This is a genomic window from Georgenia phoenicis (genome assembly GCF_047302425.1).
Classification (GTDB): domain Bacteria; phylum Actinomycetota; class Actinomycetes; order Actinomycetales; family Actinomycetaceae; genus Oceanitalea.
The window spans coordinates 2,142,688-2,197,919 of record NZ_CP154855.1 but is presented as its reverse complement, the minus strand read 5'-3'; the positions used below and the strand labels follow the sequence as shown (position 1 = coordinate 2,197,919).

Genomic DNA, 55,232 nt, shown 5'->3' with positions numbered 1-55,232 from the left:
GAGACGCCGGTGTCGAGCAGCCGCTTGACGACCTTGAGGACAAGGATGTCCCGGAAGCTGTAGAGGCGCTGGGAGCCCGAGCCGCTGGCGTTGCGGATGCTCGGCTCGACCAGCCCGGTGCGCGCCCAGTAGTCGAGCTGGCGGTAGGTGATCCCTGCCGCCCGGCAGGCCGTGGGCCCGCGGTAACCGGTCTCGGTGTCGAGGTCGGGAAGGGAGTCCCCGAAGAGCATTCCCTGCGCCCGCTGGGGCACCCCGCTCGCTGCGCCGGCCGTCGCGTCGCTGCCGCTCACGTGCACTCCCGTTCGTCCACGCCGCGCACGAGGTGTGCTCCGGCCCTGATGTCCCCCACGCTATGACCAGGGGGCACCTCAGTCAACGACACGCCCGGCGAGCCGCGATCGGCGTGTCGCAACCGCGTGTCTAACCCTCAAGTGAAGGTTGAGGTCACCCCTCCTCCGGCCCTCCTCGCGCCTCGAAGTCCTCCGGCTCGACGTTCTCCAGGAACGCCTGGAAGTCGGCGACCACCTCGGCCTCGTCCTCCGCGTCCATGACGACGCCGGCAGCGATGAGGACACCGTCGTCGCAGAGCACCGGGCAGCGGGCGCGCAGGGCGAGGGCGATCGCGTCGGACGGGCGGGAGTCCACGTGCTGCCCCGAGGACAGCACGAGCTCGGCGTGGAAGGTGCCCTGCTCGAGGCTGGTGACGCGCACCTGGTCCAGGCGCACGCCCGTCGCCTCGAGCAGCGAGATGAACAGGTCATGGGTCTGGGGACGCTCGGGCACAATGCCCGCCTGCGCCGTCGCGATCGAGGCGCCCTCGCGCGGGCCGATGACGATCGGGAGCACCGTCCGGCCGGCGCCCCGGACGGCCAGGACGACGACGACCTCGTTCTCCGGGATGCTCACCCGGACGCCGAGCACGTCCATCTCTTGCATGTGCGCAACGGTACGTCCATCGGCGCGCCGGTGCGCGCGAAATGCGCGGGTTCAGGCGAGGTCGGAGGCCTCGTAGTAGCCGCTGTCGATGAGGAGGTGCTCGTAGTTGTCCTGCGTCACCAGCTGCGGGGCGAGGAGGTAGGAGGGGACGACGAGCCGCCCGTTGTCGTACGTGGTGATGTCGTTGGTCTCAGGCTCCTCGCCGGTGAGCATCTTGTGCACCGCGGAGACGGCAACCTCGGCCAGCTGGCGGGTGTCCTTGAAGATCGTGGACAGCTGGACGCCGTCCTGGACGAGGACGACGGAGTCGCTCTCGGCGTCCTGACCGGTGACGACGGGCAGCCCGTCGGCGATGCTCGGGCCGCGTCCGCTGCCCTGGACCGCGGTGATGATGCCGCGGGAGATGCCGTCGAAGGGTGAGAGGACGCCGTGGAGCGGCTCGCCACCGGAGTAGGTCGTCGAGAGGAGCTGGGTCATGCGCTCCTGCGCCTCCTCCTGGCTCCAGCCTGGGGTGGCGACCGTGTCGAAGTCCGTCTGGCCCGACGGGACGACGAGCGTGCCGTCCTCCAGGTAGGGGCGCAGGGTGTCCATCGCGCCGTTGAAGAAGAAGCCGGCGTTGTTGTCGTCGGCGGAGCCGGCGAAGATCTCGATGTTCAGCGGCCCGGCGGGCGCGTCGGGGTTCTCGGTGCCGTCCTCCTTGAGGATGCCCAGGCCCACGAGCAGGGAGGTGCCCTGCTGGATGCCCACGCGCTCGTTGTCGAAGGTCGCGTAGTAGTCGATGTTCGGGGTGTCGAGGATGAGCCGGTCGTAGGAGACGACGGGGATGTCACCCGCGGCGGACAGGACGTCGGTGAGCGCCGAGCCGTCGACGGCGCCGATGACGAGCGCGTCGGCGCCGTCCTCGATCATCCCGCGGATCTGCTCGGCCTGGGCCTGCGGGTCGTCGTCGGCGTACTCGAGGGTGACGTCGTGGCCGAGGGCCTCGAGCTGGGCGGCGACGTTGGTGCCGTCCGACACCCAGCGCTCGTGCTCCTGGGTGGGCATCGAGACCCCGACGCGCGCGACGTCCGAGCCGTCGTCGGCGGGCTCGGCGTCCGCGCCGGCGCAGCCGGCCAGACCGACCGTCAGGACCAGGGCCCCGAGCACTGCCGTCCGGGCTGTTCGTCGTTCGAGCATCATGCGCGCGCACCATCCGTGGCTGGACCGACCGGTACCTCCTGGCACCGGGCCCCCGGGTGAGGGGCGTCACCGACCGCGATCGGTCCACCCGCGCCGAAGATGACGAGTCGGGACTGTGCTGCCCGTCACAGTCGGTCAGCCGAGGTCGTCGATGGCCGCACGCAGCAGCTCGGCATGCAGCCGCCCGTAGAGCTCGCCCAGCTCCTGCGCGCGTGCCGCGGCCCGCTCCCGGCCGGCTCCCGACCGCTGGGCGCGCACCGGCGCGACGACCTGCTCGATCGTGTCCGCCTGCCGCTCGGCCGCCGTGCGGACCGTCCGCAGGTGGCGCGGGCTGATCCCTTGCCGCGCGAGGGCAGCCGCGTGCTGGACGACGTCGACAGCGCGGCCCGGGTAGCGTCCGCGCGGGTCGGCGACGATGAGGCCGGCCTCGGCGATCTCCTCGATCTCGGCCAGGCTCACCCCGGTGAGGTCAGCGATCTCCTGGGCGCGCACCCGCGCCGACGGCCGCGGGCGCACGAGCTCGCCGTCGCGGGCGACGACGCGGGTGCCGGGCACGGACTCGACCGGCAGGCCGGCGTCGAGGTCCTCGAGCTGCTCACGGATGACCCGCAGCGGCAGGAAGGAGTCGCGCTGCGCGGTGAGTGCGAAGCGCAGGCGCTCGACGTCGGCCTGGCTGTACATGCGGTACCCCGAGCCGCTGCGGTGCGGGGTGACCAGGCCTTGCTCCTCGAGGAAGCGCAGCTTGGAGATCCGCACGGCGGGGAACTCCGGCTGGAGGACGGCGAGCACGGCACCGATGCTCATCGTGGGCTCGGTGGACGCACCCGGCGGCCACGGGCTCGGCTGCTGGGGCTCCTCGGGGTGCGACTCTGCGGCGCGGCGGGCGGACGAGCTCACGAGGCCGGCGCGTCGCCGCGGTTCGGGCTCGGGTGGTAGGTGAGCCGGTACTTGCCGATCTGGACCTCGTCGCCCGCCTGGAGCACGGCGGAGTCGATGCGCTCCCGGTTGACGTACGTGCCGTTGAGGGAGCCGACGTCACGCACGACGTAGCCGCCCTCGTGGGCGAGGAACTCCGCGTGCCGGCGCGAGACCGTGACGTCGTCGAGGAAGATGTCGGCGGTGGGGTGCCGGCCGGCGAGGGTGCGGTCGGTGTCGAGGAGGAAGCGCGCGCCCGCCGTCGGGCCGCGCTGGACGATGAGGAGCGCGTGGCCCGGGGGCAGTCCCTCGATCGCGGCGCGGTCGGGCGGGGGCACGTCGGAGCGCTCCGCCACCTCGTCGCTGGCCCCGATCGCCCCGAACCGGGCGGTCGTGCTCGACAGGTCCTGCGGTTCCGGCTCGGTTCCCATGGCGTGTACTCCCCTCGGCGGCACCCACCGGGTTCGGCACCCGGCGTCGGACACCACCATAGTTCCCCATGGGGCTCGTGTGACAGACACCGGTGCCCGGTGGACGGCTCAGCGGTCGTCGGCCGGCACCGGTGTGGCCCACTCCGGCTCGGAGAGCGGGCGCACCGACGTGATGTTGAGCTGCTCGTGCTGGACGACCTCGGCGGCCGCGCCCTCGCTCCGGATCGAGGCGAGCGCGCCGCCGGGGATGTCGAGGGCGACGGCGAGGGTCTGGGGGTCCCCGATCGCGCGCCACACGTAGGGGGCGCTGATGTCGACGCCGCTCACCACCAGTCCCCCGGGCCGCGTCCCGAGCCACGTGGACGCGGTGATCCGCTGGTCGTTGAGCTCCACGGCCTCCGCCCCGGCGTTGCGCAGCTCCTCGAGCACGGTGACGAAGACGGGCGCGCTGATCGAGCCGGAGGGGTCGTGGACGACGATCTCGACGCCCGGCCCGGTCACCGGCAGGGTGCCGGCCAGGATGCCCTGGACCCGTGCCTGCTGGGCCGCGGCCTCCTGGGCAGCCGCCCGCGAGGTGGACCCGGACTCCAGCTCCCCGAGCTCGCGGCGCAGCTCCACCCCCTCCTCGGTGAGCTCGCGGTTGCGCACGCTGAGCTCGTCGAGGAGCCGGACGATGTCGTCCTGGCGCATCGTCGCGTAGGTGTCCTCGTGGGTCTGACGCACCTGGACGGCGAGGGCGAAGCCGACGGCGGCGCACAGCACGACGATGAGCACGTGCGCCCACGTGGGGTGGCGGCCCAGCAACAGGTGCCGCAGCCGCCCCCTGCCGCCGGCTGCGGCCTCCGTCTCCCGTGCGTGCGTCATGCCTTGAAGATGTGCCGCCGGATGGAGGCCGCGTTGGAGAAGATGCGGATGCCGAGGACGACGACGACCGCCGTCGTCATCTGTGCGCCGACCCCGAGCTGGTCACCGAGGAAGACGAGGAGGGCGGCGATGAGGACGTTGAAGAGAAAGGACACGACGAAGACGCGGTCGTCGAAGACGCCGTCGAGGTAGGCGCGCAGTCCCCCGAAGAGCGCGTCGAGGGCGGCGACGACGGCGATGGGCAGGTAGGGCTGGAGGACGGCCGGGACCGTCGGCTCGACGGCGATGCCGACGACGACTCCGAGGACGAGCCCGATGACAGCGAACACTCAGCTCTCCTCCCTCGACGCGCGGCGCCTCCCGTGACGTCCCATCATCCGTCCTTCCCGCCCAGGGGGCCGTCCAGGGGCTCGGCGTGGCGCAGGGTCCGGGACGTGGCCCCCGGCAGCACGAGCTCGTCGGCCTCCTCGATGCTCACCGAGATGCCGAAGGAGTCGCGCAGCGTGCCCAGGTGCGCTCCCCCGGTGCTTCGGGTGAGCCGGGCCTGCATGTCGCCGGGGTCCCCGACGGCCTCGACGACGTAGGGCCGGGCCAGGGGCGTGAGGTCGACGAGGATGGCCGGCCCCGCCGAGCGGATGGCGCTGAGGCCGGAGAGGCGGTGCCCGTTGATGGCGACCGCCTCGGCGCCCGCGGACCACAGGGCGTTCGCCAGCACCTGGAGGTCGAGGTCCTGCACCCGCCCGAGGTCCGTGCCCGGCTGGCCGCCGCTGGTGTCGCGGGAGTCGTCCAGGGTGATGCGCAGGCCGGGTCCCTGGACACGGGCACCGCCCGCGTTGAGCGTGAGCAGCTGGACGCGCTCGAGGAACTGCGGGTCGCTGCCTCGCAGGGACTCCTCCTGGAGCTGCTCGATCTCCTCGACGAGCGCGGCATTGTCCTCGCGCAGCTGCTCCCCGCGCGTGACCCGTTCGTCCACCTGCGACAGGAGCAGGGCCCGCGTCTCGCCGGCCACCTCGTCGGGCGCGCGCAGCTCTCTCGCCGCCCACACCGCCCCGAAGCCGAGCACCGCGGCGAGCACGGTGACCAGGGCCTTGCGCCACCACGGCAGCTCGGGCGCGGTGCCCTCGGCCCGACGGCGCGCGGCGGCGGCGTAGCCGGGGTCCAGCGGCCGCTCGACGACCTCCCGCAGGAGGGTCATCGACTGGTCCGGCCGGCCGGGCTGGGCCTTCACGCCGGGCTCGCCGCCCGGCGGTCGCGGCGGACGATCCACACGACCTGCTCGACGTAGAGCAGGCACGCGAACCAGTACAGCCCCACACCCCACAGGGCGATGGCCCAGCCCGCCGTCCAGGCGGCCGCGCCGACGGCGCCGGGCGCCGAGGCGAGGAGGAGCAGCGGGAAGGCGTACATGAGGCAGAAGGTGCCGGCCTTGCCGGCCATGTGGACCGGCAGGGTGCCATACCCGTGGCGCAGCAGTACCGGGATGGTGCCCGCGAGCACGAGCTCGCGGGCGACGATGACGGCGAGCAGCCACCACGGGATGATGTCCCGGTAGGCCAGGCCGACGAGCGTGACGAGGATGTAGAGCCGGTCGGCCGCCGGGTCCAGCATCCGCCCCAGGCGGCTGGCCTGGTTGAAGCGCCTCGCGATGAAGCCGTCGGCCCAGTCCGTGGCCCCGGCGACGGCGAGGACCACGAGCGCCGCGGCGTCGTGCTCGGCGACGATGAGCCAGGCGAAGACGGGGATGAGGGCGAGGCGCAGGAAGCTGATCGCGTTGGGGACCGTCCACACGCGTTCCTCGGCGACGCGCGCCGGCTGCTCCCTGGTGCTCACGGGGCCAAGACTACGCACGGGGGCCGACACGACGGGCGAAGCGCGCCCGCCGAGACCAGGCCGTGACCTGGCCGTACTCTCTCGACCATGCGACTAGGACACTTCCTCCCCCAGGGCTGGCGCTTCGACCTCGTCGGGATCGACGACGCCCAGCAGTGGCCCCTCATGCGAGACCTCGCCCGCCGTGCCGACGCCGGCCCGTGGGAGTCGGTGTGGGTCTACGACCACTTCCACACGACCCCGGTGCCGAGCGAGGAGGCCACCCACGAGGCGTGGTCGCTCATGGCCGCGCTCGCGGCCAGCACCGAGCGCGTCCGCCTCGGGCAGATGTGCACGTGCATGGCCTACCGCCCGCCGATGTACCTCGCCAAGGTGGCCGCGACCGTCGACCACGTGAGCGGCGGGCGCCTGGAGATGGGGATCGGCGCCGGCTGGTACGAGCACGAGTGGCGCGCCTACGGCTACGGCTTCCCCCGCGCTGGGGAACGCCTGGCCATGCTCGACGAGGGCGTGCAGATCATGCGCCAGGCCTGGCGGGAGGGCCGGGCGACCTTCTCCGGCAAGCACTACGAGGTCGACGGCGCGATCTGCCGCCCCCTTCCCCTCCAGGAGGGTGGCGTGCCGCTGTGGATCGCCGGCGGCGGGGAGAAGGTCACCCTGAAGATCGCCGCTCGCTATGCGGACTACACGAACTTCGACGGCACCCCCGAGGGCTTCGCCCGCAAGTCCGAGATCCTCGCCGCGCACTGCAAGGAGGTGGGGACCGACTTCGGGCGCATCACCCGCTCGGCCAACTACAACGTCGCGATCGGCCGCGACGAGGCCGAGGTCCGCGACCGGCTCGACCAGCTCGCCGACCGCCTCCGCAAGGCCGGCGTCGACGAGGAGCGCGTCCAGCGCGAGCTCGGCTCCGTGCGTGGCATGCCCGCCTGCGGCACGCCCGAGCAGGTCGTCGAGAAGCTCCAGGCGCTCGAGGCCCAGGGCATGACCTACGGGATCTTCTACTTCCCCGAGGCGGCCTATGACACGAGCGGTCTGGAGCTCTTCGAGCGTGAGGTGGCGCCGGCCCTGCAGTGAGTGAAAGTGACGTAACGGTACTCTTTGTGCATGGTCAACGATCGGCCAAGTGCGTCACGTTGCGATAACGATCGAGCGCCCGGACTTCGGTGTCCGAGGTACCCGTTCGGCCGCCGCCCGGAGGACGACCTCCGGGCGGCGCCCTGCGGATTGCGAGCATGGCGGCTCGGGCGGAGACTGGCCCAGAACGGCGCGGTTCGGGTCCTTGAGGTCCTCTCCGCACTTCCCTAGCGTGGCCGAGCACCATGACCACTCGGGGCGACTGGCCGTCTCCGTGCGCTGCTTCCTGCGGCCCGGAGGGGGTTGTCAAGACCACAGCCTCGTGCAAACCGAAGGGACCATGATGACCACGACTTTTTCTCGCCGAAGGATGGCGATCCCGGCGGCCGCAGCGGCGCTCGCCCTGGGACTCGCCGCGTGCGGCGGCGACGACGGCGGTGACGACGAGGGCGCCGTCGAGCCGAGCGAGGGGCAGAGCAAGCTCGAGGCCCTCCAGGAGGCCGGCACCATCACCGTCGGTTTCGCCGGTGAGGCCCCCTACAGCTTCCAGAACGACGAGGGAGAGCTCGTCGGCGCCTCGGTCGCTCTCCAGGAGCGCATCTGGGGCGAGCTAGGCATCGACACCGTCGACGGCGTCCAGGCCGAGTTCGGCCAGCTCATCCAGGGCCTCAACGCCGGCCACTTCGACATCGTCGCCGCCGGCATGTCGATCCTGCCCGATCGCTGCGAGCAGGCGATCTTCTCCGACCCGGAGTTCCAGTACACGACGGCCCTCATGGTCGAGGAGGGCAACCCCTTCGACGTCCACAACATGCAGGACGTCGCCGAGGCGGACGGCATCCGGATGGCGGCCCTGTCCGGTGCCATCGAGGCGACCTACGCCGCCGACCTCGGCATCGACGCCACCGAGGTGGGCAGCCCGCAGGACGGGATGGACCTCATCACGAACGGACGCGCCGACGTCTTCGCCCTCACCGGCATCTCTCTCAACTGGATGGTCGACAACGCCTCGGGCGACCCGGGCGTCGAGGTGACCGACACCTTCGTCGCCGTCATCGACGGCGTGGAGCAGGTCGGCGCCGGCGGCACCGTCTTCCGCACCGAGGACACCGAGCTGCGCGACGCGTACAACGAGAAGCTCGCGGAGATCGTCGGCAGCGAGGAGGAGTACCTCTCCGTCGTCGGCGACTGGGGCTTCACCGCGGGCGAGCGTCCCACGGGCGACTTCACCACCGAGGACCTCTGCGCCGGCAACATCGGCTGACCGCCGGTCATGAGCGAGAACCTCGACGCCCTGGCCACGCTGTGGCCACAGTTCCTCGACGGCATCGTCGTCACCCTCCAGCTGACGCTCGGGGGCTCGGCCCTCGCCCTGGTCCTCGCCGTGCTGCTCGGCCTCGCCGCGCGCCACCCCAACGTGGTGGTGCGCGGCGTGGCCCGGACCGTCATCGAGTTCTTCCGCGGGACCTCCCTGCTCGTCCAGCTCTTCTTCCTCTTCTTCGTCCTGCCCCTCCTCTTCCCCGACCTCTTCTCCAACCGTGAGATCGCCGGGCTCGTCTCCGGGATCGTCGGGCTAGGCCTCAACTACGGCGCCTACGGCGCCGACGTCGTGCGCGGAGCCCTCAACGCGGTGCCCAAGGGCCAGTGGGAGGCGAGCGTGGCCCTTAGCCTGTCACCCCGCCGTCGCCTGTTCCGGATCATTTGGCCGCAGGCATGGGCGATCATGATCCCCTCGCTGAGCAACCTCGGGATCATGCTCCTCAAGGGCACGGCCGTCGCCTACGTCCTGTTCATGCACGACATCACCTTCGTGAGCAACGTCCTGCGCCAGCGGACCAACGACACCTTCTTCGCCTACGGCACCGCGATGGTCATGTACTTCCTCATTGCCTACGTGCTCGTCCTCATCGCCAACTGGGGCGAGCGGCGAGCTAAGCGGCGGTTGGGTGCAGACCAGCCGGCGAAGAGCCTGTTCCGGCCGCGCGCCGCTCGGTCCGGGGCGGTGAGCGCGTGAACAGCGACTTCTGGAGCTGGGACCGGGCCGCCGAGGTCCTCCCCGAACTGCTCTCCGCCTTCTTCCAGGTGACTCTCGTGGCCACGGTGCTCGGATCGCTCATCGCCGCGACACTGGGCCTGATCATCGCCTTCGTCCGCCGCTCGGCCCCCGCGATCATCGCCAAGCCCGTCCACTGGGTCATGGAGTTCATCCGGATGACGCCTCTTGTCGTCCAGCTGCTCTTCGTGTTCTACGCGGTGACGTGGGACCCGCTGTGGATCGGCATCGGCGTGCTCGGCATCCACTACTCGACCTACATGGCCGAGGTCTACCGCTCGGGCATCGACAACGTGCCGAAGGGCCAGTGGGAGGCCGCGACCGCCCTGTCCCTCCCCCGCAGCCGGACGTGGACGCGGATCGTCATCCCGCAGGCGCTGCGCACCACGGTGCCGGCCCTGGGCACCTGGGTGATCTCGATGTTCAAGGACACCCCGTTCCTCTTCGTCATCACCGTGCCGGAGATGATCTCCGCGGCCGAGAACTACGGTTCCCGGACCTTCACCTACGTCGAGGCCTTCACCCTCGCCGGGCTGATCTTCCTCGCGGCCAGCTACCCCACCTCGATCCTCGTCCGGAAACTGGAGAACCGCCTTGCCCGCTACTGACACCACCCCGGTCATCCGGTTCGAGAACGTCGTCAAGCGCTTCGGGGACAACACCGTCCTCGACGGGCTCAACTTCGAGGTGGCCAAGGGCGAGCGCGTGACGCTCATCGGCCCCAGCGGCTCGGGCAAGACGACGATCCTGCGCCTCGTCATGACGCTCGAGGAGCTCACCGACGGCTTTATCTACATCGACGGCGAGCCCTTCGTCTACGAGCAGCGTGGCGGCAAGCGCGTGCGCCAGAAGCAGAAGGACATCAACCGGGTCTCGACGAAGATCGGCATGGTCTTCCAGCAGTTCAACCTGTTCCCCAACATGACGGTCATCGAGAACATCGTCGAGGCCCCGATCCACGTGCTGGGGCGCAGCAAGGAGGAGGCCTACGCCCGGGCGCACGAGCTGCTCGCCCTCGTGGGGCTGTCGGACAAGGCGGACCAGCACCCTACGCGCCTGTCCGGTGGCCAGCAGCAGCGGGTGGCCATCGCCCGGGCGCTGGCGATGGACCCGGAGATCCTCCTCCTCGACGAGGTCACCTCGGCGCTGGACCCCGAGCTCGTCGGTGAGGTGCTCACGGTGCTGCGCGGCATCGCGCAGAGCACCGACATCACGATGCTCATCGTCACCCACGAAATGCAGTTCGCCCAGGAGGTCTCCGACCGGGTCATGATGTTCGACAAGGGCCGGATCATCGAGGACGGCAAGCCCGCCGAGCTCTTCTCCGCGCCCCGCGAGCAGCGGACGAAGGACTTCCTCCAGGCAGTGCTCTAGGCGGGGCTTAGGGTCGGGGGATGGCTACCGTCCTCCTCGTCCGGCACGCCCGGAGCACCGCGAACACCGCCGGCGTCCTGGCGGGGCGCACGCCCGGCGTCGAGCTCGACGACACCGGGCGTGAGCAGGCGGCCCGTACCGGCGCCCGGCTCGGTGACGTCCCGCTCGTCGCCGTCGTCTCCTCCCCGCTCGAGCGGTGCCGGCAGACTGCCCAGGCGGTCCTCGACCACCAGGCAGGCGGCCTCACCGCGCGCGTGGAGGAGGACCTCAGCGAGTGCGACTACGGCCAGTGGCAGGGCCGCGCGCTCGCCGAGCTCGCCACGGAGGAGCTGTGGTCGGTGGTCCAGCGCCAGCCGTCGGCCGCGGTCTTCCCCGGCGGGGAGTCGCTCGTCGCGATGCACGCCCGCGCCGTCGGTGCGGTCCGGCGGCTGGACGCGCAGATCGAGGCCGAGCACGGGCCCGACGCCGTGTGGGCGGCCGTCACCCACGGGGACCTCGTCAAGGCGGTCCTCGCCGACGCGCTCGGGCTGCACCTCGACCTCTTCCAGCGCCTGTACGTCGACCCCGCGTCGGTCTCCGTCGTGCGCTACACGCCGGCCCAGCCCCACGTCCTGGCGGTCAACACCCACGCCGGTGACCTCTCCTGGCTCCGCGCCCGGACCGAGGGACCGCAGGTCGGCGGGGGCGCCGGACCGGCGGTTCCCGCGCCCGCCTCGTAGCATGGGGAACGTGCCTCAGACCGTCCACACCTTCGACTGGCCCGACCGGCTCGTGATCGGCACGGTGGGGCGGCCCGGCTCACGCACCTTCTACCTCCAGGCCCGGGACGGTTCCCGACTGTTCAGCGTCGCCCTGGAGAAGGAGCAGTCGGCCGCCCTCGGCGAGAAGATCGACGAGCTCCTCGACGAGCTCATGGCCACCGAGGGCAACCGGTTCAGCGTGCCCGAGCGCGTCCCCGCCGAGCTCCTCGACGACGACGCCCTCGACCAGCCGGTCGAGGAGCAGTTCCGTGTCGGCATCATGGGCCTGGGCTGGGACCCGTCGACGGCGCAGCTCGTCATCGAGGCCGTCCCCGCCCAGCCGGTCGACCCGGAGACCCTCGAACCGGTCGGCCCGGAGCCGGAGGAGGCGCTCGTCGTCCGCATCCCGGTCGGAGCGGCCCGGGCCTTCGCCCAGCGCACGCGCGCGGTGGTGGAGGCCGGCCGGCCGCTGTGCCCGCGGTGCGGTGAGCCGATGGACCCGGACGGCCACGTCTGCGAGCTCCCCGACGACCTGCGGTGAGCCTCGCCGATGGGGACATCGTCCTCGACGGACGGATCACGACGGCGTCCAACGCCACCTTCGTCGGCAGCATCGGCGACGTGCGGGTCGTCTACAAGCCGGTCGCCGGTGAGCGGCCGCTGTGGGACTTCCCCGACGGCACGCTCGCGGACCGCGAGCTCGCCGCCTACCTGCTCTCCGAGACGCTCGGCTGGGACCTCGTGCCGCGCACCTGGCTGCGGGACGGACCGCTCGGCACCGGCATGGTCCAGCTGTGGTGCCCGCCCGACCCGGCGCAGGAGGCCGTGACGCTCGTCCCGGCCGACGAGGTGCCCGGCGCGGGCTGGTGCCACGTCCTCAGCGGAGTCGACGAGGAGGACCGGGAGGTCGCCCTCCTCCACGAGGACTCCCCCGCGCTGCGGCGGATGGCGGTCTTCGACGTCGTCGTCAACAACGCCGACCGCAAGGGCGGGCACGTGCTCGCGATGGCCGGCGGCCACCGCTACGGCGTCGACCACGGTCTCACCTTCCACGTCGAGCACAAGCTGCGCACGGTGCTGTGGGGGTGGGTCGGCCGCGAGCTCGACGCGGAGGAGGCCGACGGCGTCGGCCGGGTGCTTCGCGCTCTGGACGGCGACCTCGGTGCCGCGCTCACCGAGCTGCTCACCGAGCCTGAGATCGACGCCGTCGCCGCGCGCTGCGAGCGGCTCCTCGTCGCCGGCCGGCTGCCCGCCCCGCGCGAGGGCTACCCGGCCATCCCCTGGCCGCCCTTCTAGGAACGAGCCCCCTGGGCGGCGGCGCTCCTCGCCCGCAGCGCACGCTCGAGGTCGTCGAGCTGCTCGAGCAGGCAGCGGCGCAAACCGGCCGGGGCGTCCTCGTGCTCGGCGAGCCACCGGTGGGTGCGCACGACCACCGGGTGGTCCTCGACGGGACCCTCCGCTGCGTCCACCCACCCCGGGTACAGGCCGTCGACCAGCCGCTCGGCGATCTCGATGGAGCGGCCCGCCCACAGCTGCGGCAGCAGCGCGAAGTACGGCTCGACGTAGTCCTCGAGCAGCTCGGCGTGCAGCGGCTGGGTGAGGCCGGCGATGACGGCGTCCACCTCGTCGTTGGACAGGGGGCTCTCCGCCAGCACGGCGTCCTCCCCTGCCGCGGGCAGCCCGAGCGCGGCCCAGGCCTCGGCCTTCGGCCCCGGCTCGGGCCGGCCGACCAGGGCGGCACGGTGCTCGAGACGGGTGGTCGCCGTGTCCTCGCGGGACAGCTCGGCGTCCAGCTCCTCCGGTCCGGCCTGCCCCACCGCCGCGAGCGCCTGCCACAGCGACCACCGCAGCTCGGGGTCGAGCCGCAGCCCGTCGACCTCCCCGGCGAGGACGGTGCGCACGTGCGGCGCCGCCTCCGGTGCCCGCGCCGCGGCGTCGGCGAAGGCCCGCGCCCACACGAGCTGCAGCCCCGAGCCCGCCTCGCGGCGTCCCAGCTGGGCGAAGGTCTCCGCCGCGAGCAGCCCGCGCGCACCCGCCCGCTGCTCCGTCGGCAGGTAGTGCTCGACGGCGCTCGCGGCGTGGGCGAGCAGGTCGCGGGCGATGCCGATCTCCGTCTCCGCCGGCAGGTGGGAGACGACGGCGTCGAGGAAGGCCGCGGCCGGCAGCAGGCCGTCGCGGGTCGCGTTCCACAGCGCCGACCACAGCACCGCCCGAGACAGCGACTCCTGGATCGTGCCGGCGGCCCGCAGCGCGGTCGCGGTGCTGCGCTCGTCGAGCCGGACCTTGGCGTAGGTGAGGTCGTCGTCATTGACGAGGACGAGCTCGGGCAGCGGGATCCCGGCCGCCTCGCCCAGCTCGGTGACGGGACCGGACACGTCGGTGACGAAGCGGTGGGTGCGGACGAGGGCGCCGTCGTCGTCGGCCGAGTAGCAGCCGACGACGAGCCGGTGGTCGCGCAGCACCCCGCCGTCGTCGTCCTGACGCACCCGCAATGCCGTCACGGTGCCGTCGGCGGCCTCGACCTCGGCGCTGAGCGTGGACGGGCCGGTCGTCTCGAGCCACTGCCCGCTCCACCCGGACAGGTCGCGGCCGGAGGCCTCCTCGAGCGCGGTGAGCAGGTCGGGCAGCGTCGTGCTGCCGTAGGCGTGGCGGCGGAAGTAGGTGCGCGCTCCCGCGAGGAAGGCCTCCTCCCCGACGAAGGCGACGAGCTGCTTGAGCACCGAGGCGCCCTTGGCGTAGGTGATGCCGTCGAAGTTCTGCTTGGCGGCCTCGAGGTCGGGGATGTCGGCGACGACGGGGTGCGTCGTCGGCAGCTGGTCCTGCCGGTACGCCCACGCCTTGCGCCGCAGCGCGAAGCTCGTCCACGCGCCGGTGAAGCGGGTGGCAGTGGCCGTCGCCCAGGTGCCCATGTAGTCCGCGAAGGACTCCTTGAGCCACAGGTCGTCCCACCACCGCATCGTCGCGAGGTCCCCGAACCACATGTGGGCCATCTCGTGGAGGATCGTCGTGGCGCGCGCCTCACGCTGCGCCTCGGTGGCCTGGGAGCGGAAGAGGTACTTCTCGGTGAAGGTGACCAGGCCCGGGTTCTCCATCGCTCCGAGGTTGTACTCGGGCACGAGGACCTGGTCGTACTTGCCCCACGGGTAGGGGTGGTCGAAGGCGTCGTGGAAGAGGTCCAGGCCCTGGCGGGTGACCTCGAGGAACTCCTCGGCGTCGAGGTAGGGGGCGAGGGAGGCGCGGCACCACAGGCCCAGCGGCACGTCGAGGGTGGACCCGTCGGCCAGCTCGCGCGACCAGTGGCCCTCGGCGCGGTGGTAGGGCCCGGCGACGACTGCCGTGATGTAGGTCGACAGCGGCGGGGTGGGCGCGAAGGTCCACGTGCGGGCGCCGTCGTCGCCGTCGACGACGGACTCGGCCGCGGAGTTCGACAGCACGTGCCACTCGCCCGGGGCGGTGACGACGAAGGTGTACGGGGCCTTGAGGTCCGGCTGCTCGGTGCACGCGAAGACCCGCCGCGCGTCGGCCGGCTCGTACTGGGTGTAGAGGTAGGTCTCGCCGTCGACGGGGTCGACGAAGCGGTGCAGCCCCTCCCCCGTGCGCGAGTACGCCGCCTCCCCGCGCACGACGACGGTCGACTCCCCGTCCGTGCGCAGCCCGTCGACGGCGACCCGCCCGTTCGCGACCCGCACGACCCGCTCCACGCCGTCGACGACGACGGCGTGCACGCGCGGGCCGAGGAAGTCCAGCCACGTCGTGGTCGCCGTGCTCGACAGGCGCAGGGTCGTCGTCGTCGGGAACGTCGCGGTGCCCTGGTCGCGGGCAGCGCGCAGGTCGAGCTCGACGGTGACGGCGTGGAGGGTCAGCTGCTCGGCGCGCTCGCGGGTCTCGGTGCGGGTCAGGTTGCTCACGGGGAGGAGCAAAGCACGCGCGGGCGGGCGAGGGCCACGCGGGAGCCCCGGGGTGGGAGGCTGGGCACATGGCCGGTGACCTGCGCGTGACGTCCTCCGTCACGCTGCGCGAAGAGGAGCTGCGGTGGCGCTTCTCCCGGTCCTCGGGGCCCGGCGGGCAGAGCGTCAACACGACCGACTCCCGCGCCGAGCTCACCGTCGACCTCGCCGCGACGCCCGCGCTGAGCGAGCACCAGCGCGCCCGGGTGCTCGAGGCGCTGGCCGGGCGGCTGGTGGACGGGCGGCTCACCGTGACGGCGAGCGAGCACCGCTCCCAGCTGCGCAACCGGGACGCGGCTGCCGAGCGTCTCGCCCAGCTGCTGCGCGAGGCGCTGGCCCCGCCACCGGCGAAGCGCCGGCCGACCAAGCCCTCCCGCGGCGCCCAGCGCCGCCGCGCCGAGGCCAAGACGAGGCGCAGCCAGACCAAGGCCCTCCGCCGCCGCCCCACGGACTGACCCGCGGCCATCCCCCCGCCCCTCCCCGGGCCGCGAGTACGCACCTACGGTCACCGGGAGCGCCCGGAACGCGGGCGCCCGTGACCGTAGGTGCGTACTCGGCGGGGAGGGAGGGACGGGGCTACGCGACTGCCGCGGATGCCGTTCCGAGCCAGGTGTGGGGGTTGCGGTCCCAGCACCAGCCGAGCTTGGGGCGGCGCTCGGAGATCCACACGGCCGGCACGCGCTGGTTCGTGCCGGTCCTGGACCCGGCGAGGGAGAAGCAGCGGCCCGGGCGCAGCATGTCCGGGCGCAGCACGACGAGCGCGAGCCCCTCGGTCACGGTGAGCGGGCGGCGCCCCTCTCCCTGGATCGCGGCCACCGCGTCCTCCGGCGTCACACTGAGGAAGCGCGAACCGGTGTCGACGTCGCGCAGCAGGTAGGCGGGAGCGTCGGGGACGTCGACGACGGGGCGGTAGGTGGCGAGCTCGTCGTCGTCGATGACGCTGACACCGCCGCGCCGCCCCAGCCGCATGGCCGGGACCGCGTCACCCGGCCGCTCCAGCGGGAGCACGAGGACGAAGGGGACGTGGTCGTCGGCCGGCACGGTCGTGGGCGCACCGGCCGGCGGCAGCCCCTCGTGCAGCGGCGCGACGAGCTCGCGCAAACCGGCCTCGTCGGTGCCGAGCAGGGCGGGGAAACCGAGCTCGACGTAGGTGCGCACCTGGCGCTCGAGCTCCTCCTGCGGCGTCGCGGCGGGGTCGAAGGCGGGCTGGGCCGCCGAGGGGCCGGCGACGACGGTGGGCAGGTCGGCGGGGTGGGTGACGGTCTGCTGGGGCATGGCGATGTCCTCCTCGCGTGGTGGGCGGCTGGTGCAACGCCCGCGAGGCCCAGGCTCTTCCCAGGACGTGATCCACGACATATCGTCGAGGCGGGCGGCTCAACGACGAGCCGCCTCCGGCCACCTCCGGCAGATCGAGACACGAGGGAGTACTCGTTCATGACCATCGAGACCGACGCCCCCCAGGACACCGCAACCACCCAGTCCTCCGTCTACGCCGCACCCGGCACCGACGGCGCGGTGATGAGCTACGAGAAGCGCTACGACAACTACATCGGCGGGCAGTGGGTGCCCCCGGTCAAGGGCCAGTACTTCGCCAACCCGAGCCCGGTGGACGGCCAGGCCTTCACCGAGGTCGCGCGCAGCACCGCCGAGGACATCGAGCTGGCCCTCGACGCCGCGCACGCCGCCGCACCCGGGTGGGGCCGCACCTCGGTCGCCGAGCGCGCGCTCGTCCTCCACCGCATCGCCGACCGCATGGAGGAGAACCTCGAGCGGCTCGCCGTCGCCGAGACGTGGGAGAACGGCAAGCCGGTCCGCGAGACCCTCAACGCCGACATCCCGCTGGCGATCGACCACTTCCGCTACTTCGCCGGCGCCCTGCGCGCCCAGCAGGGCGGCATCTCCCAGATCGACGACAACACCGTCGCCTACCACTTCCACGAGCCGCTCGGCGTCGTCGGCCAGATCATCCCGTGGAACTTCCCCATCCTCATGGCCACGTGGAAGCTGGCGCCGGCGCTCGCGGCCGGCAACGCCGTCGTCCTCAAGCCGGCGGAGCAGACGCCCGCCTCGATCCTCTACCTCATGACGCTCATCGGGGACCTGCTGCCCGACGGCGTCGTCAACATCGTCAACGGCTTCGGCCTGGAGGCCGGCAAGCCGCTCGCCTCCAACCCCCGCATCGCGAAGATCGCCTTCACCGGCGAGACGACGACGGGGCGCCTCATCATGCAGTACGCGACCCAGAACATCATCCCGGTCACCCTCGAGCTCGGCGGCAAGTCGCCCAACGTCTTCTTCCCCGACGTCATGGCCGCCGACGACGAGTACCTCGACAAGGCGCTCGAGGGCTTCACGATGTTCGCCCTCAACCAGGGCGAGGTGTGCACCTGCCCGTCCCGCGCGCTCATCCACGAGTCGATCTACGACGAGTTCATGGCCCGGGCGCTGCCCCGCGTCCAGGCGGTCAAGCGCGGGCACCCGCTCGACCCGACGACGATGGTCGGCGCGCAGGCGTCCTCGGACCAGTACGAGAAGATCCGCAGCTACCTCGACATCGGCCGCCAGGAGGGCGCCGAGGTCCTCATCGGCGGCGACGTCGACACCGTCGAGGGGCTCGACGGCGGCTTCTACATCCAGCCGACCGTCTTCAAGGGCCACAACAAGATGCGGGTCTTCCAGGAGGAGATCTTCGGCCCGGTCCTGTCGGTGACGACGTTCAAGGACTTCGACGACGCGATCGAGATCGCCAACGACACCCTCTACGGCCTGGGCGCCGGGGTGTGGAGCCGCAACGCGGACACGATGTACCGGGCGGGCCGGGCCATCCAGGCCGGGCGGGTGTGGACGAACACCTACCACCAGTACCCGGCGCACGCGGCCTTCGGCGGCTACAAGCAGTCGGGCATCGGGCGCGAGAACCACCTCATGATGCTCGAGCACTACCAGCAGACGAAGAACCTGCTCGTGTCCTACGCGCCCGGCGCGCAGGGCTTCTTCTAGACCGACACCCGGCCGGGGCCGCCCCACCGGCGGCCCCGGCCCCGGCCACGAGGGAGGGACCATGGACGTCACCGTGCCGCGCGTGGTGGCGCTGCCCGCCGCCGCGGAGCTGCTCGACCGGCTGCGCGACGAGCACGGCCCGCTGATGATGCACCAGTCGGGCGGCTGCTGCGACGGCTCCTCCCCCATGTGCTACCCGCAGGGGGAGTTCCTCGTCGGCGACCGCGAAGTGCTCCTCGGCGTCCTCGACCTGCGCCTGTTCACCGGCCAGGTGCTGCCCGACGCGCCCACGGACGCCGACGGCGTGCCCGTGTGGATCTCCCCGCAGCAGTTCGACGCGTGGCAGCACACCCAGCTCGTCCTCGACGTCGTGCCCGGCCGCGGCGCCGGCTTCAGCGTCGAGGGACCGCACGGCGTCCGCTTCCTCACCCGCTCGCGCGTCTTCAACGACGCCGAGCTGCGCGCCCTGGAGCACCAGCCGGTCCTCACCGGCGCCGACTGGGAGGCGGGCGCCCGGCCAGCGGCGGCCACCCGCCCGCAGGTCGTCACCGACGTCGCCGACGCCTGCGCCATCCCCGGCGGCTGAGCGGCCTCAGGCCGGCGCTCGGTCGCGGCTCCCGGCGAGCAGGGCCGCGCCCAGCGGGCCGGCGTCCTCCGGGCGGCCGAGCAGCGTGACGCGTGCGGGCAGGTCGAGCGTGGCGAGGAAGGGTGACGTCGCGGCCATGGTGTCCAGCGCGGCCCGGACCCCGGACAGCAGCCGGCCACCCAGGCGGCTCACCCCGCCACCGAGGGCGACGACCTCGACGTCGAGGGACAGGGCGACGAGGCGCACGGCCTCGGCGACGCCCCGCACCACCCTGTCGCGCACGGACCGGGCCGCCGGGTCGCCCGCCGCGGCGGCGGCGAAGAGGGCGGCGGGTGGCGGCTGGCCGGCTGCGGGCCACAGGCGGGCGACGGCGGCACCCGAGCACAGCGTCTCGACGCAGCCCCGCTGGCCGCAGGCACACCGCTCCCCCGCCGGCTCGACCGGCACGTGCCCGATCTCGCCGGCGGAGCCGCTCGCCCCGCGCCACAGCCGCCCGTCGAGCACGACCCCGCAGGCGACCCCGGTGCCGAGGTTGAGGTAGGCCATCGAGGTGGGTGCGGCACCGGCCGCGGCGAGGAGGTGGTGGGCGCCCACGGCCGCCGCGTTGACGTCGTTCTCCACGTGGACAGGCGTCCCCAGGCGCTCGCCCAGCAGGGTGGCGAGGTCGAGCTCGGTGACGCCGAGGTTGACCGCGTTGCGCAGCCGCCCGCCCTCGACGGTGCCGGGCACGCCCACCCCCACCGCGCCGACCCCGCCGGCGCACAGCTCGGCGACGGCGGCGGCGGCGACCTCGACGACGGCCGCGGGGCCGTGGCCCGAGGGCAGGGAGACCCGGGCGGCGACCGAGCCGTCCTCCTCCACCAGGGCGGCCGCCGTCGTCGTCCCCCCGATGTCGACGCCGATCGCCGCTGTCATCCCTTGACCGCCCCGCTGACGAGGCCGGAGGTCATGCGGCCCTGGACGAGGAGGAAGAAGACGATGACCGGGACGGCGACGAGCGAGGACGCCGCCATCACCTGGCCCCAGTCGATCTCCCGCGTCGCACTGGCCTGGACGAAGCTGCGCAGCCACAGCGGCAGGGTCTTGTTCTCCTCGCGCTGGAGGACGACGAGGGCGACGGTGAACTCGTTCCAGCACTGGAGGAAGGCATAGACGCCCGAGGCCACGAGACCCGGCGCGAGGAGCGGGAAGGTGATCCGGAAGAAGGCTCCCGTCCGGCTCAGGCCGTCCACCATCCCCGCCTCCTCGAGGTCCAGCGGGATCCCCGCGACGAAGCCCCGCAGCATCCACACCGTGAACGGAACGACGAGGGCGGCGTACAGGAGGCTGACGCCCCACACGCTCTCGAGGCCCCCGATGCCCTGCATGAGCTTGTACTGGGCGATGAACAGGCCCTCCGCTGGCAGCATCTGGACGAGCAGGACGACGAGGACGAAGCTCGTGCGCCCGCGGAAGCGGTAGCGCGAGACCGCCAGCGCCGCGAGGAGGGCGAAGAGCAGGCAGACCGCGACGGCGAGCAGGGTGATGGACAGGCTCATGCCCAGCGCCGAGAAGAAGCGGCCGTCCTCGAGGACGGCAGCGAAGTTCTCGAGACTGCCGCCGGTGGGGAGGAAGCTCGGCGTGAAGCTCTGCAGCCGGCTGTTGGGCAGCAGCGCCGAGCTCCACATCCAGTACACCGGGAAGACCCACACCAGCGCGACCGCCAGCGCGAGGAGGCTCGGCAGCAGCCGCCCGGCGCGGCGGGGACGGCGCCGCGCGGCTTGCGGCACGGCGCCCCGGGCGGGAGCAGGAGCAGGGACGGCCCTGGTGAGGGTCATGACGCGTCCTCCTTGAGCAGCATCCGGACGTAGTACGCGCTGAGCACCACGGTGAGGAGCAGGACGACGACCGACAGCGCCGCGGCCATGCCGAAGTCCCCCGAGCCGGTGCCGAGCTTGTGGATCGCCGTCCCGAGGAGGTCGAAGCGGCCGGAGGCGGAGCCGGCGTCCTGGAGCAGGCGCACCTGGGCGAAGACCCGCAGGTCCCACACGAGCTGGAGCAGGAGGACGATCGCCACGACCGGGCGGATGATCGGCAGCAGGATGTAGCGCAGCCGCTGCGCGGGGCTGGCGCCGTCGAGCTGGCTCGCCTCGACGACCTCCGCGGACACCTGGGTGAGCCCGGCGTACACGGACAGCGCGACGAAGGGCACCGACATCCACACGACGACCAGCCCGGCGAGGAGGAAGAAGGTCAGCGGGTCGGCGAGCCAGTCGAAGCGGTGGAAGCTGCTGAGCCCGAGCCGCTCGAGCAGCCAGTTGACGACGCCGCGCCGCCTGTCGAAGAGCCAGATCCACACGGTCATCGCCGCGACGACCGGCATCGCCCAGGCGAGCAGCAGGCTCACCTGGAGGGTGACGCGGACCCAGGGCCACACCGCCCGCATGAGCAGCGCGAGGAGGATGCCCACGCCCAGGGTGACGAATGCGGTGACGACGGCGAAGAGGACGGAGCGCACGACGACGCCCCACATCGCGGGGTCGTCGAGGATCGCCGCGTAGTTGGCCAGCCCGACGAAGGGCGCGGGCTGACCGAACTGCTGCGCCATGCCGTACTCGCGCAGCGAGGTGACCAGCTGCCAGACGACCGGGTAGCCGGTGCCCACGAGGAGCAGGACGACGGTGGGCACGAGCAGGAGGTGGGGCAGCCGGCGCCGCCGGCGGGGCGGTGCGGGGAGGGACATGGCGACTCCTTCGTCGGCCGCGCGGTGGGGGCGCTCGCCCCCACCGCGGCGACCGTCAGCCGTTGAGCAGCGCGGTGAGCTGCTCGTCGTACTCGGCGGCGAGGGCAGCGACGTCCTCACCGGCCGCGACCCTGCCGAAGAGCTCCTCGAGGAGAGTGGCCCCCTCGACGGCGGCCCACCCCGGTGCGGCCGGGGTGAGCTTGGAGGCGAGGGCCGCCTCGGCGGCCGGCTCGTTCACGGTCGGGTTGAGCTCGACGAAGGCGTCGACGTGCTCGACGTTCGCCGGGCCGAGCCCGTTGGAGGCGAGCATCGTCTGGTACTCGTCGGAGAAGACGATGCGCAGCAGCTCCCGGGCGAGCTCCTGCTTCTCGCTCGCCGCGGAGATCGCGATGTTGGAGCCGCCGGCGAAGACCGGTGCGAGGGTGCCCTCCTCGGTCCCCGGCAGGGCGAAGACCCCGAAGGTCTCGTCGTCCCACTCGAGGGTGTCCGGGTCGGCCTCGCTCGGCAGGCCGATCGACCAGTAGGCCCATCCCGGGGCGATGATCGTCGCGGCCTCGGGGACGCCGTCGTCGTTGTTGTTGATGTTGACCCACGGGGTGGAGTCCGACTCGGTGACCGGGGCGTTGGAGGCGGTGGTGAACAGCTCCTGGAACTGCCGCAGGCCCTCCTGGGTGGCGGGGTCGGACAGGGCCGAGACCCACTGGTCGCCGTCCTGGACGGCCAGCTCGCCCCCGTTGGCGAAGACCCACGAGATGCCGTTGCGCCAGTCCTCGCCGCCGATGTAGAAGCCGGAGCGGTCCTCGGTGCGCAGCTGGGCGACGGTCTCGTTGAACTCCACCAGGGTGGTGGGGACCTCGAGGCCGGCCTCCTGCCACACGTCCTTGCGGTACCAGATGAGGCGGGAGCCGAAGTAGTAGGGCAGGGCGTAGTGGGCGCCGTCGACGTCGCCGGCGGAGACGAAGGACGGAAGGAGGTTGTCGCCGCCGAGCTCCTCGTAGACGTCGCTGAGGTCGCTGAAGGCGCCGACCCCGGTGAAGGTCGACGCCCAGGTGTTGCCGATCTCCGTGACGTCGGGCGTCGTGCTCGCGTCCGGGAGCGCCGTCGTCAGCTTGGTGACGGCGTCGGCCCAGTCCTGCTCCTCGATGACGAGCTCGGCGCCGGTCTCCTCGGCGAAGGTCTCGGTGAGGTAGTCGCGCAGCTCGTCGGGCGTGTCGCCGCCCATGAGCCACAGGGTGAGGGTCTGGTCCTCCTCGGACGTGGCGCCGTCGGCGCCGGTGTCGGTGTCGCCGCCGCAGGCGGCGAGGGCGAGGACGGCGCCGAGCACCGCTGTCGCCATGATCCGTCGTTGCATCGTCTGGCCTTTCTGGGGTGGGTGGGCGGTGGTGGGGGCTAGGAGACTCCGAGCTCGGCGGCGAGGACGATGGCGGCCGAGCCGCGCAGCACGATGTCCTCGGCGAGCGAGGCGAGGCGGATGCGCAGCCCCTCGTGGGAGGCGGGGAGCATCCGTTCGCGCAGGGTGCGGACGGTGGCGTCGACGAGCGGGCCGTCGAGCAGGTCGGGCGGGCCGCTGAGGGCGATCTCGGAGACGTCGAGGGTGGCGACGACCGGCGCCAGCGCGATCCCGAGGCGGCGCCCGGCCTCGACGCGCACGCGCTCGCCGTCGCTCGCGCCGGCGAGGAGACGGCGCAGGCTGGGGACCGCGAGCCACGCCTCGAGGCAGCCCGACCTGCCGCACGCGCAGGGCGGACCGCCGTCAGTGCCGACGACGACGTGCCCGATCTCCCCGGCCGCCGAGTGGGCGCCGAGGCGGGGGACGCCGTTGACGAGGATGCCGGCACCGACACCGCCGCCGACCCGGATGAGCATGAGGTCGGCGGAGCCCTCGCCGAAGCGCCGTTCGGCCATGACCGCGGCGTTCGCGTCGTTCGCCACGTGGACGGGCGCACGCAGCTCCTCGGCGAGGAGCTGCTGCAGCGGAAGGTCGCTCCAACCGAGGTTCGGGGCGGTGAGGACGGTGCCGCGGGAGTCGACGATCCCGGGCGTGCCGACCCCCACCCCGAGGAGCGGTGCGGTGGCGGAGCGTGCCGCCCGGGCCGCGACCTCCGCGGCGAGACGTGCCGCCTCGGTACCGGTTGCGCCGCCGGTCGCGAGCTCGTACTCCTCCAGCACCGTGCCCTCGAGGTCGACGACGCAGGAGCGGAAGGCCGTGAGGTCGGACAGGTCCACCCCGACGATGTGCTGGGCGTCCCTGTCGATCTCCAGCAGGGTGGCGGGCTTGCCGGGCCGGGAGCCGGGGCGCTGGCCCCGCTCGATGACGAGACCCGCGGTGATGAGCTCGGCGACGAGGTCGGAGACCGTGACGCGCGTGAGCCCGGTCCCCCGGGCGAGGTCCGCCCGCGACAGGGTGCCGTGGGCCGCCAGGGTCTGCAGGACGAGGGCGCGGTTGTGTTCCCGGGCCTGGCTGGGCAGCGCCTTGGTGCCCGGGTCGAGTGCGCGACCCCAGGTCGGGACGGCCGGCAGCGGTGCCGGTGTGAGCTGTGCCACATTTGTTAGTAAACCGTACGTACAATCAGTGGTCAAGGGTCTGGGCCACGTGCTCGTCCGCCCCGTCCAGGAGACGCCCAGGCCCAGCCACTACCCTCGAAGGATGACCGTCTTCGCTGTCGAGTACACCTACGACCCCGCCCGCACCGACGACCTCGCCGCCGTGCGCCCGGCGCACCGCGAGTTCCTCCAGGGCCTCGTCGACGCCGGCTCGCTCCTGGCCTCCGGCCCGTGGCTGGACAACGCCGCGCCCGGTGCGCTGCTCCTCGTCCTCGCGCAGGACGTCGACGGCGCGCAGCGGCTCCTCGACGACGACCCCTTCCTCAGGGCGCACCTCATCAGCCAGCGCACCGTGCGGCCGTGGAACCCGGTCATGGGTGCCTTCGCCGAGCACGCGTCGCAGTAGGCGGCCCCGTCTGTTAGGTCTGACGTATGGATGAGCTCTGGCCGTTCCTCAGGTGGGTCGTCGCCGTCGCCGCGGCGGCGGCCGTCGTCATCGTCGTCATGGTCGTCGTGGACCGGGTGATCAACCGGGCCCGCGCCCGCGTCCCCGGGTTGCGGCAGGGCTGGCTGCGCGTGCGCCGGCCGCTCGCGGCGCTGCTCCTGTCGATCACCCTGCGCATCGCCTTCGCGGCCACCGCCGAGCGCGGCACCGTGAGGGAGATCGGCCTGCACGTGCTGCTGGTCCTCACCATCGCCTCCGCCGTGTGGTTCGCCGCGACGATCGTCATCGCCTGGCTCGAGCACACCCAGCGGCGGGTGGTCGCCCGCAAGGAGGACGACCGCGACCGGCGCCGCACGCGCACCCAGATGCTGCTCATCCAGCGCCTGGTCAATGCCGCCTTCGTCGTCCTCGGCGTCGCGATGGTCCTCATGACCTTCCCCGGCGTCGAGCGGGTGGGCGCGACGATCCTCGCCTCCGCCGGTCTGCTGAGCGTCGTCGTCGGCATCGCGGCCCAGAGCAGCCTCGGCAACCTCTTCGCCGGCCTGCAGATCGCCTTCACCGACGCCGTCCGCATCGGGGACATCGTCGAGGTCGACGGCACGTACAGCACCGTCGAGGACATCACCCTGTCCTACGTCGTCGTGAGCATCTGGGACGAGCGGCACAAGGTGCTGCCCTCGACCTACTTCACCTCCCAGCCCTTCATCAACTGGAGCCGCACCGGGGACACCGTCACCGGCGTCGTCCACTTCGAGCTGGACTGGCGGGTGGACGTCGCCGCCATGCGCGCGGAGCTCGAGCGCTACGTCTCCCAGCACCCCGCGTGGGACGGGCGCGGGAAGTCGCTCGTCGTCACGGACTCCACGGGCGGCAACATCACCGTGCGGGCCCTGGTGACGACGGCGAACACCGACGACGACTGGACCCTGCGCTGCGACGTGCGCGAGCACCTCGTCGTGTGGCTGCGTGAGAACGACCCCGACGCCCTGCCCCTCCAGCGCGTCACGATGTCGCCCTCCCCCGTCGCTGCGGAGCGGCCCGCGGACTAGGTCCGCCGCCCCTTGGACGTGCGTGTGGTGGGCTCTGCGGCGGCCGGGTCCTCCGGCCACGGGTGGCGCGGGTAGCGGCCGCGCAGCTCGGCGCGCACCTGCGGGTAGCCGGCGCGCCAGAACCCGGCGAGGTCCGCGGTGACGGCGGCGGGCCGGCGTGCCGGGGAGAGCAGCTCGAGCACGAGCGGTACCCGTCCCCCGGCCAGCGCCGGGGCACCGGCCCAGCCGAAGACCTCCTGGATGCGGACGGCGAGCGTGGGGCGCGCGGGGTCGGAGTAGTCGACCCGGAGCGCCGAGCCGGCCGGCACGGCGACGCGCTCGGGGGCGAGCTCGTCCAGCCGGCCCGCCTCCGGCCACGGCAGCAGCCGCCGCAGCGCGGAGGTCGTGTCGAGACGGGACAGGTCCCGGTTGGTGCGGACGGTGGCGAGGTCGGGACCGAGCCACTCCTCCACCCGCTCGAGCAGGGCGTCGTCGGAGACGTCGGGCCACGGCTCGGCGAGGGCGGCGTGGAGGAAGGCCAGCCGCCGCCGCAGGGACACGGCCGCGGGGGGCCACGGCACGAGGTCCAGCCCCTCCCGGCGCAGTCCGTCCTGGACCGCAGCGGCGACGAGGGCCGCCGGCGGGTGCGCCAGCGGCTCGCTGCCCAGCTCGATGGCACCGAGCCGCTCGACCCGGCGGGCCACGAGCCGGCCGTCGCGCCACGCGACCTCGTCCGCGGTGCGCAGCAGCCCGGCGGCCGCTTCCCGCGCGGTCGTCTCGTCGATCGGCGCCGCCGCGCGGACGAGCGCGTCGGTCTGTCCCGGCGCGCGGGTGGCGTCGGCGACGGCGAGCCACTCGCTGCCGGCGAGCGGCCCGCCGGCCAGCCGGGCGCCCGCTCCGCCGGCCATGAGGTAGTGGTCCCCGCCCGGTCGGCGGCGCGCGACGCGGTCCGGGTGTGCCAGGGCCGTGACGGTCCCGACGGCGAGGTCGAGCTGGGTGACGCGGTCGGCGGCCGCGGGCTCCCCCTGCCGCGCCGCCAGCCGTTCCCAGCGGTCCGCCTCGCGCCGCCAGGCGCTGCGGCCCCCGGCCCGGAGGCGGCGCAGCGCCGCGGTGAGGTCGGCCTCCCCCGCGTCCTCCGCGAGCATGGCGACGACCTCCGCCGCGGTCCGCGCCCCGACGACGGGCGCGCCGTCGAGCAGCGCCCGTGCCAGCCGCGGGTCGGCGCCGACCTCGGCGATCGCCCGGCCGCGGGGGGTGACCGTGCCGTCGGCGTCGAGTGCGCCGAGCTCGGTGAGCAGCGCCGTCGCGGCCGCCGCGGCTTGGGGCGGCGGCGGGTCGAGGAGGGCGAGGCCGACCCCGCCCGGTGCGCCCCACAGCGCGAGCTCGAGCATCGGCCCGGCGAGGTCCGCCGTTGCGATCTCTGGCTCGGGGTGCCGCGCGAAGGTCGCGTGCTCGGCGGCGGACCAGCAGCGGTACACGGTTCCCGGGCCCTGCCGGCCGGCGCGACCGGCCCGCTGCTCGGCCGCCGCCCGGCTCACGCTGCGGGTGACGAGCCCGGCGAGCCCGCGCTGGTGGTCGGTGCGCGGCTCGCGGGCCAGGCCCGCGTCGACGACCACCCGCACCCCGGGCACGGTGAGCGAGGACTCGGCCACCGCCGTCGAGACGACCACCCGCCGCGCGGTGCCCGGCCGCAGCGCCCGGTCCTGCTCCGCGGCCGGCAGCCGCCCGTGGAGCGCGAGCACCTCCACTGCACCGCCGCGCAGGCGGGCGGCGACGTCGTCGACCTCCCGCGCGCCGGGAAGTAAGACGAGGACGTCGCCCTCCCGCTCCCCCAGCGCCCGCTGGGTGACGGCCGCGACGTGGGCGAGGAGCTCCGGGCTCGTGCCGAGCGGCGTGAGGCGGGGGGCGGTGCGCGGCGGCGGGCACCACACCGTCTCCACCGGGTGGAGCGCGCCCGGCACGGTGACGACGGCGGTGCCCTTGCCGAGCAGCGCCGCCACCCGGTCGGCCTCGACGGTGGCCGACATCGCGACGAGCGCGAGGTCCTCACGCAGCGTCGCGCGCGCCTCGACGAGCATGGCGAGGAGGAGGTCGGAGTCGATCTGCCGCTCGTGGACCTCGTCGAGGACGACGGCGCTCACCCCCGGCAGCTCGGGGTCGCGCTGGAGGCGGCGCAGCAGCGTGCCGGCCGTGGCGAACTCGACGAGCGTGTCGGCGCCCGCGCGCCGCTCACCTCGCACCGTGAAACCGGCCACGCCGCCCACCGGCTGCCCGAGGAGCTCGGCGAGCCGACGGGCCGCCGCGCGAGCGGCGATACGCCGCGGCTGGGTGACGACGACCCGACCCCCGAGGGCGACGGCGAGCGCGGGCGGCACGAGGGTGGTCTTCCCGCTCCCTGGCGGGGACTGGAGCACCGCCGTGCCCGAGGCCGCGACGGCTGCGGTGAGCTCGTCGAGGCCGGCGCGGACGGGCAGCGCCGGCGGGTCGGCGAGCAGGGCGGCGAGGTCGGCGAGGGGCACCGCTCCAGTGTGCCGTCGCCTGCGCCCGTCGCCGTCTCCCCGTGCCGACCGGCGCACCCCGCGCCACACTGACCGGATGAGAACCGTAGGTGTGGAGGAGGAGCTGCTGCTCGTGCGCAGCGGCAGCGGGCAGGCGATGTCGGTGGCACCGCAGGTGCTGCGACGGGCCGACGTCATCCGGGACGCGGCCCCCGACGGACCCGGCCCCTCCGGCACGCCGGGCGAGGCCGGCTCCACCCTCGACGGCGAGCTCCAGCGTCAGCAGGTCGAGACCGGCACCGCCCCCCACCACCACCTCGTCGACCTCCACGAGGAGCTCGTCTCCTGGCGCGCCCACGCGGAGTCGGCCGCCCGCCGCGAGGGGGCCCGCGTCGTCGCCCTGGGCACCTCTCCCCTGCCCGTCGAGACCCTGGCCGCCCCGAGCGAGCGCTACCGGCGGATCGTCGACCGCTTCGGCCGGCTCGGCACCGAGCAGCTCGTCTGCGGCTGCCACGTCCACGTGGGCGTCGAGTCCGCCGACGAGGCGATCGCCGTCCTCGACCGGGTCCGCGTGTGGCTCCCGACCCTCCTCGCCCTCAGCGCGAACTCCCCGTTCTGGCAGGGCGAGGACGCCGGCTACGCGAGCTACCGCGCACAGGTCATGGGCCGCTGGCCCTCCGCGGGGCCGCCGGACCTCTTCGGCTCGGCACGCGCCTACCGCGAGCGCGTCGAGGCGATGGTCGCGAGCGGCGTCGTCCTCGACGAGGGGATGGTCTACCTCGACGCCCGGCCCTCGCGCTCCTACCCCACCCTGGAGTTTCGGGCGGCGGACGTGTGCCAGGACCCGCGCGACGCCGTCGTCGTCGCGGCCCTGTGCCGGGCGCTGGTCCAGACCGCCGCCGACGAGTGGGCCGCGGGCAAGGAGGCACCGCCGGTGCCGACGCAGCTGCTGCGCCTGGCCACGTGGCAGGCGAGCCGCTTCGGGCTCTCCGGCGACCTGCTCGACGCGCACACGAGCCGTCCCCGCCCCGCCGCGGAGGTGGTCGACGCGCTCGTCGACCACGTCCGGCCGGCGCTGCGGGAGGCCGATGACGACCTCGCCCTCGTCGAGGAGGGCGTGGCCCGCCTGCGGGAGGTCGGCACGGGCGCCGACCGGCAGCGGCGGGAGCTGGAGCGCACCGGGAGCCTGAGCGACGTCGTCGCCGCCGCGGTGCGCACGACGCACGGACTGGACGGAGAGGGACATGACTTCACTGTGGCTGGACTCGGCGTCGCGCACGGGGGCTGAGCGCCACGCGACCGAGCCGGTCGGCGGCCGCTACGACGTCGCCGTCGTCGGGGCCGGGCTGACCGGACTGGCGACGGCGGTGCTCCTCGCCCGCGCGGGCCTCTCCGTCGTCGTCCTCGAGGGCCGCTACGTCGGTGCGGGGACGACCGGGCACTCGACCGCGAAGATCTCCCTCCTCCAGGGCACCCGGTTGTCGGCCATCGCCGGCCAGCACGGGCCGGAGCTGCTCGGGAGGTACGTCGCCGGCAACCGGGCCGGGCAGGAGTGGCTGCTCGCCGAGTGCGCGCGGCACGACGTCCCGGTCCAGCGGCGTGCCGCCGTCACCTACGCCGCCGGCCCCCAGCAGCTGCCCGCCGCGGAGGCCGAGCACCGGGTGGCGCTGTCCGCGGGGCTGCCCGTCGAGTGGCGCGACTCCTTCACCGCGCCCTTCCCCGCCCTCGCCGGTACCTGGCTGCCGGACCAGGCGCAGGTCGACCCGATGGACCTGCTCGAGGCTCTCGTGCTCGAGGCCGAGGCGGCCGGCGCCGTACTGCGCACCGCGGCCCGGGTGACCGACGCCCACGGGCCGGACGGCGCCGTCGTCACCACCCGCGGCACGGTCCACGCCGAGCGGGTCGTGCTCGCCACCGGGATCCCCTTCGCCGACCGCGGCGGCTACTTCGCCCGGCTCGAGCCGCAGCGCTCCTACACCCTGGCCCTGGCCGTCCCCGAACCGACCGGTCTGCAGATGTCGATCACGGCCGGCGCCCCCACCCGCTCGGTGCGCACCGTCCCCGCCGAGGAGGGGGAGATCGTCGTCGTCGGCGGCGCGTCCCACGTCGTCGGGCGGGCCGACTCCCCGCGTGCCCGGGTGGAGAACCTCCTCACCTGGGCGCGGCGCTGGTTCCCCGGCGCCCGCGTCGTCGGCCGCTGGTCCGCGCAGGACTACCACCCCGTCGACGAGCTGCCCTACGTCGGCCCGCTCCTGCCGCGCGACTCGCGGGCGCTCGTCGCGACCGGCTTCGCGAAGTGGGGCATGACGAACGCCGTCGCTGCCGCGCACGTGCTCGCCGGGCACCTCACCGGTGACCTGCCGGAGTGGAGCGGGGCCTACCGCAGCTGGCGGCGCCACGAGATGACCGGCTTCGCGGAGGCGGTGAGGCTCAACGCCGGCGCTGCCGCCCAGATGGCCGGTGGCTACGCGCGGGCGCTGACGAACCCCGAGCCCGGCGGGCGGCCCGCGCCGGAGGGGACCGAGCCAGAGCCGGTGACGACCGACGACACGCCCGCGGAGGGCACGGGCTGCGTGGTCCGCCGCGGCCTGCACCCGGTGGCGGTCTCGACGGTCGACGGCGTCACGCGTGCCGTGTCCGCGGTCTGCCCGCACCTGGGCGGCGTCGTGCGGTGGAACGACGAGGAGCGGTCCTGGGACTGCCCGCTCCACGGCTCGCGCTTCGCGGCCGACGGCGAGCTGCTCGAGGGCCCCGCGACCAGGGGGCTGCCGCCTCGATGACCGCCCCGCACCGACCTGCCCGCCGCCAGTGGCGCGCGCGCGTGGCGCTGCCGCACGACGTCAGCCGGCTGTGGTGGTGGCGCGAGCAGTGGCGCCGGCACCCGCGCTGGGCCGTCGCGATCCGCGCCGCCCTCGCCGCGTCGATCGCCTGGGTGGTCGCCGACTTCGTGCCCGGGCCGGCGGCCGACTACCCCTACTACGCGCCCTTCGGCGCCGTCATCGCCACGACCTTCTCCCTCGCCGGCTCCGTCCGCGAGTCCGTGCAGTCGGTCGCCGCCATCGCCGTGGGCGGCCTGGTGGGCTGGCTCGTCGACTTCATCCCCGTGCCCGAACCGCTCGCCGTCGCCCTCGTCATCGTCCCCGCCGTCGTCCTCGCGGGCTGGCGGCGCCTGGGCGGGATGGGCAGCTGGGTGCCGACGGCGGCGCTCTTCACCCTCATCGTCGGGCACGGTGAGGCGACGTACGTGGGCGCCTACGCCGGGCTCACCCTGCTCGGCGCGGCCATCGGCATCGCGGTGCTCGCCGTGCTGCCCCCGCTGCCGCTCGCCCCGGCGCAGGACGCCGTCGCCCGCTTCCGGCGGACGCTCGCCGCGGACCTCGGGGAGCTCGCCGACCTCATCGAGGGAGAGGAGCTGCCCACGCTCGCCGACTGGGAGCGTGACCACGCCGCCTCCCCGCGAGAGCGCGCCCAGATGCACACGGCTGTGTCAGAGGTCGGTGAGGCGGCGCACCGCAACCGCCGCGCCCGCCGCTACAGCGGCTCCATCGACGCGCTGCGCGAGGAGGCGGTGGTGCTCGACCGGCTGGGGCTCGTCGTCAGCGACCTCGCCGACCTCCTCCTCAGCGAGGTCGGGGCCGGACGGGCGGACCGGTCGCAGCTCCTCGCCGGGGACGACGGCGCCCGCGTGTGCGAGGCCCTGCGGACCATCTCCGCGGCGCTGGAGAACACGACGCCGGCCGGGACCGCCGACCCGCACCTGGGCTCCGACGAGACACCGCTGTCCAGCGCCCATGCCACCGACGCCGTGCGGGAGGCGCGCAACGCCGCGCCACGAGAGGACGAGAAGGTCCTCTACGACGGGATCGTGCTCTCCCTCGAGCGGGCGGTCGACTCCCTCGCGCGGGTCGAGCGCACGGACTGACCCTGGGCCGGACGGCCTTCGCACCGGGCGGCGGCAGGGGCCATGATGGGCGCAGTCATCCCCGAGACCCAGGAGCGCAGCCGTGTCCCAGTCGCACGACATCTCGACCACGCCGCAGTGGACCGCCCTCGAGGAGCACGCCGCCGCCACCGCCGGCACGACCCTCCGCGAGCTCTTCGACGCGGACCCGCAGCGCGGGGAGCGCCTCGCCCTCGAGGTGGGCGACCTCTACGTCGACTACTCCAAGAACGGGGTGACCGACGAGACGCTGCGGCTGCTCGTCGCGCTGGCGGAGGCGGCCGGTCTGCCCGAGCGGACCGAGGCCATGTTCCGCGGGGAGCACATCAACACGACCGAGGACCGGGCCGTGCTCCACACCGCGCTGCGGGCGCCGCGCGGCACCCAGCTCGTCGTCGACGGGCAGGACGTCGTCGCCGACGTCCACGAGGTCCTCGACCGGATGGCCGCCTTCAGCGAGCAGGTCCGCAGCGGCGAGTGGCGCGGCCACACCGGCAAGCGCATCACCCGCGTCGTCAACATCGGCATCGGCGGCTCCGACCTCGGCCCGAAGATGGCGACGATGGCCCTCGCGCCCTACGCCGACGCGGGCATCACGTCCGAGTTCGTCTCCAACGTCGACGGCGACGACATCGCCCCCGTCCTCGCCGCCGCGGACCCGGAGGAGACGCTCTTCGTCGTCGCCTCGAAGACCTTCACGACGATCGAGACCATCACCAACGCGACGACCGCCCGCGAGTGGCTGGTCGCGGCGCTCGGTGACCGCTCCGCCGTCGCCAAGCACTTCGTCGCGGTCTCGACGAACGGGGAGAAGGTCGCGGAGTTCGGCATCGACACCGCGAACATGTTCGGCTTCTGGGACTGGGTCGGCGGGCGGTACTCGATGACCTCCGCCGTCGGGCTCTCGCTCATGATCGCCATCGGCCCCGACCACTACCGCGACATGCTCGCCGGCTTCCACGCGATGGACGAGCACTTCCGCACCGCGCCGCTGGAGCGCAACCTCCCGGTCCTGCTCGCGCTCGTCGGGGTGTGGCACCGCAACTTCCGCGGCTGCGCGACGCACGCGGTGCTCCCCTACAGCGAGTACCTCTCGCGCTTCCCCGCCTACCTCCAGCAGCTCGACATGGAGTCCAACGGCAAGTCCGTCACCCTCGACGGCGCCCCGGTGGCCGTCCAGACCGGGCCGGTCGTGTGGGGCGAGCCGGGCACCAACGGCCAGCACGCCTTCTACCAGCTCATCCACCAGGGCACCCAGACCGTGCCGGCCGACCTCATCGGCTTCGTCCACCCCGCCGACGACGTCCCCGGCCACCACGACCAGCTCACCGCCAACCTCCTCGCCCAGGCCGAGGCGCTGGCCTTCGGCAAGACTGCCGAGCAGGTCCGGGCGGAGGGGGTGGCCGAGGAGCTCGTCGGGCACAAGACCTTCGCCGGGAACTCCCCCACGACCCTCGTCCTCGCGCCGCGGCTCACGCCGTCCGTGCTGGGCCAGCTCGTCGCGCTGTACGAGCACAAGGTCTTCGTCCAGGGCGTCGTGTGGGGAATCAACTCCTTCGACCAGTGGGGCGTGGAGCTGGGCAAGGTGCTGGCCAAGGCCATCGGTCCGGAGCTGAGCGCCGAGGAGGAGCCCGAGCTCGCCCACGACTCCTCGACCAACGCCCTCATCCGCCGCTACCGCCAGCTGCGCCGCGCCTGACCCTCACCCTCCCCACACCTCTCGCCGAGAGCCGGATTCTCCGGGTGCGCGTGGCCGGAGAATCCGGCGCTCGGCGCTCGGGGTGGGGGTGCTAGGGGTGGGGGTGCAGGTCAGGTGAGCTGGTCGCGGACCCAGGCCATGTCGGCGCGGTGCTCGTCGGGGCCTCCGGGGGTCTCGACGACCACCGGCGCGCCGGCCTCGCGCAGCAGTGCGGCGAGATCGTTGAGCGGCAAGCTGCCCTGGCCGAGGTTGGTGTGCCGGTCGGCGCCGGAGTCGAAGGCGTCGCGGCTGTCGTTGCAGTGGACGAGGTCGATGCGCCCGGTGACCGCCCGCACCCGCTCGACGAGCCCGGCCAGCTCCTCCCCGCCCGCGTAGGCGTGGCAGGTGTCGAGGCAGAAGCCGACGTCCGCTCCGCCGTCGGCCTCCATGACCGCCGCCCACAGCTGCTCGAGCCGCTCGACGCCGCGAGCCATCGCGCGGTTGCCGCCGGCCGTGTTCTCGATGAGGACGGGCACCTTGGCGTCGAGCTGGTCGATGCACTTGCGCCAGTTGTCGACGCCGACGGCGGGGTCGTCCGCCGCGAGCACGTGCCCGCCGTGGACGATGATCCCCGCGGCGCCGATCTCGGCGGCCGCGTCGACCTGCTTCTGCAGGAGCTTGCGGCTGGGGATGCGGATGCGGTTGTTCGTCGTCGCGACGTTGAGGACGTACGGGGCGTGGACGTAGAGCGTGACGCCCGCGTCGGCCGCCGCGGCGCGCAACGCCTCGGCTCCCCCGGCGTACCGGACCTCCGGGCCCTTCCAGCCCTGGGGGTCCCCGAGGAAGAACTGCACCGCGTCCGCGCCGCGGGCCTGCGCCTCGGCGATCGGGTCGGTCTGGTCGACATGTGCTCCGACGACTGCCATGGCACCGACCCTAGCCGCTGGCACCGAAACTCAGAGCCCGAGGACGGCGCGCGCGATCGAGAAGTAGATGACCAGACCGGTGGCGTCGCAGAAGGTGGTGATGAACGGGGTGGACACGACCGCAGGGTCCACACCCGCCGCCCGCGCCACGAGCGGGGTCGTACCGCCGACGATCGCGGCCATGGTGCACACGGCCACGAGCGTGAGCCCGATGACGGCACCGATGCCCGGGCCGTAGACGAGCGAGGCCACGGCCCACCCGATCGAGCCGAGGACCACCCCGAGCAGCAGACCGGTCCGCAGCTCCTTGAACGCGACCCTCCCGAGGTCCCGGGGAGAGACCTCCCCAGTCGCCAGCGCCCGGGTCACCGTCGTCGCCGCCTGCGATCCGGTGTTCCCGCCGATCCCGGTGAGGAGGGGGATGAACAGCGCGAGGACGACCTGCTCGGCGAGGGTCGCCTCGAAGAGCTCGAGGACGTTCACGGTGAGGACGGCGGACAGGCCCAGGACGAGCAGCCACACGACCCGCGTCCGGGTGATGGTGCGTACCGAGGAGAGCAGGTAGGGCCGGTGGAGCGGCTCGGCGCCGCCCGCGCGGGCGGCGTCCTCGTCGCCCGCGGCGGCGACGATGCGGGTGGCGTCGTCGACGGTGAGGAGGCCGACGAGGCGGTCCTCGCCGTCGACGACGGGCAGCGCGAGCAAGCCCCGTTCGACGCAGCGTCGCGCGGCGCGCTCGGCGTCCTCCTCGGCGCGGGCGACGATCGGCGGGGCGAGGTGGTCGGCGACGGTGTCGGTGGTCTCGTGGAGCAGGAGGTCGCGGAGGCTGACGACCCCGGCCAGACGGCGGGACGCGTCGACCACCGGCACCGTGTAGATCGTCTCCGACCGGCCACCCCGCTCCCGGACGCGCTCGAGCGCCTCCCCGAGGGTGTGCTCGGGGCGGACGTCGACGAACTGGGGGCTCATCCGGCGGCCCACCGAGCCGCGGGGGTACCCGAGGACGACGGCGGTCGCGGCACGGGCGTCGGCGTCGACCTGTCGCAGCAGGCGCGTGGCGACGGCGGCGGGCAGCTCGTCGAGGAGCCCCACCCGGTCGTCGGGGTCGAGCCCGGCGAACACCCCGACCACCTCCTCCTCACCGAGCAGCCGGACGAGCTCGTGCTGCGCGGCGGGCGTCAGCCCCTCGAAGACGGCCAGCGCCCGGCGCCGGGGCAGAAGACGAAACGCGACGGCCGAGCGTTCGGGCTCCAGCGTCGCGAGAACGGCAGCGACCTCCTGAGGTGCGGCCGCGGCAAGGTGGGCGGCGGCGGCCGTGAGGTCGTCGGACGCCAGCGCGGCAACCAGCCGCGGCTTGAGCTCGTCCATGAATGTCACCGGCCCACCTCCCGCGACGACCGTACAGTGGTCGCGGACACTGCCGACCCGCGGAGGACACCGATGCCCACGACCGACGCCGCCCTGCTCCACGGCTTCCGGCTGCGCAACGCCGAGCGGCACCTCGGGGTGTACGGCATCCACCTCCACCGCGAGGGCCACGAGCCGCTCGAGCACCGCTTCCGCAACGACGACACCGTCCACCTGTGGTCGGGGTCCAAGACCTTCACCGCCGTCGCCGTCGGGATGGCGCAGGCCGAGGGCCTCCTCGACCTCGAGGACCGCGTCGTCGACTTCTTCCCGGGCGAGGCGCACGCCGACGGCGTCGAGACGATGACGGTGCGCCACCTGCTCCAGATGACGAGCGGCAACACCTTCACCTGGTGGGGACCGGGCCAGGCCGAGGAGACCGACCTCCTCGGCGGCTTCCTCCGCTCCGAGCTCGTCGCCGAGCCCGGCACCCGCTTCGACTACTCCAACGGCTGCAGCTACGTCCTGGGCCGCGTCGTCCACGCCGTCAGCGGTCAGGACCTGCGCGACTTCCTCGTCCCCCGGCTCTTCGACCCGCTCGGCATCCGCAACCCGCAGTGGATGCGCTGCGCACAGGGTTTCAGCCAGGGCGGCGTGGGCCTGCACCTGCGCACGAGCGAGTACGCCCGCCTCGGCCGCCTGCTCCTCCAGGAGGGGCGCTGGGAGGACGCGCAGCTCCTCCCCGCCGGCTACGTCGAGCGGATGCACACCGACCTCGTCGACAGCTCGGCCTTCAACGACGACCCCGAGTCCCAGGCCGGGTACGGGTACCAGGTGTGGGCGTGCACGCCCGAGGGCGTGTGGCGGGCCGACGGCAAGTACGGCCAGTTCTCCGTCGTGCTGCCCCGCCATGGCGCCGTCGTCACGATCACCGCCCACCACGAGGGCGCGGCCAACGACATCCTGCGCGCCGTCTGGGACGAGATCCTCCCCCAGCTGCCCACGCGCTGAGGCGCGCCTCACGCGCGCGGCTCGGCTCATTCCGTCACGGAGTGCGCCGATACTGAGGTCGTCACCTGCCGATCACCAGAGAGACACCGTGGACGCCGCCGCACCCTCCTCCGCCCGCCCGCCCCGGGTCCCCACCGCCTGGTTCGTGGGGCTCGCCGTCGCCGTCCTCCTGCCGGCGCTGACCCGCGACGTCGCCGTCTCCCTCATCCTCGGCGGGCTCTACCTCGTCCTCACCGCGGGCTGGGCGCTGCTGCGACGCCGCCGGAGGGCAGGCGCGCTGGGCCGGCGGGGGCTGAGCGCCGTCGTCGGGGTCGGTGTCCTCGTCCTCCTCGCGGGCGGGGCGGCCGCGGGACCGGCAGAGCCGGCGGACCTGTCGGCGCCACCGGACGCCACGCCCAGCCCCGGGCCGTCGCCCTCCCCCTCGCCGTCGCCCTCCCCCTCACCGACGCCGTCGCCCTCGCCGACGCCGTCGCCCACGCCCCCCGCGCCCCCGAGCCCCGCACCCGCCCCCACCGCCGACGATGCACCGGCCGGCACCGCCCTCGCCGCCGCCCGCGAGCTCGAGGTCAAGGGACGCGCCCCGCAGACCGGCTACGAGCGCGAGCTCTTCGGCAGCGGCTGGGTCGACACCGACCGCAACGGCTGCGACACCCGCAACGACATCCTCGCCCGCGACCTCACCGAGGTCGCCTACCGGCCGGGCACCCGCGACTGCGTCGTCGTCTCCGGCACCCTGGCCGACCCCTTCAGCGGGCAGACGATCCCCTTCGTCCGCGGCAACGACACGAGCACCGCCGTCCAGATCGACCACGTCGTCGCCCTGTCGGACGCCTGGCAGAAGGGCGCCCAGCAGTGGGACACCGACACCCGGGTGCGATTCGCCAACGACCCCCTCAACCTCCTCGCCGTCGACGGCCCGCTCAACGGGCAGAAGGGTGACGGCGACGCCGCCACCTGGCTGCCCCCGAACCGCGCCTTCCGCTGCGAGTACGTCGCCCGGCAGGTGGGCGTCAAGCACTCCTACGGGCTGTGGGTGACCCAGGCGGAGCAGGACGCCATGATCCGTGTGCTCGGCGACTGTCCCGGGCAGCCGCTGCCGAGCGGGAGCGGCGAGCGGGAGACCGCCCCCGCCCCCGCGCCCACCCCGGCGCCGCCGGACGCCCCGGTCTCCTACGCCAGCTGCACGGAGGCCCGCGCCGCCGGCGCCGCCCCGGTCCGCACCGGCGACCCGGGCTACGGCCGTCACCTGGACCGCGACGGCGACGGCGTGGGCTGCGAGTAGGCGCCCCCGGTCGCCCTTCCCGCGGGTGAAACCCGCGGGTAACATCGCGCACCCCTGGGCGAAACACGTGCTGCCTACCGTCACAGTCGACCGCAGCGCGCCAGCGCCGCCGACGTCGGAGGAACCATGCCACCCAGAACCCGCTCCCGCCGGGCAGCGCTCGCCGTGCCCCTGTGCGCCGGTGCGCTTGCGCTCGGCGCCGCACCGGCCCTCGCCGCGCCAGAAACCAGCGGCCTCGCCCTCACCGTGCCCGCGACCGCGGCCGTCGGGGACACGATCACCCTCGCCGTCGAGCTCGGCGACGCCGTCGACGTCTACGCCTACGCCCTCACCGTCGAGGTCGACCCGGACGTGCTCGCCGTCGTGCCGGGCAGCGGCAGCGGCCCCGGCGGCGGCTTCGACGCCACCGAGCTCGGCGAGCCGGGCGCCACTCTCGTCCACAGCCGCCTCGGCACCTCGCCAGCCCTCACCGGTGACCTCGCCTCGGGGCTCGAGCTCGACGTCGTCGGCCCGGGGACGACAAGCGTGGAGGTGGCCGTCGAGCTCGTCGGCGCCGACGGCACGACGACGACCCTCCCCGCCGTCGCGAGCGCGCAGATCGTCATCGCCGCACCCACCCCCGCACCGACGGACCCCGAGCCGTCCCCCACCGAGCCGTCACCCACGCCCACGGACGCGCCGACCGACACGGACGACGACGCCGCTCCCGCACCGACCGCGCCGCCCACCTCCGGTGGCGGCTCGCTCGCGTCTACCGGCCTCGACGCCCGCGCGATCGGCGTGGCCGCCGCCGTGCTCGCCGTGCTGGGCGGGACCGTGCTGGCCGTACGCCGCCGGACGGGAGGCGCGCTGTGAGCGCCCGTCGCCGCCTCGTGGCCGTGCCCGCCGTGGGGGCCCTCCTCCTCACCGGCACAGCACTCGCCCACGCCGCGCCGCTCGAGGCCGCGCCGCTCGTACTCCCGCCGTACTACGCCGAGCTCGACCTCACCGGCGACGGCCAGGTCTCCCCCGCGGACCTCGAGCTCCTCGCCGCGCACCTCGGCTCCCCGGCCGCCGTCGCGGAGTGGGGCGCCGTCGCCGACACCGACGACGACGGCACCCTCACCGTGCGCGACCTCGCCGCCGTCTCCCAGCGCATGGTTTACGACGACGGTCCCTTCGAGCTCGTCGAGGCCTCCGTCATCGACATGCAGGCCGCGATGAACGCCGGCGTGACGAGCTCGGTCGAGATCACCGGGGAGTACCTCGAGCGCATCGCCGCCTACGACCGCGCGCTCGTCGAGCCCGGCGGCCGGCCGCTCAACTCCGTCATCGCGACGAACGAGGACGCCGCGGCCGCCGCGGCCGCCGCCGACGCGCGGCGCGCCGCCGAGGGGATGAGCAGCCTGCTGCTCGGCGTGCCGGTGGCCGTCAAGGACAACGTCAACACCCGCGACATGCCGACCACCGGCGGCTGCGGCTGCTGGGAGGACAACCTCACCGGCACCGACGCCTTCATGGTCGAGGGGCTGCGCGAGGAGGGCGCCGTCGTCCTCGCCAAGGCCAGCCTCGACGAGTTCGCCTACGGCTTCGCCTCGGAGTTCTCCGCGGGCGTCGCGCCCGGCGAGACGCTCCTCGTCGCGAGCCCCTACAGCACGAGCCGGACCGCCGGTGGTTCCAGCGGTGGGACCGGTGCGGCGCTGGCGGCGAACCTCGCCGGCATCGGCTTCGGCACGGACACCGGTGGCTCGATCCGCGTGCCGGCGTCCTACAACCAGCTCGTCGGGGTGCGCCCGACCGTCGGCCTCGTCAGCAGGGACGGGATCATCCCGCTCGCGCTGAGCCAGGACACCGCGGGGCCGATCACCCGCAGCGTCACCGACGCCGCCCTGGCGCTGGACGCCGTCGTCGGCGTGGACCCGGCCGACCCGGCCACCGCCGAGCAGGCCGGGCGGGTGCCCGCCTCCTACGCCGCGTCCCTCGACGAGGACGCCCTCGACGGCGCCCGCATCGGCTACCTGCCCTCGATGGTGGGCACGAACCCGACGACGGCGCGGCTCTTCGCGCAGGCCACCGCCACCCTCGAGGAGCAGGGCGCGACCGTCGTCGAGCTCGCGCCGCCCGCGGGTCTCGACGCCGTCCTGGGCGAGCCCAGCGGCAGCACGAACGAGTTCCGCCACGACCTCGCGGCCTACGTCGAGAGGCACCTGGCGCCGCAGGTGACGGCGCGCAGCATCGAGGAGATCCTCGCGACCGGTCACTACGTCACCTCCCGGCAACGGACGTACGAGCAGCGCGCGGCGGTCACCGAGGAGGCCTACGAGGCGTGGGCCGGGCCGGAGGGCAGCCACACCCGGGCGCTCGCCCAGGGGCAGGCGCTGGTCACCGCCCTCCTGGAGGAGCACGAGCTCGACGCCCTCGTCTACCCCACCGGCACGCCCTACGGGACGCAGGGCACGAACCTGCGGCTGAGCCCCAACACCGGCATGCCGGCGGTGAGCGTGCCCATGGGGCAGGCTACCGAGGCCGACGGCACGGTGCCCGGCGCCGGCGTCAACCTCGAGCTCCTCGGCCGCGACTACGCCGAGGGCACGCTCCTCGGCCTCGCCTACGCCTTCGAGCAGGCGACCCAGGCGCGCACCTCGCCCGCGCTCTACGGCCCGCTCGGCTAGCGGCCGCCCGGCCCGTCCACGTCGTCATGACGGTGGGCGGGCCGCGCGCCGTCGGGGCAGGGGCAGCCGGTCCAGGTCCCGGGCGACGACGACGGCGGCACCTCCCGCCGTCGCCCTCGCCTGCTCCCGCAGCGGCTCGAGGTCGGGGTAGCGGGAGGAGAAGTGGGTGAGCACGAGGGTGCCCGCTCCCCCGGCGGCCGCCAGCGCGCCGGCCTGCCCGGCGGTGAGGTGGCGGTACTCGCGCGCCAGCTCGGCGTCCTCGTCGGCGAAGGTACACTCGGCGACGAGGAGGTCGGCGCCGTCGGCCAGCTCCTCCGCGCCCTCGCACGGGGCGGTGTCCATGACGAGGGCGAAGCGCTGCCCGCGGCGGGGCACGCTCACGTCCTCGAGATTGAGCCCGCCCACGCTACCCTCGCGCTGGAGGCGTCCGACGTCGGGGCCACTGAGACCGGCGGCCGCGAGCCGCTCGGGCAGCATGGTCCGCCCGTCCGGCTCGACGAGCCGGTAGCCGTAGGTCTCCACCCGGTGGTGCAGCGGCCGCACCTCCAGGCCCGGTGCCACCTCCCCGGCCGACCGGTGCGGGTGCAGGCGCAGGTCGAGGCCGGGCGTGGCCACCGAGACGAGCGCTCGCACCACGTCCTCCCCGCTCGCCGGGTAGTGGAGGTGGACGGGGTGGGTGACGCCGTCGAGCACCATGCGCGAGAGCACCCCGGGCAGGCCGTAGCAGTGGTCGCCGTGGACGTGGGTGAGGCAGACGTGGTGCACCTGCGTGGCCGAGACGCCGGCGTGGATCATCTGCCGCTGGGTGCCCTCGCCGGGGTCGAAGAGGTAGCCGCGCCCGTCCCACAGGAGCAGGTAGCCGTTGTGGTTGCGGGCGCGGGTGGGCACCTGGGAGGCGGTCCCGAGGACGACGAGCTCACGCACGGCCGGCCGCCTGGAGATGGGTGCTCATGGCAGCGGATCGTAGCGGTGGTCCACCTCACCACCGCGTGCGGGTGGTGGCGGGCGCTCCTACCGTCGAGATGACCCGACAGAGGAGGTACGTCATGTCCGAGCTCACCGGCACCACCCGAACCGAGTACCGCACGCTGAGCGAGGTCCCCGACTACGCCCAGGCCCAGCGGCTCGTCGACCACCTCTCCGACAGCGGCTTCCCCGTGGAGCACGTGCGCATCGTCGGCACCGGCATCCGGTCCGTCGAGCAGGTCACCGGCCGGCAGACCAAGGCGCGCGCCGCCGGCATGGGCGCGGCGGCCGGCGCCTGGTGGGGTCTGCTCATCGGCCTGCTCTTCTCCTTCTTCGTCATCGGCGGCTGGCTCGTCATGATCCTCACGGCGGTCGCGATGGGCGCCGTCGGGGGTGCGCTCGTCGGCTTCGTCGGCCATTGGGCCAGCGGCGGCCGGCGTGACTTCACGAGCATCCGCGGCATGGAGGCCACCAGCTACGAGGTCCAGGTCGCCGCGCCCTTCCACGGCCAGGCGGTTGCCGCGGCCGGGCTGCGCTAGACGGGGCGGGGAGTCCTCCCCATCGCCCGCCGGACGGCGCGGGCGCTAGGTTCGGGCCCATGATCGTCTTCGGCATCAAGGGCTACGCGGACGTCGTCGCGACCCTCACCATGGTGTGCCCGCACTGCCACAACCCCGCGGCTCACCGCCTCCACAAGCTCCGCCGCAAGTTCACGCTGTTCTTCGTCCCGCTGTTCGTCGTGTCGACGCGCTACGTCATGGACTGCACCTTCTGCGGCTACCAGCAGCAGTACTCCAAGGCGCAGGGCGCCGAGCTCGAGGAGCGGCTGACGGCCGGCCCGCCCGCGCCCTCGGGCCCGCCGGTCGCGCCCCCGCCGCCCCAGGGGAGCTACCCGCCCCCGGCCCAGCCGCCTGCGGGCTACCCGGCGCCCTGAACCGGGCGGCGGGCGACGGCGAGGAAGACGGGGTGGGCGACGCCGTCGCGGTCGACGGTCCCGCAGTCGCGGACGACGACGTCGCTGAGCCCGACCCTTTCCAGGCGCGCGGCCAGGTCTGCCCGGTCGAAGCCGTCGTGGACGTCGACGTCGTGCCGGTGGAAGGTGCCGCCCTCGGTGCGGTCGAGGTCAGCCACGCACAGGTGGCCACCGGGCGCGAGGAGCTCGGCCAGGCCGGTGAGGACCCGGTCGAGCTCCCGCACGTGGTGCAGGACGAGGGAGGCGACGGCGAGGTCGAAGCGCTCGGAGGGGACGGCGTCGCTCTCGAGGTCGAGGTCCCAGACCCGCCCGCCGGGGAGGCGGCCCAAGGCGACCTTCTCCGCGAGCACGGCCCGCATGCCCGCGGAGCTGTCCGCGAGCGTCGGCGGGCCGACCCGGCCACCCAGCGCCTCGGACACGAGGCCGGTGCCGGCCCCGTACTCGAGGAGGCGCGTCCCCGGGTGCAGCGGCACCGCCGTCGCGACGGCCTCCGCCACCTCTCGTGCGCGTGCCACCTTGGCCGGGTCGCTGTCCCAGCCGGCCGCCTTGTCGTCGAAGTCGCTCACGGCCCCAGCCTGGCACGTGCGCGGGCCGAGACGCCGTCCCGCCGACCCGCTGACGCCCGATAGCCTCCACCTGCACCCGGCCGCGCGTGCCGGGGCCGGACAAGGAGACACCCGCGTGACCGTGACGACCGACCTGCAGGACTTCGTCGCCGGCCTGCCGAAGGCAGAGCTGCACCTGCACATCGAGGGCACCCTCGAGCCGGAGCTGAAGTTCGCCCTCGCCCAGCGCAACGGGATCGAGCTCGAGCACTCCTCCGCCGAGGAGGTCCGCGCCTCCTACGACTTCGACTCGCTGTCCTCCTTCCTCACGGTCTACTACGACTCGATGCGCGTCCTCGTCACCGCCGAAGACTTCTACGACCTCGCGACGGCGTACCTCACCAAGGCCGCGAGCCAGAACGTGCGCTACGCCGAGATCTTCTTCGACCCCCAGGCCCACACCTCCCGTGGCGTGCCCTTCGAGACGATCATGGGCGGCCTGCGCCGGGCGCTCGTCGACGCCCGCCGCGACCTCGGCATCCACGGCGAGCTCATCATGTGCTTCCTGCGCGACTTCACCGCCGAGCACGCGATGAGCACGCTCATGGAGTCCCTCCCCTACCGCGACTGGATCCTCGGCGTGGGCCTGGACTCCGACGAGCGCGGCAACCCGCCGGCGAAGTTCGCCGCCGTCTTCGCCCGCGCCCGCCAGGAGGGCTACCTCCTGACGATGCACTGCGACATCGACCAGGAGGGGACGCACGAGCACATCCGCCAGGTGATCGAGGACATCCGCGTCGACCGGATCGACCACGGATCCAACGCCTTCGAGCGCCCCGAGCTCGTCGCGGCGATCAAGGAGCGCGGCCTCGGTCTCACCTGCTGCCCCATCTCCAACGGCTGGGTGGTCGACGGCGTCAAGGAGACCGAGATCGTCGGTCTCCTCGAGCAGGGCGTCAAGGTCACGCTCAACTCCGACGACCCGGCCTACTTCGGCGGCTACGTCGCGGAGAACTACGTGCGCCTCGCCGAGGTCGCCGGCCTGAGCCGCGAGCAGCTCGTCCAGCTGGCGCGCAACTCCTTCGACATCGCCTGGCTCAGCGGCCGGGAGCGCGAGCAGTACCTCGCCGAGCTCGTGGCCTACGCCGCCGGCGCCTGACCCCACTCGCCGCCGAGAGCCAGGTCGCGGAAGCGCTCGGCGATCCGGCGGTGGGTGGCGCCGTCGGGGTGCAGCTCGTCCGGCAGCGGCAGCTCCGCGTAGTCGTCGGGGCCGTACAGCTCGCGCCCGTCGAGATAGAAGAGATGGGGGTCGGTGGCCGCCCGCTGGGCGACGACGGCGCGGAGCTCCTCCCGCACGACGGCGAGGGTGAGCTTCCCGGCGGCGACCTCGGCCGGGTCCCCGGTGGCGCGGAAGGCCGTCCGGCCTGCGGCCATCGCCTCCATGTCGAAGGCGCCCGGGCCGGGCGTGTCCTCGTGGATCGGGGTGTACAGCGGGGAGACGACGAGCAGCGGCGCCGTCGGGTGCCCCTCGCGCAGGGTGTCGAGGAACCCGTGGACCGCGGGCCCGAAGGCACGGCGGCGCATGAGGTCACCGCCGACGACGTTGATGCCGATCTTCACGCTCAGCCGGTCCGCGGGTGTGTCCCGCATCGTCCGCGCGACGAAGGGGTCGAGCAGGGCGCTGCCGCTGAGGCCGAGGTTGAACAGGTCCAGGCCGGCGCCGAGGGCGACGAGCGCCGGCCAGGTGCCGGTGGGGTGCTCGGCGTTGGAGCCGTGGCTGATCGAGCTGCCGTAGTGCACCCAGCGCGGCCGGCTCGCCCCCGCCGGTACCTCGACAGCGGCGTCGGTGCGGAGCTCGACGAGCTCGAGCGCCTCGTTGTGCGGCAGCCACAGCTCGACGTCCTTGGTGCCTGCCGGCAGGCCGGAGAAGCGGACGGTGCCGACCTCGCCGGGCAGGTGCTCCCGCGCGCCGGTGGCCGGGTCGATCGTCACGGTCGTCGCCGTGGGCGCGACGGACTGGGCCACGAGCGCGCCGTCGACGAGGAGGTCGAAGACTCCACGCGGCCGCGGCGGGGCGCCGCGGAAGCCGTAGCGCGTGGGCAGGACGTCGAGCTCGACGGCGTGGGCCGCGGTCCGCAGGACGAGCCGCGCGCCCGCGGGCTGCCCCTCGGCGAGGTGGAGCTGCGGGTCGCCGCACTGGGCCCGCGCCCACGCCGGGAGCCGGTGCGGCACGACGCCGTGGGCGCCCCGCTCGAGCTCGAGGACGCCCCGCAGGACGTCGCTGGTGATCGGGGTCGTCGTCCAGCTCTCGCTCACGCCGCCTGCTTCCTGTCGCCCGTGCCGCACGCTGGTCACGACGGCGCCAGCACCGTACCCCGCACCCCACGGCGGACCGCCAGGGTTGTACGGAGAGCGACGCGGCTTGCGTCGCACTCTTCGCACATCCGAGGGCGCTGGAAAGGCCGACGGAAGAGCGGAAAGCGCGACGCAAGCGATGGGGGCCGGGGGCCGGTGGACCGCCTCAGCCGCGCCGGCCGCGTACCAACGTGCGCGCGCCGGCTACCGCGGCGGCGCCGGCCAGGACCCAGGGGCCGGCGACGAGGAGGGGGTCGATCCACTGGTGCTTGACGTCGGCGCGGCTGCTGTCCCGGCGCGCGCCCACGCCGTCGTGGGTGAGCTCGGTGCGCACACCGGTCTCGGTGACTGGGTTGTCCGGCCGCCTACTCGCGAGGGAGCGCACGTGGCTCTCGACGGCGTCGACCCGGTCGGCGGCGATGAGCAGCAGCCAGTGCGCGGCGCGGGCCTCGCTGAAGCGCTCGTAGGAGTAGCGCCGGATCGCCCCGGACAGCCCGTGCAGCGGCGCGACCGTGCCGAACACGGGCGTCAGGCGCGTGTGCTCGATCGACCGCTCGCGGGGGTAGGTCTCCTCCTGCTGCTCCGGCAGGTCCCAGTGCGCGCCGGTGGGCTCCTCGCGCTCCTTGGGGTAGGAGGGCCGGTCGGCGGGGTCGAGGTCGACGCCCCACCCGGGGATCCGGGCGCGCAGCTCTTCGGCCGTGGGCACGGGCGGGGCGGCGGAGGTGTAGACGGGGATGCGCTCGCTCATGGCGGTCTCCTCTCTCAGCTCGCGCTCGGCACGATGAGCGGCTTGATGCAGCCGTCGAGCTTCGCCGAGAACAGGTGGTAGCCCTCGGCGATGTGCTCGAGCGGGATGCGGTGGGTGACGATCTCGCTCGGCTTGAGGTGGCCGTGGCGGATGTGCTCGAACAGTCGCGGCCACTGCCGCTTGACCGGGGCCTGGTTCATCCGCAGGGTCAGGCCCTTGTTGAGCGCGTCGCCGAACTTCACGGCGCTGAAGATCGGGCCGTAGGCGCCCATGACGGAGACGGTGCCGCCCTTGCGCACGCCGTCGATGGCCCAGTTGAGCGCGACGGGCGAGCCGCCCTGGAGCTTGAGCTTGGCCGAGGTCACGTGCTGGAGGAAGTTCCCGTCCGCCTCGGCGCCCACGGCGTCGATGGCGACGTCCACGCCCAGGCCGTCGGTGGTCCGCTTGAGGTGGACGACGACGTCGTCGAGCTCGGCGAAGTTCACCGTCTCCGCGTGGGCGAAGGTGCGGGCCTTCTCCAGCCGGTACTCGAGGTGGTCGATGACGATGACCCGTGCCGCACCCATGAACCACGCCGTCTTGGCCGCGATGAGCCCGATGGGCCCGGCCCCGAAGACCGCGACGGTGTCGCCCTCGCGAATCTCCCCCAGCTGGGCGCCGAAGTAGCCGGTCGCGACGGCGTCGGTGAGCAGGACGGCGTCCTCGTCGTCCATCCAGTCCGGGATGATCGTCGGCCCGACGTCCGCGAAGGGGACGCGGACGAACTCGGCCTGCCCGCCGTCGTAGCCGCCGGTCGTGTGGGAGTAGCCGTAGATGCCGCCGACGGCGGTCGCGTTCGGGTTGACGTTGTGGCAGTTGGACAGCAGCCCGCGCGAGCAGAAATAGCACGAGCCGCAGGAGATGTTGAAGGGGACCATGACGCGGTCCCCCGGCTTGAGGTTCTGCACGGAGGAGCCGACCTCGTGGACGACGCCGATGAACTCGTGCCCGAAGGTCGTCCCGACCCGCGTGTCCGGCATCATCCCGTGGTAGAGGTGCAGGTCGGAGCCGCAGATGGCGGCCAGCTGGACCCTGATGATCGCGTCGTTCGGGTGCTCGATCCGCGGGACGTCCTTCTCCTCGACCCGGATCTTGTAGGGGCCGCGGTACACCATCGCGCGCACGGAGTCCTCCTGTCGTCGTCGGGCAGCCAGGGTGACACGGGGCACGGCGGAGCGCGCGTCGGGAGCCAGGGCCGCGACGCGAGACGGTGGTTCTCAGCACCGGTTAGGTGAGGCTAACCTTAGCGCGCTCGGGTGGTGACCCGGGCCTCACCATCATCGAAAGGCACCCCATGCGCGCAACTCGTGTGCTCACCACCGCGGCCGTCCTCGCCCTCGGTATCGCGGCCTGCTCCGCCGGCGAGGAGGAGCCCGCCGCCGGGGCGGACACCGCCGAAGGGACGAGCGACTTCGAGCCCGTCACCATCGAGCACGCCCTCGGCACGACGACGATCGAGACCCGGCCCGAGCGCGTCGCCACGGTCAACTGGGCCAACCACGAGGTCCCGCTGGCTCTGGGCATCGTCCCCGTCGGCATGGCCGCCGCGAACTTCGGTGACGACGACGGCGACGGCCTGCTCCCCTGGGTCGAGGAGGCGCTCACCGAGCTCGACGCCGACACGCCGGTGCTCTTCGACGAGACCGACGGCATCGACTTCGAGGCCGTGGCCGACACCGCGCCCGACGTCATCCTCGCCGCCTACTCCGGCCTCACGCAGGAGGACTACGACACGCTCTCGGAGATCGCACCCGTCGTCGCCTACCCCGAGACCGCCTGGGGCACGTCCTGGCGGGACATGATCGAGCTCAACAGCGCCGGGCTCGGCATGGCCGAGGAGGGCGAGGCGCTCGTCGCCGAGCTGGAGGAGGAGATCGCCGAGGCCGCGGCCGCCGCCCCGCAGCTCGAGGGCGCGAGCGCCATGTTCCTCACCCACGTCGACACGACGGACCTCAGCGAGGTCAGCTTCTACACCACCCACGACACCCGGGCGATGTTCTTCGAGGACCTCGGCCTCGAGGTGCCGCAGAGCGTCGCGGACCTGTCCGCCGAGACCGACGTCTTCGCCCTCACCCACAGCGCCGAGCAGGCCGACACCTTCGACGACGTCGACATCATCGTGACCTACGGCGGCGAGGAGCTCGTCGCCGCGCTCGAGGGCGACCCCCTGCTCTCGCAGATGCCCGCCGTCGCCAACGGCGCGATCGTCAGCCTCCCCGGCGACGGCCCGCTCGGCACCGCGGCCAACCCCACGCCGCTGTCCATCTCCTGGGTGCTCGAGGACTACGTCGCGATGCTGGCCCAGGCGGCCGACGCGGGCGCGTGAGCACGACCCTCGCCCTGCCCGCCGCGCCGGGCGTCGCCTCGCGGCGGCGCTCGGCGCGCGTGCGCGGCCTGTGGCTGCTGGCCGTCCTCGCCGTGCTGGTCGTCGTGGCGGCCACCTCGGTCATGGTCGGCTCGCGCCAGGTGGACTGGGTCGACGCGCTCGCCGCGCTCGGCGGCTCGGTCGAGGGCTTCGACCAGGCCGCCGTCGCCAAGCGCGTGCCGCGCACGTTGCTCGCCCTCGCTGCCGGCGCAGCCCTCGGCGTCTCCGGCGCCGTCATTCAGGGCGTGACCCGCAATCCCCTCGCCGACCCCGGGATCCTCGGGGTCAACACCGGCGCCTCCCTCGCCGTCGTCACCGGCATCGCCTTCTTCGGACTCAGCTCCGCGAGGAGCTTCGCCTGGGTCGCGATCGCCGGCGCCGCCGTCACCGCGGTCGCGGTCTACGTCATCGGCTCCCTCGGCCGCGGAGGGGCGACGCCGCTCAAGCTCGCGCTCGCGGGCGCGGCGACCTCCGCGGCGCTGGCCTCCCTCGTCAGCGCCGTCGTGCTGGGCCGCAACGACATCGCCGACGGCGCCCGGTCCTGGCAGATCGGTGGCGTGGGCGGCGGCACCTGGGCGGCGCTCGGCCAGGTGCTGCCCTTCCTCGCCGTGGGCCTCGTCCTCTGCCTGCTCAGCGCGCGCGGCCTCAACTCCCTCGCCCTCGGTGACGACCTCGCCGCCGGCCTCGGCGAGCGCGTCGCGCTCACCCGCGGGCTCGCCGCCCTCGGCGCCGTCACCCTGTGCGGTGCGGCGACCGCCGTCTGCGGGCCCATCGCCTTCGTCGGGCTCGTCGTCCCCCACGCCTGCCGGCTCCTCATCGGGGTCGACCACCGCTGGCTGCTCCCCTTCTCCGCCGTCGTCGGCGCCGTCCTGCTCACGACGGCGGACGTCGTCGGGCGGGTCGTCGCCCGCCCCGCCGAGCTCGCCGTCGGGATCGTCACCGCCTTCGTCGGCGCGCCATTCTTCGTCTACGTCGTCCGCCGGCAGAAGGTGAGCGCGCTGTGAGCGCCACCGTCGCCGCCGTCGCCCGCGGCCGGGCTGTCCGCGGCCGCCGCCGGCGTCAGGTGCTCCTCGTCCTGGGCGTCCTCGTCGTCGCCGTCCTGCTCCTCAGCCTCATGGTCGGGCAGACCTTCTACCCGCCGGGCGACGTCGCGCGCGTCGTGCTGGGGCAGGAGGTCCCGGGCGCGAGCTTCACCGTGGGGCGGCTGCGGCTGCCGCGGGCGGTGCTCGCGCTGCTCGTCGGGCTGTGCTTCGGCCTGGGCGGCGTCACCTTCCAGACGATGCTGCGCAACCCGCTCGCCAGCCCCGACATCATCGGGATCAGCTCCGGCGCCAGCGCCGCCGCCGTCGTCGCGATCGTCCTGCTCTCGCTCGACACGGTGGGGGTCTCGGTCGTCGCGATCCTCGGTGCCCTCCTCGTGGCGCTGCTCGTCGCCCTGCTCTCCCACCGGGGCGGGGTCGCCGGCACCCGGCTCATCCTCGTGGGCATCGGGGTCGGCGCGATGCTCGACAGCGTCACCTCCTACGTCCTGACCCAGGCCGCGGAGTGGGACCTGCAGGAGGCGACGCGCTGGCTCACCGGCAGCCTCAACGGGGCCGGCTGGCAGCAGGTCGTCCCCGTCCTCGTCGCGGTCCTCGTCCTCGGGCCGGCCCTGCTCGCCCGGTCCCGCGACCTCGCCGCCACCCAGCTCGGTGACGACACCGCCGCCGCCCTGGGGGTGCGGGTGACCCGCACCCGGATCGTCGTCGTCGTGCTCGCGGTCGGGCTCATCGCCTTCGCGACGGCGGCCGCCGGGCCGGTCGCGTTCGTCGCCTTCCTCTCCGGGCCGATCGCCGCCCGCATCGTCGGGCGCGGCACCTCGCTGCTCGTGCCGGCCGCGCTCGTCGGTGCGCTGCTCGTGCTCGTCGCCGACCTCGTCGCCCAGTTCGCGCTGCCCGCGCGCTACCCCGTCGGCGTCGTCACCGGCGTGCTCGGCGCGCCGTACCTCGTCTACCTCATCGTCCGCACCAACCGCGCAGGGGGCTCACTGTGACCGCCCACCACCAGCTCACCGCCGAGGGCCTGACGCTCGGCTACGGCGAGCGCACCGTCATCGGGAACCTGGACCTCGCGGTCCCGCCGGGCCGCGTTACGGCGATCGTCGGCGCGAACGCCTGCGGGAAGTCGACGCTGCTGCGGGCGATGGCCCGGCTGCTCGCCCCCCGCGAGGGCCGGATCGTGCTCGACGGCATCGAGGTCCACCGCACCCCGGCCAAGGCGCTCGCGCGCGTCCTCGGCCTGCTGCCGCAGTCCCCGGTCGCCCCGGAGGGCATCACGGTGGCCGACCTCGTCGGCCGCGGTCGCCACCCCCACCAGGGGATCCTCTCGCGGTGGAGCCGGGAGGACGACGTCGCGGTGGCCGCCGCCCTCGACGCGACGGGCACCGCCGAGCTCGCCGACCGGCACGTCGACGAGCTCTCCGGCGGGCAGCGGCAGCGGGTGTGGATCGCCATGGCGCTCGCCCAGCAGACCGACCTGATCCTCCTCGACGAGCCGACGACCTTCCTCGACGTCAGCCACCAGGTGGAGGTCCTCGACCTCCTCACCGACCTCAACCGCAGCCGCGGGACGACGGTCGTCATGGTGCTCCACGACCTCAACCTCGCCGCCCGCTACGCCGACCACCTCATCGCGCTGGCCGACGGCGCCGTGCACGCCGCGGGCGAGCCGGAGGAGGTACTCACCGCGGACATGGTGCGCGCCGTCTTCGGCATCGACAGCCACGTCATCACCGACCCGACCTCGGGCCGGCCGCTCATGCTGCCGCTGGGCCGCCACCACGTGCGCGCGACGGTGGGCTGAGCTCGCGGGGCCGGCTGCGGCGGTACCAGCCGGCGAGGAGCATGACGGCGAGCAGCACCTCGGCGACGTCGCCGCCGTAGTACATGAGCTGGGCGCCGGCCTCGCTGTGTGCCATGCCGTGGTGGTGGCTCTCCGCTGCGCGGGCGTACAGGGTCTTGGCGAGGTAGGCGTGCGCACCGGCGGCGACGACGAGCACGGCGAGCCGCACGGGGAGCCCAGTCCGGTGCGGGGCCGGGTCCGGTCCGGCGATCGCCCAGGTGTACAGCCACCCGGCGAGGAGGAAGTGGGCAAGGACGACGGCGGTGAGTATCGGGCTCGCTGCGGCCCGCTCGTGGAGCGGAGTGAGGTAGAGGACGAACATCCCGCCGACGTTGAGCACGGCCGCGACCACCGGGTGGGCAAGCACGCGGAGCGGGCGGCTGCGCAGCAGTGCGGCGAGCCGGCGCGCGGCGCGGGTCGGGAGCGAGCTGAGCGCCAGCCGGACCGGCGCCGCGGCGACGAGGCCGAGCGGGGCGTACATCCCCAGGAGCAGGTGCTGGGCCATGTGGGCGCGGTGGTCGGTGGCCGCGGCGCCGGCGAGTGGCGGCACCAGCGCGGCCGCGACCGTGAGCGCACCGGCCACCCACGCCGCGGTGCGCCACGCGGGCCAGGCGGGCAGGCCGCTGGGCCGGCACGCGAGGAGCGCGAGGTAGCCGCCGAGCAGCGCGGCGGCGGCCAGGACGCCGGGCAGCCACGGCGTCATGCGCGGCGAGCCCGCCTGAGGAGGAGCACCCCGGCCAGCAGGAGCAGGGCTGCGGAGGCCAGCCACGCGACGTCGTAGGCGAGCAGGTCGACGTCGTAACGCACCTGGTGCAGCCGCAGCACCTTGTGGACGACGACGCCGTCGACGAGCTGGAAGCCTCCCGCACCGAGGAGGAAGCCGGCCGCGGCGGCCCCCCGGTGCAGCGCACCGCGCCGGGCGAGGTCGGCGACGAGGAAGATCCCCGCGACGAGCATGATCAGCTCGGCGGCGTGGAGGAGACCGTCTGCCAGGAGCCCGACCTCCGGCGTCGAGCGGTCGTAGAAGTGGTGCCAGGCCAGGATCTGGTGGAAGACGATCTCGTCGACGGCTGCCATCACGCCGACGCCGATGAGCGCGGCGACCCAGGCCGAGCGCCGCCGGTCCGGTCCCTCCATGCCTGCTCCTCCCGTTCTGGACGAGCCTGCCACGGGCTGCGCGGCGCGGCAGCGGGAGCGCTCAGCGGCGCTCGAGCCGGACGAGCACCTCGGCGTGGGGCGTCTGGGGAAACATGTCGAGCACCTGGCCCTGGACGGGCACGAGGGAGGGCATGGCGGCGAGGTCGCGGGCGAGGGAGGTCGCGTTGCAGCTGGAGTAGAGGACGTGGCGCACACCGGAGCCCTCGAGCCAGCCGGCCAGCGCCGCACCGATCCCGCGCCGCGGCGGGTTGACGATGACGAGCTCGGGCGCCTCCTCGGCGGACAGCGCGAACGCGGTCGCGTCACCCGCGAGGAAGCGGACCGACCCGAGGCCGGCGTCGAGACGGCTGCGCTCCCCCGCCGCGACGGCCGCCTCACTCGTCTCGATGCCCACGACGTCCCGCCCGGGCGCGGCGCAGTGCAGCGCGAAGCCGCCCACCCCGCAGTACAGGTCCCACACCGACGACGGCGCGACCTCCTCCACCCACCGGCTCGCCTGCGCGTAGAGCGCGGCGGCCACCTCGGTGTTCGTCTGGAAGAAGCCCTGCGGGCGCAGGTGGAGGTCCACCGCGCCCAGCCGCATGGTGAGGGTCTGCTGCTCGGTGAGGACGATCTCCTCCTCCCCCTCGACCACGGCCTTGTGCTCGGGCAGGAGGTTGACCGAGACGACGGCGAGCCGCGGCAGCGCCGCGCGCAGCCCGGGCAGGTGCTTGCGCACCCGGGGCAGCGCCTCGGAGGACCGCAGCACGAAGCGCACCATGAGCTCGCCGTCGGGCGACTCGGTGACGACGAGGTTCTTCAGCTCCCCGCGCCGGGTGGGCACGTCGTAGGGCGTGAGGCCGGCGGTGGTGATGAAGGCGGTGAGCGCCTCGAAGGCGGCGCGGATGCCGGGGGCGATGATCCCGCAGGCGCGCAGGTCGGTGCCGCGGCCCTCGGCGTCGAGGATCCCGAGCGTCGGGGCGGCGAGGGTGCCGCCGACGACCATCTTCGCCTTGTTGCGGTAGCCGTCCTCCCGGCTGGCGACCGGCTCGAGCCAGCGAAGCTCCCGGTGCGCGGCGAGCAGCGTGCGGACGTGCTCCTGCTTGCCGGCCAGCTGCTCCGCGTAGGGGCGCCCCATGAGGGTGCACGAGCCGCAGCGGGCGGCGTCGAAGTAGGAGCACTGCATGGCCGGTCCAGCGTACGGCCCGCGGTGGTTGACAGCGGCTAGAGATCCGTCACGTCCCCCGCTCGCTCGGGTCGCACGTCTCGATCAGGCGTCGCCCTTTCCCCCAGCTGGGAATGTGCGGAAGGGGCGACCCATCTGCCCGGCGCCGTCTGCACCAACCGACGGCGTCAGCGGCCCAGGCGCGGGATGCCGCGAGCGGCCTCGAGGTCCTCCCGGCTGGGTGCGACGCCGTCGGTCCGCCCGGCGATCGCCGCCGCGACGGTGGCGTTGTCCACCAGCTCCTGGAGCGTTCCCCACACGAGCGTGCGCAGGTCGGGCCGGTTCGTGACGCCGAGCAGCCCGGCCTTCCACAGCCCGTCGATGAGTCCGGCGACGAAGGACTCGCCCTCGTCGTCCGCGCCCCGCCCGCGAACGGTCGCCGTCGTGCCGACGGCGTTGGCGGCCCAGGCGCCCTCGCTCCCCGCGGAGACGACGACGAGGCCCGGTCCGGCACCGACCCACCGGCGCAGCACGGTCTCGCGGGCCTCGCCCGGGTAGAGCAGCTCGAGGTCACGGGTCGTGGCGATGACGACGTCGGCCTTGGCGACCATGGCCTCGACCGCGGCCCGCAGCTCCTCGGGCGAGCCCGTCGGCTCGTCGTGCAGACCGATCTCGTAGGTGATGGTCGCGCCGGGCCGGTAGGCGTCGACGATCCGCGCGACGCCCTGCGCCGTGGGCTCGCGCAGCACGCTCGCCGAGCCGACGTGGACGAGGAGCGGGTGGTTGAGCGGGCCCGCCGCGCGCCCACCGCGCGGCGGGGTGCCGTCGGCGGGGATCCGCTGGACGGGCCGCCCGAGCCGCTCGAGCCCCTCGGCGACGCAGGCGCCGGCGGCCTCCCGGCTCGTGACGTCGTCGACGACGACGAAGGCGGGCGAGTCGAGGACGCGCCGGTCGGTGAGGGTGGGGGTGGGCGCCCAGCCGAAGCTCGTCGGCGCCTTGCGGCCGTCACCGAGGGTCGGGTCACTGCTGCTGCGGCGCAGCGGGGTGCCGTAGTCCGG

The 55,232-nt window shown here is 73.9% G+C and carries 56 protein-coding genes (2 of these 56 only partly in view); 28 read left to right on the top strand and 28 right to left on the bottom strand.

The window, feature by feature from the left end; translation table 11 throughout:
* The 9 genes from AA0005_RS10345 to AA0005_RS10305 form a co-directional block, all read right to left on the bottom strand.
* Nucleotides 1–230: the 5' portion of a MerR family transcriptional regulator gene (locus tag AA0005_RS10345; RefSeq protein WP_413453087.1), read on the bottom strand. 289 nt of this gene lie to the left of the window's left edge; only the first 230 of its 519 coding nucleotides appear in the window; the start codon lies at nt 228–230; the stop codon falls past the left edge of the window.
* A 214-nt stretch (nt 231–444) separates the two neighbouring features.
* Nucleotides 445–936 (bottom strand): bifunctional nuclease family protein, encoded by a 492-nt coding sequence (locus tag AA0005_RS10340; RefSeq protein ID WP_413450087.1) that lies wholly within the window; start codon nt 934–936, stop codon nt 445–447.
* 51 nt (nt 937–987) lie between these two features.
* The gene (locus AA0005_RS10335) at nt 988–2,115 is read right to left on the bottom strand and encodes a substrate-binding domain-containing protein (RefSeq protein WP_413450086.1); all 1,128 of its coding nucleotides are present in this window, start codon (nt 2,113–2,115) and stop codon (nt 988–990) included.
* Nucleotides 2,116–2,250: 135 nt separating this feature from the next.
* Nucleotides 2,251–2,919: a MerR family transcriptional regulator gene (locus AA0005_RS10330; protein WP_413450085.1), complete on the bottom strand. Its 669-nt coding sequence runs from the start codon at nt 2,917–2,919 to the stop codon at nt 2,251–2,253.
* Nucleotides 2,920–3,008: 89 nt separating this feature from the next.
* Nucleotides 3,009–3,461, bottom strand: coding sequence for an FHA domain-containing protein (locus tag AA0005_RS10325; protein ID WP_413450084.1), 453 nt, complete (start codon nt 3,459–3,461; stop codon nt 3,009–3,011).
* Nucleotides 3,462–3,569: 108 nt separating this feature from the next.
* On the bottom strand, nt 3,570–4,325 hold the full coding sequence (locus AA0005_RS10320; protein ID WP_413450083.1) for a DUF881 domain-containing protein: 756 nt from the start codon (nt 4,323–4,325) through the stop codon (nt 3,570–3,572).
* Nucleotides 4,322–4,654, bottom strand: a complete 333-nt coding sequence (locus AA0005_RS10315; protein WP_413450082.1) for a small basic family protein — start codon at nt 4,652–4,654, stop codon at nt 4,322–4,324. The genes AA0005_RS10320 and AA0005_RS10315 overlap by 4 nt, the downstream gene beginning before the upstream one ends.
* 44 nt (nt 4,655–4,698) lie before the next feature.
* Nucleotides 4,699–5,553 (bottom strand): DUF881 domain-containing protein, encoded by an 855-nt coding sequence (locus AA0005_RS10310; protein WP_413450081.1) that lies wholly within the window; start codon nt 5,551–5,553, stop codon nt 4,699–4,701.
* A complete protein-coding gene (locus AA0005_RS10305; protein WP_413450080.1) occupies nt 5,550–6,155 on the bottom strand; it encodes a CDP-alcohol phosphatidyltransferase family protein in 606 nt (201 codons plus the stop codon). The genes AA0005_RS10310 and AA0005_RS10305 overlap by 4 nt, the downstream gene beginning before the upstream one ends.
* Nucleotides 6,156–6,242: 87 nt before the next feature.
* Here AA0005_RS10305 and AA0005_RS10300 point away from each other — a divergent pair, with 87 nt between their 5' ends.
* The 8 genes from AA0005_RS10300 (at nt 6,243) to AA0005_RS10265 (ending at nt 12,695) form a co-directional block, all read left to right on the top strand.
* The gene (locus AA0005_RS10300) at nt 6,243–7,232 is read left to right on the top strand and encodes an LLM class F420-dependent oxidoreductase (protein WP_413450079.1); all 990 of its coding nucleotides are present in this window, start codon (nt 6,243–6,245) and stop codon (nt 7,230–7,232) included.
* A 370-nt stretch (nt 7,233–7,602) separates the two neighbouring features.
* Nucleotides 7,603–8,496, top strand: coding sequence for a transporter substrate-binding domain-containing protein (locus AA0005_RS10295; protein WP_413450078.1), 894 nt, complete (start codon nt 7,603–7,605; stop codon nt 8,494–8,496).
* Nucleotides 8,497–8,505: 9 nt separating this feature from the next.
* Complete coding sequence (gene ehuC, locus AA0005_RS10290) at nt 8,506–9,246, top strand: ectoine/hydroxyectoine ABC transporter permease subunit EhuC (protein WP_413450077.1); 741 nt, start codon at nt 8,506–8,508, stop codon at nt 9,244–9,246.
* Entirely contained in the window at nt 9,243–9,893 is a 651-nt protein-coding gene (gene ehuD, locus AA0005_RS10285; RefSeq protein ID WP_413450076.1) for an ectoine/hydroxyectoine ABC transporter permease subunit EhuD, read from the top strand. The genes ehuC and ehuD overlap by 4 nt, the downstream gene beginning before the upstream one ends.
* Nucleotides 9,880–10,659 carry an ectoine/hydroxyectoine ABC transporter ATP-binding protein EhuA gene (gene ehuA / locus AA0005_RS10280; RefSeq protein WP_413450075.1) on the top strand — a complete coding sequence of 260 codons (780 nt, stop codon included), beginning with the start codon at nt 9,880–9,882 and terminating at the stop codon, nt 10,657–10,659. The genes ehuD and ehuA overlap by 14 nt, the downstream gene beginning before the upstream one ends.
* Nucleotides 10,660–10,679: 20 nt before the next feature.
* Nucleotides 10,680–11,378: a histidine phosphatase family protein gene (locus tag AA0005_RS10275; protein WP_413450074.1), complete on the top strand. Its 699-nt coding sequence runs from the start codon at nt 10,680–10,682 to the stop codon at nt 11,376–11,378.
* Nucleotides 11,379–11,388: 10 nt separating this feature from the next.
* Nucleotides 11,389–11,940: a DUF3090 domain-containing protein gene (locus AA0005_RS10270; protein ID WP_413450073.1), complete on the top strand. Its 552-nt coding sequence runs from the start codon at nt 11,389–11,391 to the stop codon at nt 11,938–11,940.
* A complete protein-coding gene (locus AA0005_RS10265) occupies nt 11,937–12,695 on the top strand; it encodes an SCO1664 family protein (protein ID WP_413450072.1) in 759 nt (252 codons plus the stop codon). Before AA0005_RS10270 ends, AA0005_RS10265 begins: the two co-directional genes overlap by 4 nt.
* Here AA0005_RS10265 and pepN read toward each other — a convergent pair.
* The gene (pepN, locus tag AA0005_RS10260; RefSeq protein WP_413450071.1) at nt 12,692–15,307 is read right to left on the bottom strand and encodes an aminopeptidase N; all 2,616 of its coding nucleotides are present in this window, start codon (nt 15,305–15,307) and stop codon (nt 12,692–12,694) included. The genes AA0005_RS10265 and pepN overlap by 4 nt on opposite strands.
* Before the next feature lie 68 nt (nt 15,308–15,375).
* Between pepN and arfB the strand changes: the two genes are divergently transcribed.
* Entirely contained in the window at nt 15,376–15,801 is a 426-nt protein-coding gene (gene arfB / locus AA0005_RS10255; RefSeq protein ID WP_413450070.1) for an alternative ribosome rescue aminoacyl-tRNA hydrolase ArfB, read from the top strand.
* Nucleotides 15,802–15,922: 121 nt separating this feature from the next.
* On the opposite strand, the gene AA0005_RS10250 is transcribed toward arfB, so the two are convergent.
* Nucleotides 15,923–16,621, bottom strand: a complete 699-nt coding sequence (locus AA0005_RS10250; protein WP_413450069.1) for a DUF5701 family protein — start codon at nt 16,619–16,621, stop codon at nt 15,923–15,925.
* Between the two features lie 159 nt (nt 16,622–16,780).
* Here AA0005_RS10250 and AA0005_RS10245 point away from each other — a divergent pair, with 159 nt between their 5' ends.
* The gene (locus AA0005_RS10245; protein ID WP_413450068.1) at nt 16,781–18,346 is read left to right on the top strand and encodes an aldehyde dehydrogenase family protein; all 1,566 of its coding nucleotides are present in this window, start codon (nt 16,781–16,783) and stop codon (nt 18,344–18,346) included.
* Nucleotides 18,347–18,407: 61 nt separating this feature from the next.
* Nucleotides 18,408–18,932, top strand: coding sequence for a DUF779 domain-containing protein (locus AA0005_RS10240; RefSeq protein WP_413450067.1), 525 nt, complete (start codon nt 18,408–18,410; stop codon nt 18,930–18,932).
* A 6-nt stretch (nt 18,933–18,938) separates the two neighbouring features.
* Here the strand turns inward: AA0005_RS10240 and AA0005_RS10235 are convergent, their stop codons facing one another.
* From AA0005_RS10235 to AA0005_RS10215, 5 genes are read right to left on the bottom strand one after another with little or no spacing between them, the layout of a single operon-like run.
* Nucleotides 18,939–19,847 carry an ROK family protein gene (locus AA0005_RS10235; protein WP_413450066.1) on the bottom strand — a complete coding sequence of 303 codons (909 nt, stop codon included), beginning with the start codon at nt 19,845–19,847 and terminating at the stop codon, nt 18,939–18,941.
* Nucleotides 19,844–20,749 carry a carbohydrate ABC transporter permease gene (locus AA0005_RS10230; RefSeq protein ID WP_413450065.1) on the bottom strand — a complete coding sequence of 302 codons (906 nt, stop codon included), beginning with the start codon at nt 20,747–20,749 and terminating at the stop codon, nt 19,844–19,846. The genes AA0005_RS10235 and AA0005_RS10230 overlap by 4 nt, the downstream gene beginning before the upstream one ends.
* The gene (locus AA0005_RS10225; protein ID WP_413450064.1) at nt 20,746–21,654 is read right to left on the bottom strand and encodes a carbohydrate ABC transporter permease; all 909 of its coding nucleotides are present in this window, start codon (nt 21,652–21,654) and stop codon (nt 20,746–20,748) included. Before AA0005_RS10225 ends, AA0005_RS10230 begins: the two co-directional genes overlap by 4 nt.
* Before the next feature lie 55 nt (nt 21,655–21,709).
* Nucleotides 21,710–23,005 (bottom strand): extracellular solute-binding protein, encoded by a 1,296-nt coding sequence (locus AA0005_RS10220; RefSeq protein WP_413450063.1) that lies wholly within the window; start codon nt 23,003–23,005, stop codon nt 21,710–21,712.
* A gap of 38 nt (nt 23,006–23,043) precedes the next feature.
* Nucleotides 23,044–24,198: an ROK family transcriptional regulator gene (locus tag AA0005_RS10215; protein ID WP_413450062.1), complete on the bottom strand. Its 1,155-nt coding sequence runs from the start codon at nt 24,196–24,198 to the stop codon at nt 23,044–23,046.
* Nucleotides 24,199–24,301: 103 nt separating this feature from the next.
* Here AA0005_RS10215 and AA0005_RS10210 point away from each other — a divergent pair, with 103 nt between their 5' ends.
* On the top strand, nt 24,302–24,604 hold the full coding sequence (locus tag AA0005_RS10210) for a YciI family protein (protein ID WP_413450061.1): 303 nt from the start codon (nt 24,302–24,304) through the stop codon (nt 24,602–24,604).
* A gap of 26 nt (nt 24,605–24,630) precedes the next feature.
* Entirely contained in the window at nt 24,631–25,692 is a 1,062-nt protein-coding gene (locus AA0005_RS10205) for a mechanosensitive ion channel family protein (RefSeq protein WP_413450060.1), read from the top strand.
* On the opposite strand, the gene hrpB is transcribed toward AA0005_RS10205, so the two are convergent.
* Nucleotides 25,689–28,190 carry an ATP-dependent helicase HrpB gene (gene hrpB / locus AA0005_RS10200; protein ID WP_413450059.1) on the bottom strand — a complete coding sequence of 834 codons (2,502 nt, stop codon included), beginning with the start codon at nt 28,188–28,190 and terminating at the stop codon, nt 25,689–25,691. The two genes, AA0005_RS10205 and hrpB, sit on opposite strands and share 4 nt — an antisense overlap.
* Nucleotides 28,191–28,266: 76 nt before the next feature.
* Between hrpB and AA0005_RS10195 the strand changes: the two genes are divergently transcribed.
* The 4 genes from AA0005_RS10195 to pgi all read left to right on the top strand — a co-directional run bounded on the left by AA0005_RS10195 (nt 28,267) and on the right by pgi (nt 33,808).
* Nucleotides 28,267–29,457 (top strand): glutamate--cysteine ligase, encoded by a 1,191-nt coding sequence (locus tag AA0005_RS10195; RefSeq protein ID WP_413450058.1) that lies wholly within the window; start codon nt 28,267–28,269, stop codon nt 29,455–29,457.
* Entirely contained in the window at nt 29,414–30,949 is a 1,536-nt protein-coding gene (locus AA0005_RS10190; RefSeq protein WP_413450057.1) for an FAD-dependent oxidoreductase, read from the top strand. The genes AA0005_RS10195 and AA0005_RS10190 overlap by 44 nt, the downstream gene beginning before the upstream one ends.
* Complete coding sequence (locus AA0005_RS10185; RefSeq protein ID WP_413450056.1) at nt 30,946–32,091, top strand: FUSC family protein; 1,146 nt, start codon at nt 30,946–30,948, stop codon at nt 32,089–32,091. The genes AA0005_RS10190 and AA0005_RS10185 overlap by 4 nt, the downstream gene beginning before the upstream one ends.
* Before the next feature lie 82 nt (nt 32,092–32,173).
* Entirely contained in the window at nt 32,174–33,808 is a 1,635-nt protein-coding gene (gene pgi, locus AA0005_RS10180) for a glucose-6-phosphate isomerase (RefSeq protein ID WP_413450055.1), read from the top strand.
* 110 nt (nt 33,809–33,918) lie between these two features.
* On the opposite strand, the gene AA0005_RS10175 is transcribed toward pgi, so the two are convergent.
* A complete protein-coding gene (locus AA0005_RS10175) occupies nt 33,919–34,713 on the bottom strand; it encodes a deoxyribonuclease IV (RefSeq protein WP_413450054.1) in 795 nt (264 codons plus the stop codon).
* Between the two features lie 30 nt (nt 34,714–34,743).
* Entirely contained in the window at nt 34,744–36,078 is a 1,335-nt protein-coding gene (mgtE, locus tag AA0005_RS10170) for a magnesium transporter (protein ID WP_413453086.1), read from the bottom strand.
* Between the two features lie 72 nt (nt 36,079–36,150).
* Between mgtE and AA0005_RS10165 the strand changes: the two genes are divergently transcribed.
* The 4 genes from AA0005_RS10165 to AA0005_RS10150 all read left to right on the top strand — a co-directional run bounded on the left by AA0005_RS10165 (nt 36,151) and on the right by AA0005_RS10150 (nt 41,001).
* Nucleotides 36,151–37,068 (top strand): serine hydrolase domain-containing protein, encoded by a 918-nt coding sequence (locus AA0005_RS10165; RefSeq protein ID WP_413450053.1) that lies wholly within the window; start codon nt 36,151–36,153, stop codon nt 37,066–37,068.
* A gap of 88 nt (nt 37,069–37,156) precedes the next feature.
* On the top strand, nt 37,157–38,350 hold the full coding sequence (locus tag AA0005_RS10160) for a DUF1524 domain-containing protein (protein WP_413450052.1): 1,194 nt from the start codon (nt 37,157–37,159) through the stop codon (nt 38,348–38,350).
* A 126-nt stretch (nt 38,351–38,476) separates the two neighbouring features.
* Complete coding sequence (locus AA0005_RS10155) at nt 38,477–39,205, top strand: hypothetical protein (RefSeq protein WP_413450051.1); 729 nt, start codon at nt 38,477–38,479, stop codon at nt 39,203–39,205.
* A complete protein-coding gene (locus tag AA0005_RS10150; RefSeq protein ID WP_413450050.1) occupies nt 39,202–41,001 on the top strand; it encodes an amidase family protein in 1,800 nt (599 codons plus the stop codon). Before AA0005_RS10155 ends, AA0005_RS10150 begins: the two co-directional genes overlap by 4 nt.
* 24 nt (nt 41,002–41,025) lie before the next feature.
* Here the strand turns inward: AA0005_RS10150 and AA0005_RS10145 are convergent, their stop codons facing one another.
* The gene (locus AA0005_RS10145; RefSeq protein WP_413450049.1) at nt 41,026–41,925 is read right to left on the bottom strand and encodes a ribonuclease Z; all 900 of its coding nucleotides are present in this window, start codon (nt 41,923–41,925) and stop codon (nt 41,026–41,028) included.
* A gap of 122 nt (nt 41,926–42,047) precedes the next feature.
* Here AA0005_RS10145 and AA0005_RS10140 point away from each other — a divergent pair, with 122 nt between their 5' ends.
* Both AA0005_RS10140 and AA0005_RS10135 read left to right on the top strand, forming a co-directional pair.
* Nucleotides 42,048–42,506: a general stress protein gene (locus AA0005_RS10140; RefSeq protein ID WP_413450048.1), complete on the top strand. Its 459-nt coding sequence runs from the start codon at nt 42,048–42,050 to the stop codon at nt 42,504–42,506.
* 59 nt (nt 42,507–42,565) lie between these two features.
* On the top strand, nt 42,566–42,901 hold the full coding sequence (locus AA0005_RS10135) for a zinc-ribbon domain-containing protein (protein WP_413450047.1): 336 nt from the start codon (nt 42,566–42,568) through the stop codon (nt 42,899–42,901).
* On the opposite strand, the gene AA0005_RS10130 is transcribed toward AA0005_RS10135, so the two are convergent.
* Entirely contained in the window at nt 42,886–43,506 is a 621-nt protein-coding gene (locus AA0005_RS10130) for a class I SAM-dependent DNA methyltransferase (protein WP_413450046.1), read from the bottom strand. The genes AA0005_RS10135 and AA0005_RS10130 overlap by 16 nt on opposite strands.
* A 115-nt stretch (nt 43,507–43,621) precedes the next feature.
* Here AA0005_RS10130 and AA0005_RS10125 point away from each other — a divergent pair, with 115 nt between their 5' ends.
* Complete coding sequence (locus tag AA0005_RS10125; RefSeq protein ID WP_413450045.1) at nt 43,622–44,644, top strand: adenosine deaminase; 1,023 nt, start codon at nt 43,622–43,624, stop codon at nt 44,642–44,644.
* On the opposite strand, the gene AA0005_RS10120 is transcribed toward AA0005_RS10125, so the two are convergent.
* The 3 genes from AA0005_RS10120 to AA0005_RS10110 form a co-directional block, all read right to left on the bottom strand.
* Nucleotides 44,626–45,801 (bottom strand): GDSL-type esterase/lipase family protein, encoded by a 1,176-nt coding sequence (locus AA0005_RS10120; protein WP_413450044.1) that lies wholly within the window; start codon nt 45,799–45,801, stop codon nt 44,626–44,628. The genes AA0005_RS10125 and AA0005_RS10120 overlap by 19 nt on opposite strands.
* 205 nt (nt 45,802–46,006) lie before the next feature.
* Complete coding sequence (locus AA0005_RS10115) at nt 46,007–46,588, bottom strand: hypothetical protein (RefSeq protein ID WP_413450043.1); 582 nt, start codon at nt 46,586–46,588, stop codon at nt 46,007–46,009.
* Nucleotides 46,589–46,602: 14 nt separating this feature from the next.
* Nucleotides 46,603–47,751, bottom strand: a complete 1,149-nt coding sequence (locus tag AA0005_RS10110; protein ID WP_413450042.1) for a zinc-dependent alcohol dehydrogenase — start codon at nt 47,749–47,751, stop codon at nt 46,603–46,605.
* A 170-nt stretch (nt 47,752–47,921) separates the two neighbouring features.
* Here AA0005_RS10110 and AA0005_RS10105 point away from each other — a divergent pair, with 170 nt between their 5' ends.
* From AA0005_RS10105 to AA0005_RS10090, 4 genes are read left to right on the top strand one after another with little or no spacing between them, the layout of a single operon-like run.
* Complete coding sequence (locus AA0005_RS10105; RefSeq protein ID WP_413450041.1) at nt 47,922–48,953, top strand: ABC transporter substrate-binding protein; 1,032 nt, start codon at nt 47,922–47,924, stop codon at nt 48,951–48,953.
* Nucleotides 48,950–49,996, top strand: coding sequence for a FecCD family ABC transporter permease (locus AA0005_RS10100; RefSeq protein WP_413450040.1), 1,047 nt, complete (start codon nt 48,950–48,952; stop codon nt 49,994–49,996). The genes AA0005_RS10105 and AA0005_RS10100 overlap by 4 nt, the downstream gene beginning before the upstream one ends.
* A complete protein-coding gene (locus AA0005_RS10095; RefSeq protein ID WP_413450039.1) occupies nt 49,993–51,024 on the top strand; it encodes a FecCD family ABC transporter permease in 1,032 nt (343 codons plus the stop codon). Before AA0005_RS10100 ends, AA0005_RS10095 begins: the two co-directional genes overlap by 4 nt.
* The gene (locus tag AA0005_RS10090) at nt 51,021–51,833 is read left to right on the top strand and encodes an ABC transporter ATP-binding protein (RefSeq protein ID WP_413450038.1); all 813 of its coding nucleotides are present in this window, start codon (nt 51,021–51,023) and stop codon (nt 51,831–51,833) included. Before AA0005_RS10095 ends, AA0005_RS10090 begins: the two co-directional genes overlap by 4 nt.
* Here AA0005_RS10090 and AA0005_RS10085 read toward each other — a convergent pair.
* The 4 genes from AA0005_RS10085 to AA0005_RS10070 form a co-directional block, all read right to left on the bottom strand.
* Entirely contained in the window at nt 51,787–52,575 is a 789-nt protein-coding gene (locus tag AA0005_RS10085) for a cytochrome c oxidase assembly protein (protein WP_413450037.1), read from the bottom strand. The two genes, AA0005_RS10090 and AA0005_RS10085, sit on opposite strands and share 47 nt — an antisense overlap.
* Complete coding sequence (locus tag AA0005_RS10080) at nt 52,572–53,009, bottom strand: DUF2243 domain-containing protein (protein ID WP_413450036.1); 438 nt, start codon at nt 53,007–53,009, stop codon at nt 52,572–52,574. The genes AA0005_RS10085 and AA0005_RS10080 overlap by 4 nt, the downstream gene beginning before the upstream one ends.
* Before the next feature lie 61 nt (nt 53,010–53,070).
* Entirely contained in the window at nt 53,071–54,195 is a 1,125-nt protein-coding gene (gene rlmC / locus AA0005_RS10075) for a 23S rRNA (uracil(747)-C(5))-methyltransferase RlmC (protein ID WP_413450035.1), read from the bottom strand.
* Between the two features lie 167 nt (nt 54,196–54,362).
* Nucleotides 54,363–55,232, bottom strand: partial view of a hypothetical protein gene (locus AA0005_RS10070; RefSeq protein WP_413450034.1) — the 3' portion only. The gene runs 78 nt beyond the window's last position; 870 of the gene's 948 nt are visible here — the last part of the coding sequence; its start codon lies beyond the right edge, outside the window; the stop codon is at nt 54,363–54,365.

Coding starts and splice junctions, on each gene's coding strand:
- AA0005_RS10340 (WP_413450087.1), bottom strand. CDS start 936: ATGCAAGAGATGGACGTGCTCGGCGTCCGGGTGAGCATCCCGGAGAAC.
- AA0005_RS10335 (WP_413450086.1), bottom strand. CDS start 2,115: ATGATGCTCGAACGACGAACAGCCCGGACGGCAGTGCTCGGGGCCCTG.
- AA0005_RS10330 (WP_413450085.1), bottom strand. CDS start 2,919: ATGAGCATCGGTGCCGTGCTCGCCGTCCTCCAGCCGGAGTTCCCCGCC.
- AA0005_RS10325 (WP_413450084.1), bottom strand. CDS start 3,461: ATGGGAACCGAGCCGGAACCGCAGGACCTGTCGAGCACGACCGCCCGG.
- AA0005_RS10320 (WP_413450083.1), bottom strand. CDS start 4,325: ATGACGCACGCACGGGAGACGGAGGCCGCAGCCGGCGGCAGGGGGCGG.
- AA0005_RS10300 (WP_413450079.1), top strand. CDS start 6,243: ATGCGACTAGGACACTTCCTCCCCCAGGGCTGGCGCTTCGACCTCGTC.
- AA0005_RS10295 (WP_413450078.1), top strand. CDS start 7,603: ATGGCGATCCCGGCGGCCGCAGCGGCGCTCGCCCTGGGACTCGCCGCG.
- ehuC (WP_413450077.1), top strand. CDS start 8,506: ATGAGCGAGAACCTCGACGCCCTGGCCACGCTGTGGCCACAGTTCCTC.
- AA0005_RS10275 (WP_413450074.1), top strand. CDS start 10,680: ATGGCTACCGTCCTCCTCGTCCGGCACGCCCGGAGCACCGCGAACACC.
- arfB (WP_413450070.1), top strand. CDS start 15,376: ATGGCCGGTGACCTGCGCGTGACGTCCTCCGTCACGCTGCGCGAAGAG.
- AA0005_RS10250 (WP_413450069.1), bottom strand. CDS start 16,621: ATGCCCCAGCAGACCGTCACCCACCCCGCCGACCTGCCCACCGTCGTC.
- AA0005_RS10245 (WP_413450068.1), top strand. CDS start 16,781: ATGACCATCGAGACCGACGCCCCCCAGGACACCGCAACCACCCAGTCC.
- AA0005_RS10240 (WP_413450067.1), top strand. CDS start 18,408: ATGGACGTCACCGTGCCGCGCGTGGTGGCGCTGCCCGCCGCCGCGGAG.
- AA0005_RS10235 (WP_413450066.1), bottom strand. CDS start 19,847: ATGACAGCGGCGATCGGCGTCGACATCGGGGGGACGACGACGGCGGCC.
- AA0005_RS10230 (WP_413450065.1), bottom strand. CDS start 20,749: ATGACCCTCACCAGGGCCGTCCCTGCTCCTGCTCCCGCCCGGGGCGCC.
- AA0005_RS10225 (WP_413450064.1), bottom strand. CDS start 21,654: ATGTCCCTCCCCGCACCGCCCCGCCGGCGGCGCCGGCTGCCCCACCTC.
- AA0005_RS10220 (WP_413450063.1), bottom strand. CDS start 23,005: ATGCAACGACGGATCATGGCGACAGCGGTGCTCGGCGCCGTCCTCGCC.
- AA0005_RS10210 (WP_413450061.1), top strand. CDS start 24,302: ATGACCGTCTTCGCTGTCGAGTACACCTACGACCCCGCCCGCACCGAC.
- AA0005_RS10205 (WP_413450060.1), top strand. CDS start 24,631: ATGGATGAGCTCTGGCCGTTCCTCAGGTGGGTCGTCGCCGTCGCCGCG.
- AA0005_RS10195 (WP_413450058.1), top strand. CDS start 28,267: ATGAGAACCGTAGGTGTGGAGGAGGAGCTGCTGCTCGTGCGCAGCGGC.
- AA0005_RS10190 (WP_413450057.1), top strand. CDS start 29,414: ATGACTTCACTGTGGCTGGACTCGGCGTCGCGCACGGGGGCTGAGCGC.
- AA0005_RS10185 (WP_413450056.1), top strand. CDS start 30,946: ATGACCGCCCCGCACCGACCTGCCCGCCGCCAGTGGCGCGCGCGCGTG.
- AA0005_RS10175 (WP_413450054.1), bottom strand. CDS start 34,713: ATGGCAGTCGTCGGAGCACATGTCGACCAGACCGACCCGATCGCCGAG.
- mgtE (WP_413453086.1), bottom strand. CDS start 36,078: ATGGACGAGCTCAAGCCGCGGCTGGTTGCCGCGCTGGCGTCCGACGAC.
- AA0005_RS10165 (WP_413450053.1), top strand. CDS start 36,151: ATGCCCACGACCGACGCCGCCCTGCTCCACGGCTTCCGGCTGCGCAAC.
- AA0005_RS10155 (WP_413450051.1), top strand. CDS start 38,477: ATGCCACCCAGAACCCGCTCCCGCCGGGCAGCGCTCGCCGTGCCCCTG.
- AA0005_RS10140 (WP_413450048.1), top strand. CDS start 42,048: ATGTCCGAGCTCACCGGCACCACCCGAACCGAGTACCGCACGCTGAGC.
- AA0005_RS10135 (WP_413450047.1), top strand. CDS start 42,566: ATGATCGTCTTCGGCATCAAGGGCTACGCGGACGTCGTCGCGACCCTC.
- AA0005_RS10115 (WP_413450043.1), bottom strand. CDS start 46,588: ATGAGCGAGCGCATCCCCGTCTACACCTCCGCCGCCCCGCCCGTGCCC.
- AA0005_RS10105 (WP_413450041.1), top strand. CDS start 47,922: ATGCGCGCAACTCGTGTGCTCACCACCGCGGCCGTCCTCGCCCTCGGT.
- AA0005_RS10085 (WP_413450037.1), bottom strand. CDS start 52,575: ATGACGCCGTGGCTGCCCGGCGTCCTGGCCGCCGCCGCGCTGCTCGGC.
- AA0005_RS10080 (WP_413450036.1), bottom strand. CDS start 53,009: ATGGAGGGACCGGACCGGCGGCGCTCGGCCTGGGTCGCCGCGCTCATC.
- rlmC (WP_413450035.1), bottom strand. CDS start 54,195: ATGCAGTGCTCCTACTTCGACGCCGCCCGCTGCGGCTCGTGCACCCTC.